This window comes from Trichococcus collinsii (assembly GCF_900107505.1).
GTDB lineage: Bacteria > Bacillota > Bacilli > Lactobacillales > Aerococcaceae > Trichococcus > Trichococcus collinsii.
This window is the reverse complement of record NZ_FNQH01000007.1, coordinates 1-57,671: the sequence shown is the minus strand read 5'-3', so window position 1 is coordinate 57,671 and position 57,671 is coordinate 1. Positions and strand designations below refer to the sequence as shown.

General features: G+C 47.0%; 52 protein-coding genes (1 of these 52 running past the window's edge). 20 read left to right on the top strand and 32 right to left on the bottom strand.

Annotated features, from left to right (window positions below; genetic code table 11):
- Positions 1 to 957, bottom strand: partial view of a glycoside hydrolase family 3 protein gene (locus BLV66_RS13005; RefSeq protein WP_176974274.1) — the 5' portion only. The gene continues 783 nt to the left of window position 1, outside the view; the window shows 957 of its 1,740 coding nt (coding positions 1-957); its start codon is at positions 955 to 957; the stop codon falls past the left edge of the window.
- A gap of 174 nt (positions 958 to 1,131) precedes the next feature.
- Between BLV66_RS13005 and BLV66_RS13000 the strand changes: the two genes are divergently transcribed.
- Positions 1,132 to 2,346: an AraC family transcriptional regulator gene (locus BLV66_RS13000; protein WP_086986629.1), complete on the top strand. Its 1,215-nt coding sequence runs from the start codon at positions 1,132 to 1,134 to the stop codon at positions 2,344 to 2,346.
- Positions 2,347 to 2,479: 133 nt separating this feature from the next.
- On the opposite strand, the gene BLV66_RS12995 is transcribed toward BLV66_RS13000, so the two are convergent.
- From BLV66_RS12995 to BLV66_RS12945, 10 genes are all read right to left on the bottom strand, one after another.
- The gene (locus BLV66_RS12995; RefSeq protein WP_086986628.1) at positions 2,480 to 2,791 is read right to left on the bottom strand and encodes a YbjQ family protein; all 312 of its coding nucleotides are present in this window, start codon (positions 2,789 to 2,791) and stop codon (positions 2,480 to 2,482) included.
- A 527-nt stretch (positions 2,792 to 3,318) separates the two neighbouring features.
- Positions 3,319 to 3,837 carry a YacP-like NYN domain-containing protein gene (locus tag BLV66_RS12985; protein WP_425445312.1) on the bottom strand — a complete coding sequence of 173 codons (519 nt, stop codon included), beginning with the start codon at positions 3,835 to 3,837 and terminating at the stop codon, positions 3,319 to 3,321.
- Between the two features lie 40 nt (positions 3,838 to 3,877).
- Positions 3,878 to 4,594, bottom strand: a complete 717-nt coding sequence (rlmB, locus tag BLV66_RS12980; protein ID WP_245826720.1) for a 23S rRNA (guanosine(2251)-2'-O)-methyltransferase RlmB — start codon at positions 4,592 to 4,594, stop codon at positions 3,878 to 3,880.
- 115 nt (positions 4,595 to 4,709) lie between these two features.
- On the bottom strand, positions 4,710 to 5,135 hold the full coding sequence (locus BLV66_RS12975; protein WP_086986625.1) for a Mini-ribonuclease 3: 426 nt from the start codon (positions 5,133 to 5,135) through the stop codon (positions 4,710 to 4,712).
- Positions 5,120 to 6,532 (bottom strand): cysteine--tRNA ligase, encoded by a 1,413-nt coding sequence (cysS, locus tag BLV66_RS12970; RefSeq protein WP_086986624.1) that lies wholly within the window; start codon positions 6,530 to 6,532, stop codon positions 5,120 to 5,122. Before cysS ends, BLV66_RS12975 begins: the two co-directional genes overlap by 16 nt.
- A 55-nt stretch (positions 6,533 to 6,587) precedes the next feature.
- Positions 6,588 to 7,127, bottom strand: a complete 540-nt coding sequence (gene epsC / locus BLV66_RS12965; protein ID WP_086986623.1) for a serine O-acetyltransferase EpsC — start codon at positions 7,125 to 7,127, stop codon at positions 6,588 to 6,590.
- A gap of 77 nt (positions 7,128 to 7,204) precedes the next feature.
- Positions 7,205 to 8,674: a glutamate--tRNA ligase gene (gene gltX / locus BLV66_RS12960; protein WP_086986622.1), complete on the bottom strand. Its 1,470-nt coding sequence runs from the start codon at positions 8,672 to 8,674 to the stop codon at positions 7,205 to 7,207.
- Between the two features lie 48 nt (positions 8,675 to 8,722).
- Positions 8,723 to 9,817: a PIN/TRAM domain-containing protein gene (locus BLV66_RS12955; protein ID WP_086986957.1), complete on the bottom strand. Its 1,095-nt coding sequence runs from the start codon at positions 9,815 to 9,817 to the stop codon at positions 8,723 to 8,725.
- Positions 9,818 to 9,843: 26 nt separating this feature from the next.
- Positions 9,844 to 11,226: a DNA repair protein RadA gene (gene radA / locus BLV66_RS12950; RefSeq protein WP_086986621.1), complete on the bottom strand. Its 1,383-nt coding sequence runs from the start codon at positions 11,224 to 11,226 to the stop codon at positions 9,844 to 9,846.
- Between the two features lie 103 nt (positions 11,227 to 11,329).
- Complete coding sequence (locus tag BLV66_RS12945; protein ID WP_086986620.1) at positions 11,330 to 11,875, bottom strand: dCTP deaminase/dUTPase family protein; 546 nt, start codon at positions 11,873 to 11,875, stop codon at positions 11,330 to 11,332.
- A gap of 347 nt (positions 11,876 to 12,222) precedes the next feature.
- On the opposite strand from BLV66_RS12945, the gene BLV66_RS12940 reads away from it, so the two are divergent.
- Positions 12,223 to 13,332: an ABC transporter ATP-binding protein gene (locus BLV66_RS12940; RefSeq protein ID WP_086986619.1), complete on the top strand. Its 1,110-nt coding sequence runs from the start codon at positions 12,223 to 12,225 to the stop codon at positions 13,330 to 13,332.
- A 123-nt stretch (positions 13,333 to 13,455) separates the two neighbouring features.
- On the opposite strand, the gene BLV66_RS12935 is transcribed toward BLV66_RS12940, so the two are convergent.
- On the bottom strand, positions 13,456 to 14,934 hold the full coding sequence (locus BLV66_RS12935; RefSeq protein WP_245826702.1) for an alpha-amylase: 1,479 nt from the start codon (positions 14,932 to 14,934) through the stop codon (positions 13,456 to 13,458).
- Between the two features lie 288 nt (positions 14,935 to 15,222).
- Here BLV66_RS12935 and BLV66_RS12930 point away from each other — a divergent pair, with 288 nt between their 5' ends.
- Positions 15,223 to 16,212, top strand: coding sequence for a VOC family protein (locus BLV66_RS12930; RefSeq protein WP_086986617.1), 990 nt, complete (start codon positions 15,223 to 15,225; stop codon positions 16,210 to 16,212).
- A gap of 54 nt (positions 16,213 to 16,266) precedes the next feature.
- On the opposite strand, the gene BLV66_RS12925 is transcribed toward BLV66_RS12930, so the two are convergent.
- From BLV66_RS12925 to BLV66_RS12900, 6 genes are all read right to left on the bottom strand, one after another.
- Positions 16,267 to 18,468, bottom strand: coding sequence for an alpha-galactosidase (locus BLV66_RS12925; protein ID WP_425445311.1), 2,202 nt, complete (start codon positions 18,466 to 18,468; stop codon positions 16,267 to 16,269).
- 31 nt (positions 18,469 to 18,499) lie between these two features.
- Entirely contained in the window at positions 18,500 to 19,939 is a 1,440-nt protein-coding gene (gene gtfA, locus BLV66_RS12920) for a sucrose phosphorylase (protein ID WP_086986615.1), read from the bottom strand.
- Between the two features lie 252 nt (positions 19,940 to 20,191).
- On the bottom strand, positions 20,192 to 21,016 hold the full coding sequence (locus tag BLV66_RS12915) for a carbohydrate ABC transporter permease (protein ID WP_086986614.1): 825 nt from the start codon (positions 21,014 to 21,016) through the stop codon (positions 20,192 to 20,194).
- 12 nt (positions 21,017 to 21,028) lie between these two features.
- A complete protein-coding gene (locus BLV66_RS12910) occupies positions 21,029 to 21,895 on the bottom strand; it encodes a carbohydrate ABC transporter permease (protein ID WP_218131855.1) in 867 nt (288 codons plus the stop codon).
- Between the two features lie 140 nt (positions 21,896 to 22,035).
- Positions 22,036 to 23,310: an ABC transporter substrate-binding protein gene (locus tag BLV66_RS12905; RefSeq protein WP_086986612.1), complete on the bottom strand. Its 1,275-nt coding sequence runs from the start codon at positions 23,308 to 23,310 to the stop codon at positions 22,036 to 22,038.
- 326 nt (positions 23,311 to 23,636) lie between these two features.
- The gene (locus tag BLV66_RS12900) at positions 23,637 to 24,473 is read right to left on the bottom strand and encodes an AraC family transcriptional regulator (RefSeq protein ID WP_176974273.1); all 837 of its coding nucleotides are present in this window, start codon (positions 24,471 to 24,473) and stop codon (positions 23,637 to 23,639) included.
- Positions 24,474 to 24,703: 230 nt separating this feature from the next.
- On the opposite strand from BLV66_RS12900, the gene BLV66_RS12895 reads away from it, so the two are divergent.
- The 5 genes from BLV66_RS12895 (at position 24,704) to BLV66_RS12875 (ending at position 28,686) form a co-directional block, all read left to right on the top strand.
- A complete protein-coding gene (locus tag BLV66_RS12895) occupies positions 24,704 to 25,468 on the top strand; it encodes a DUF6612 family protein (protein WP_086986610.1) in 765 nt (254 codons plus the stop codon).
- Positions 25,469 to 25,623: 155 nt separating this feature from the next.
- On the top strand, positions 25,624 to 25,995 hold the full coding sequence (locus tag BLV66_RS12890; protein WP_245826701.1) for a GntR family transcriptional regulator: 372 nt from the start codon (positions 25,624 to 25,626) through the stop codon (positions 25,993 to 25,995).
- Positions 25,988 to 26,677: an ABC transporter ATP-binding protein gene (locus tag BLV66_RS12885; RefSeq protein ID WP_086986609.1), complete on the top strand. Its 690-nt coding sequence runs from the start codon at positions 25,988 to 25,990 to the stop codon at positions 26,675 to 26,677. Before BLV66_RS12890 ends, BLV66_RS12885 begins: the two co-directional genes overlap by 8 nt.
- Complete coding sequence (locus tag BLV66_RS12880) at positions 26,674 to 27,501, top strand: hypothetical protein (RefSeq protein WP_086986608.1); 828 nt, start codon at positions 26,674 to 26,676, stop codon at positions 27,499 to 27,501. The genes BLV66_RS12885 and BLV66_RS12880 overlap by 4 nt, the downstream gene beginning before the upstream one ends.
- 12 nt (positions 27,502 to 27,513) lie before the next feature.
- Positions 27,514 to 28,686, top strand: coding sequence for a hypothetical protein (locus BLV66_RS12875; protein WP_086986607.1), 1,173 nt, complete (start codon positions 27,514 to 27,516; stop codon positions 28,684 to 28,686).
- Between the two features lie 74 nt (positions 28,687 to 28,760).
- On the opposite strand, the gene BLV66_RS12870 is transcribed toward BLV66_RS12875, so the two are convergent.
- The 3 genes from BLV66_RS12870 to nrdD all read right to left on the bottom strand — a co-directional run bounded on the left by BLV66_RS12870 (position 28,761) and on the right by nrdD (position 32,624).
- Positions 28,761 to 29,684: an aldo/keto reductase gene (locus BLV66_RS12870; RefSeq protein ID WP_086986606.1), complete on the bottom strand. Its 924-nt coding sequence runs from the start codon at positions 29,682 to 29,684 to the stop codon at positions 28,761 to 28,763.
- 133 nt (positions 29,685 to 29,817) lie between these two features.
- Entirely contained in the window at positions 29,818 to 30,378 is a 561-nt protein-coding gene (gene nrdG, locus BLV66_RS12865) for an anaerobic ribonucleoside-triphosphate reductase activating protein (RefSeq protein ID WP_086986605.1), read from the bottom strand.
- A gap of 23 nt (positions 30,379 to 30,401) precedes the next feature.
- On the bottom strand, positions 30,402 to 32,624 hold the full coding sequence (gene nrdD / locus BLV66_RS12860; protein WP_086986604.1) for an anaerobic ribonucleoside-triphosphate reductase: 2,223 nt from the start codon (positions 32,622 to 32,624) through the stop codon (positions 30,402 to 30,404).
- Positions 32,625 to 33,207: 583 nt separating this feature from the next.
- Between nrdD and BLV66_RS12855 the strand changes: the two genes are divergently transcribed.
- Positions 33,208 to 33,567, top strand: coding sequence for a DUF3997 domain-containing protein (locus BLV66_RS12855; protein WP_086986603.1), 360 nt, complete (start codon positions 33,208 to 33,210; stop codon positions 33,565 to 33,567).
- Here BLV66_RS12855 and BLV66_RS15625 read toward each other — a convergent pair.
- Complete coding sequence (locus BLV66_RS15625) at positions 33,564 to 33,701, bottom strand: hypothetical protein (protein ID WP_176974272.1); 138 nt, start codon at positions 33,699 to 33,701, stop codon at positions 33,564 to 33,566. The two genes, BLV66_RS12855 and BLV66_RS15625, sit on opposite strands and share 4 nt — an antisense overlap.
- 253 nt (positions 33,702 to 33,954) lie before the next feature.
- Here BLV66_RS15625 and BLV66_RS12850 point away from each other — a divergent pair, with 253 nt between their 5' ends.
- The 7 genes from BLV66_RS12850 (at position 33,955) to BLV66_RS15620 (ending at position 41,287) form a co-directional block, all read left to right on the top strand.
- Entirely contained in the window at positions 33,955 to 35,634 is a 1,680-nt protein-coding gene (locus BLV66_RS12850) for an ammonium transporter (RefSeq protein WP_086986602.1), read from the top strand.
- A 376-nt stretch (positions 35,635 to 36,010) separates the two neighbouring features.
- Entirely contained in the window at positions 36,011 to 37,108 is a 1,098-nt protein-coding gene (locus BLV66_RS12845; RefSeq protein WP_086986601.1) for a DUF871 domain-containing protein, read from the top strand.
- Entirely contained in the window at positions 37,095 to 37,985 is an 891-nt protein-coding gene (gene murQ / locus BLV66_RS12840) for an N-acetylmuramic acid 6-phosphate etherase (protein WP_086986600.1), read from the top strand. The genes BLV66_RS12845 and murQ overlap by 14 nt, the downstream gene beginning before the upstream one ends.
- A 28-nt stretch (positions 37,986 to 38,013) precedes the next feature.
- Positions 38,014 to 39,525, top strand: a complete 1,512-nt coding sequence (locus tag BLV66_RS12835; RefSeq protein ID WP_086986599.1) for a PTS transporter subunit EIIC — start codon at positions 38,014 to 38,016, stop codon at positions 39,523 to 39,525.
- An 80-nt stretch (positions 39,526 to 39,605) separates the two neighbouring features.
- On the top strand, positions 39,606 to 40,460 hold the full coding sequence (locus tag BLV66_RS12830) for a MurR/RpiR family transcriptional regulator (RefSeq protein ID WP_086986598.1): 855 nt from the start codon (positions 39,606 to 39,608) through the stop codon (positions 40,458 to 40,460).
- Positions 40,461 to 40,641: 181 nt separating this feature from the next.
- A complete protein-coding gene (locus BLV66_RS12825) occupies positions 40,642 to 41,121 on the top strand; it encodes a GNAT family N-acetyltransferase (protein ID WP_086986597.1) in 480 nt (159 codons plus the stop codon).
- Entirely contained in the window at positions 41,114 to 41,287 is a 174-nt protein-coding gene (locus BLV66_RS15620; RefSeq protein ID WP_176974271.1) for a hypothetical protein, read from the top strand. Before BLV66_RS12825 ends, BLV66_RS15620 begins: the two co-directional genes overlap by 8 nt.
- Before the next feature lie 74 nt (positions 41,288 to 41,361).
- Here BLV66_RS15620 and BLV66_RS12820 read toward each other — a convergent pair whose 3' ends face one another.
- The 6 genes from BLV66_RS12820 to BLV66_RS12795 all read right to left on the bottom strand — a co-directional run bounded on the left by BLV66_RS12820 (position 41,362) and on the right by BLV66_RS12795 (position 48,973).
- A complete protein-coding gene (locus BLV66_RS12820; protein ID WP_176974270.1) occupies positions 41,362 to 42,183 on the bottom strand; it encodes a DUF2705 family protein in 822 nt (273 codons plus the stop codon).
- Positions 42,176 to 43,066 carry an ABC transporter ATP-binding protein gene (locus BLV66_RS12815; protein ID WP_086986595.1) on the bottom strand — a complete coding sequence of 297 codons (891 nt, stop codon included), beginning with the start codon at positions 43,064 to 43,066 and terminating at the stop codon, positions 42,176 to 42,178. The genes BLV66_RS12820 and BLV66_RS12815 overlap by 8 nt, the downstream gene beginning before the upstream one ends.
- A gap of 140 nt (positions 43,067 to 43,206) precedes the next feature.
- A complete protein-coding gene (glnA, locus tag BLV66_RS12810; protein ID WP_414718269.1) occupies positions 43,207 to 44,547 on the bottom strand; it encodes a type I glutamate--ammonia ligase in 1,341 nt (446 codons plus the stop codon).
- A gap of 38 nt (positions 44,548 to 44,585) precedes the next feature.
- Positions 44,586 to 44,975 carry a MerR family transcriptional regulator gene (locus BLV66_RS12805; RefSeq protein ID WP_086628750.1) on the bottom strand — a complete coding sequence of 130 codons (390 nt, stop codon included), beginning with the start codon at positions 44,973 to 44,975 and terminating at the stop codon, positions 44,586 to 44,588.
- A 416-nt stretch (positions 44,976 to 45,391) separates the two neighbouring features.
- Positions 45,392 to 47,350: a KUP/HAK/KT family potassium transporter gene (locus BLV66_RS12800; RefSeq protein WP_086986955.1), complete on the bottom strand. Its 1,959-nt coding sequence runs from the start codon at positions 47,348 to 47,350 to the stop codon at positions 45,392 to 45,394.
- A gap of 168 nt (positions 47,351 to 47,518) precedes the next feature.
- Entirely contained in the window at positions 47,519 to 48,973 is a 1,455-nt protein-coding gene (locus tag BLV66_RS12795; RefSeq protein ID WP_086986593.1) for an amidase, read from the bottom strand.
- Positions 48,974 to 49,228: 255 nt separating this feature from the next.
- Here BLV66_RS12795 and BLV66_RS12790 point away from each other — a divergent pair, with 255 nt between their 5' ends.
- Positions 49,229 to 50,101, top strand: coding sequence for a cation diffusion facilitator family transporter (locus tag BLV66_RS12790; protein ID WP_086986592.1), 873 nt, complete (start codon positions 49,229 to 49,231; stop codon positions 50,099 to 50,101).
- 142 nt (positions 50,102 to 50,243) lie between these two features.
- Positions 50,244 to 51,584, top strand: a complete 1,341-nt coding sequence (locus BLV66_RS12785; RefSeq protein WP_086986591.1) for an APC family permease — start codon at positions 50,244 to 50,246, stop codon at positions 51,582 to 51,584.
- Positions 51,585 to 51,654: 70 nt separating this feature from the next.
- On the opposite strand, the gene BLV66_RS12780 is transcribed toward BLV66_RS12785, so the two are convergent.
- Entirely contained in the window at positions 51,655 to 52,911 is a 1,257-nt protein-coding gene (locus BLV66_RS12780; protein ID WP_086986590.1) for an MFS transporter, read from the bottom strand.
- A gap of 118 nt (positions 52,912 to 53,029) precedes the next feature.
- Here BLV66_RS12780 and BLV66_RS12775 point away from each other — a divergent pair, with 118 nt between their 5' ends.
- The gene (locus BLV66_RS12775; RefSeq protein ID WP_086986589.1) at positions 53,030 to 53,611 is read left to right on the top strand and encodes a TetR/AcrR family transcriptional regulator; all 582 of its coding nucleotides are present in this window, start codon (positions 53,030 to 53,032) and stop codon (positions 53,609 to 53,611) included.
- 73 nt (positions 53,612 to 53,684) lie between these two features.
- On the opposite strand, the gene BLV66_RS12770 is transcribed toward BLV66_RS12775, so the two are convergent.
- Both BLV66_RS12770 and BLV66_RS12765 read right to left on the bottom strand, forming a co-directional pair.
- Positions 53,685 to 55,043, bottom strand: coding sequence for a PFL family protein (locus tag BLV66_RS12770; RefSeq protein WP_086986588.1), 1,359 nt, complete (start codon positions 55,041 to 55,043; stop codon positions 53,685 to 53,687).
- A 12-nt stretch (positions 55,044 to 55,055) separates the two neighbouring features.
- A complete protein-coding gene (locus tag BLV66_RS12765) occupies positions 55,056 to 55,325 on the bottom strand; it encodes an ACT domain-containing protein (protein WP_086986587.1) in 270 nt (89 codons plus the stop codon).
- Between the two features lie 291 nt (positions 55,326 to 55,616).
- Here BLV66_RS12765 and BLV66_RS12760 point away from each other — a divergent pair, with 291 nt between their 5' ends.
- Positions 55,617 to 56,495 (top strand): fumarylacetoacetate hydrolase family protein, encoded by an 879-nt coding sequence (locus BLV66_RS12760; protein WP_086986586.1) that lies wholly within the window; start codon positions 55,617 to 55,619, stop codon positions 56,493 to 56,495.
- 75 nt (positions 56,496 to 56,570) lie between these two features.
- Here the strand turns inward: BLV66_RS12760 and BLV66_RS12755 are convergent.
- Positions 56,571 to 57,671: ATP-binding protein (locus BLV66_RS12755; protein WP_143033138.1), on the bottom strand; the 1,101-nt coding region annotated here is incomplete at its 5' end.

The window sequence follows — 57,671 nt, the reverse complement described above, 5'->3', positions numbered from 1 at the left end:
TTCTTCATCGTGCATGAACAAAAACATGTCGCATCCCGCTGCAATCGCATATGGAAGCTGTTCATTTCTTGGTTTAGCACTCAACAAGCCGCCCATATGAGAAGCGTCGGTTACTACAAGCCCTTGGAAACCTAATTGTTTTCTCAATAAATCAGTTGTGATTTCAGGCGCTAATGTAGCTGGCATAATCTCTTCATCCAGGATGCCTGGACGTAACTTTCTGCTGTATGCAGGAAGTGCAATGTGGCCTATCATAATTGTTTCAAGTCCATCTTCTATAAGTGACTGATACACCTTGCCAAAACTGGCATCCCATTCTTCACATGTCAGATCATTGATCCCCATTACCAGGTGTTGATCTCTTTCTTCAACGCCATCTCCCGGGAAATGTTTCGCGCTTGCCAGTATATTGCTGTTTTTTAAGCCTTTGATATTTGCTTTGGCCAATTCCAAAACTTGGTCCGCTTCATTCCCAAAAGATCTGGTATTCACGATCGTGTTGCGCCAATTAAAGAGGATATCCACGATTGGCGAAAAGGTCCAATTGCAACCCAAGGCTGTGGCCTCTATGCCACCGATATTTCCCATTTGATACGAAGCTTCCAGAGTAGCAGTCGCTCCACATTGCGCTTGTGTTGCCACTTGCGTGCCGTTTTGACAGAGACTGCTGCCGCCATCCTCGCAATTCGCTGCAATAAACATAGGCGTTTTACTGTACTTCTGGAACGCTCGATTTTGATGTAAGATTTTAAGAGGATCCCTTTCAGTATAGCGAGCTCCCCCTATATGGTATTTCTCCACCAAGTTTCTGATGTATTCTTCATTACTGCTTTTACCTAGAACAATAAAAAGTTGTCCAATTTTCTCTTCAATCGACATCTTGTTTATTGTGTCTTCTACCCACTCAATGTCTTTATCCGCTAACCTATACGGCATTCCCTTAAGATTGGTTATCATTTATCTAATCACCTATTATTCATTTATTTCCCATACTATAGCATGTTATTTTCTATACAATTAGAATAAAACGGTTTCAATTAGAACGTTTTTAAGGTGATTTTCTTTTTTTGTTTATTTATCCCCTATTCTGGAGTAAACTACTGTTACAGTTTGATTTTAAGGAGAAATAAAATGAATTCATCAACGATCGATTTTATTACAAAGCTTCTCTCGGATACCCTGCATTTAAATTTTCATTATTTCATAGCTCCATACCCTAATATATCTGCTTTTGACCAATCTCTCCGAGAAAGTCTCGAAGATTCTGAAACATTGTACAGACAAGTGCAGGACTTTCTGTTGACTATGGAAAAAAATACTTTTTATTTTGTAACGGATAATTATTCAATTAGCTATATTTTTTTCTTTCCGTTTGCGGATAAACAGGACATCGTTGCCATAGGTCCTTATTTCAACAATCCGATTAATGATGATTATTGGCATGAAATCACTGAAAACAATCACCTGACTGCAGCAGATATCCAAAATATAAAAGGATTCCTGTTCGGGATTCCTCAGATAGACAATAACTTACATCTTATTTCAATCATTTCAAATATCGTCTCCTATATTAATAAAGAGGACATCACTCCGTTCTCTATCAACTATCATGATTTTTCCCCTTCCAGTAAAGATCATTATATTTATACTCCTAAAGATAATTTTGAAGCTTATTTCGATGCTGTATTCGATCGCTATAAGATAGAGAAAGAGCTTCTCAGCCATATCCGTAACGGGGATTGGGAAAAAGCATTAGTGGAAGCAGAGCGATTCATGAGTTCGCCTATTGAACCTCGCCTAAAAAACACACTCAGAGATCAAAAATCCCACTTGACTTCAGCAAATACCTTATTTCGTAAGGCTGTCGAAGGAAATGAAATACATCCTGTATACTTACATGAAATATCCAGCAAGTTTGTCCATATGATTGAACTTACCACCTCAGAAAGTGCATTACATAAATTATATGAACAAATGATCCGGGAATATTGCTTGCTTGTTCAAAATAAATCCAGAAATACTTACTCTCTATCCGTTAGGAAAATATTGGATTATATTGAATTCAATCTGAATTTACCATTGACGCTGAAAAGTATTTCAGAGAAATTCAACTTATCAGCTCCCTACATTTCCAGCCAGTTCAAAAAAGAAGTAGGAACTACTGTGATTCGATACATTAACCAATTACGCATCAATGAAGCCATAAAATTACTTGACTCCAGTTCTATGAGTATTCAAGATATCGCCGCATATGTAGGTATCCCTGACTATAATTACTTCACGAAGGTATTCAAAAAAGAGAGAGGCATAACGCCTAGCGACTATCGGAAGGACATTGCCAAGTAGCCTGTTTTCGAGCGGATGGCGAATTTCCCGCTCAAAAAGCCTACGATAAGCGCAAAGAAGAGGCCGCCTCGAAAATGAGACGACCTCTTCTTTTTGCTCTTATGAAAGTTGTTATTTGTGTTCCAGTGTCATTTTATTTGAATTTAACAGCGGTCCCATATGCGATTACTTCAGCTGCGCCTTGCATGATTGCAGAGGAAGCATACCGAATGTTTACAACTGCATCCGCCTCTAATGCAGTCGCTTCGTCAACCATCCGCTTTGTTGCTATAGCCCTGGCCTCATTCATCATTTCGTTATAGACTTTGAGCTCTCCGCCAATTAGCGTTTTAAGTCCTTGTGAAATATCGCGCCCTAAGTTTTTGGACTGAATCGTACTCCCCTTAACTAGTCCTAACATTTCAAATTCTTTTCCGCTTATATAATCAGTATTTACTAAGATCATCGTCATCATCCTCCTTGATTTCATTAACTCTTTCGATTAACAGGTACACCATTAGCACAATTAATCCGCTGGGGACAACGATCAGTAGTATTTTCATCAGCAAAGGGATGTCCCCTGAACTAGCCAGTCCCAGCCACATGTAGAATATAAAATAGGAAATAACTAAAACTGTAATCACTATTGGGGCAATCATTTTTTTCGTTTGTTTTTTCAATAGCATTACCCACTTTCTGCATCTTCGAAAAATCATTTAAATCCTCTATACAGTATACCTTACCCAAAGCGAACATATCCAACATATGCCGCTTCTGTTACAGGGTGTCATCGGCAGTTCCTGTAATTCTGCATGCGTACTTCTAATTTTTCCTTTCCCATACATACGATTATGCTAAATAGAATTTCCCACGTTGTGGCCGGAGTTGAGGCCGGATTTCGGAGCCGCTATTGTAAACTCAATTCCACAAATAAGAGGCTGCCTCGCAATTAAACGAGACGACCTCTTATTTGTGTTCACTATCAGGATGTCTTTACTTCAGCATATCTTTATAGATCTCCCGCAGGGTCTCCAGCTGGTCATCCGACCAAGTGCCGCGCTGGCGTTGGTCGCGGAAGCGTCGGCTTTCGCCCTCCAAGGCTTTTTTGGAGCGCTTGATGTCCTTGTAGAGTTCCATGGCTGAGATGCGCTGGGCGCCTTTCGAAAAGACGAGCTGCTGTTCGGCCAGGTCGCTGGTGGCGACGTAGACTTCGGTCAGTACATTGCGCAGTTTTTTGACGACGCCTTCGATGTAGGTGTCGGCAGCCTCCCCTTGTGCGGTAAAAATAACCTTCACGCGGTATTTAGAGTATTCTTTCGTGATGCCGGGAACGAATTGGGCGTCGAAGACGCACCAGACCTCATTCCCTTCATAGCTTTGATAATCGGATAGCGCCTGCAGCAGCTGATCCCTGGCCTCTTCGATGAGGTCCTGGTTCTTCAGCTTCACCAGTTCCGGCCAGGCGCCGATCATATTGTAGCCATCCACTATCAAGATTTCTTTCTTCAACATGGCCATCACCTCGCTTCTTCTGGTACGCAGACGCTGCGGATCAAACGTGGCGTTTGCGGAAAACTTCGTACATCATCAGTCCGGCTGCAACACCGGCGTTCAGACTTTGGACATGGCCGACCATCGGGATGGTCAACAGGCCATCAGCGGATTCCTTCAACAGGCGGGAAATGCCTTTGCCTTCGTTGCCGATGATCATGGCTAACGGCAAGGTTGTGTCCCACTGACGGTAATCCTGCCCGGACATGTCGGTGGCATAGATCCAGACACCGCGTTCTTTCAGTTCTTCGACGGTGCGGTGCAGATTCGTGACACGCACGACCGGCACATGTTCGATGGCGCCTGTCGATGCTTTGGCGACTGTCGCCGTCAAGCCAACTGCGCGGCGCTTCGGAATGATTACTCCGTGGGCACCGCAGGCATCCGCGGTACGCAGCACGGAACCTAGGTTATGCGGATCTTCGACACCATCGAGGATGATGAAGAACGGATCTTCGTTCTTGGCGGCAGCCGCTTCGAACAGGTCATCGAGCACGGCATACTGAAAAGCGGCCGTAGCGGCGATGACGCCTTGATGGACGGCATTATCGGACAACGTGTCCAGTTTGGACTTCGGCACCGCTTGTATCTGGATCTTGCGGTCCTTCGCCAGCTGAATGATGTCGCCCAATTTTTCTCCGCCCAGTCCATCCTGGATGAACAGTTTGTTGACGTCGCGGTCGGAGCGCAGCAATTCCAGTACCGGGTGGCGTCCCATCACGAAGTCTTCGTTTTCGGGTATTTCTTTTTCTGCGTCATCGCGTCGCTTTGGTTTTGGTTCCGGCCTGCCTTTTTTCGGGGCAGTGCGGCTATCTTTGAACGCGCGGTTCGGTTTATTTTTCATAATTATTTTCCTCGACTTCTTGGATACACCAACGGATCAACTCTTCCAGTCGCGCCTCTTGTCCGGAAAGATGCAGATAGCCCATCAACGACTCGAAACCGGTCGCGATGCGGTAGGTTGTTACGTCCGCATTTTTGGCGATCGTATGGCTCTTGCTGTTGCGACCGCGACGATACATGTCCATTTCTTCCACACTCAGGAAGCCCTCTTTGGCAAGCATCGCGTGCATCAGCTTCGCTTGGGCTTTAGCGGAAACGAAAAAAGTCGCCCGACGGTGGAGCTGGTTGGGTTTGGTGTGCCCTTTTTCTAATAAATGTGTTCTGATATAAGTCTCATAAGCGGCATCGCCGACATACGCCAAGGCAAGACCATTCAATAAGCTCCAATTGTGTTCTGTCACTATACTCTTCTCCATCTGGTACCCTGCGAAGTGTCATCCAGGATGATTCCCTGATCCTTCAGGTAATCACGGATTTCATCACTGCGGGCGAAATTTTTGTCTGTTCGGGCTTGCGTCCGTTCATCGATCAGTGTTTGGATGTCATCATCCAACAAAGCCTCTTCCTCCAGCACGACGCCGAAGACGCCGACCATCGCTTTGTACAAGGCAAGTGCTTTGGTGATGACCGCTTCGGAAACGGCTTCGCCTTCTGAGTAGATGTTCAATTCCTTGGCGAATTGGTAAACAACCGACATGGCGTTGTCTGCCTGGAAATCGTCGTCCATTTCGGTGACGAACTGCTCCTGAAGATTCTGGAACAAAGCCAGTTTTCCCGCATCGTCCGGCAGTGCTGAAACGGCATCCTGCAGGCGGTAGTGGGCGTTCTGATAGGCAATCTTGACCTTATCCAGGTTGATTTTGGCTTCTTCGATGGCTTTGTCGCTGTACTTGACGGGACGGCGGTAATGCGCTGTTCCGAGGAAGAAACGCAAGACTTGCGGATCGACTTCTTTCAGGATATCATGCACCGTCACGAAGTTTCCGAGCGACTTGCTCATTTTTTCAGCGTCTTCACCGATTGTGACGAAGCCGTTGTGCATCCAGTAGTTCGCGAAAGTTTTGCCGGTTTTGGCTTCGCTCTGCGCGATTTCGTTCTCGTGATGCGGGAACGTCAAGTCATGGCCACCGCCGTGGATATCGATAGTGTCGCCCAAATATTTGGTCGCCATCACGGAGCATTCGATGTGCCAGCCCGGGCGTCCCGGTCCCCACGGTGATTCCCAGGAAACTTCATCCGGCTTCGCTTCTTTCCAAAGCGCGAAATCGAGCTGATCTTCTTTCTTCACGTTCTCTTCCGCGTCCAAGCGTTCGCTGGCGCCGACGATCAGATCCTTGATCGATTGATCGCTCAGTTTGCCGTAGTCCTTGAACTTGCCGGTGCGGTAATAGACGTCTCCGTCAGCCGCATAGGCGTAGCCTTTTTCTATCAGTTCGCCGATGAAGGCGATGATGTCAGGGATGTTTTCCATTACGCGCGGATTCAGCGTCGCTTTTTCGACATGCAGCGCCGCAGTATCTTCATAGAAGGCCGCGATGAACTTTTCGGCGACTTCTTTCGCGGAAATGCCCAGCTCTTTTGCCGCACGGATAATTTTGTCATCCACATCGGTGAAGTTGGAAACGAAATTCACTTCATAACCGCGGTATTCCAAGTAGCGGCGGACGGTATCGAAGGCAACGGTGCTGCGCGCGTTGCCGATGTGGATATAATTGTAGACGGTCGGACCACAGACGTACATGCCCACCTTATTCTTTTGGATCGGTTGGAACTCTTCTTTTTCGCGCGTCAGGGTATTATAGATTTTTAACATTGCGCACTCCTTTCCAGCTTCGAAAAAAGGGCTGACGCCCTTTTTCGTTTGCTAATCATTCGATTGTTTTGTCTTCATTATGCTTGTGGTAACGGACGATTTTTGCCGGTATGCCGACTGCTGTGACATCAGGCGGAATTTCGCTGACGACGACCGCTGATGCCCCAATTTTGGCATTTTCGCCGATTTTGATCGGCCCCAATACTTGCACATGGGCTGATAACAGCACGTTATTGCCGATGGTGGGATGGCGCTTGCCGGTGTCTTTCCCGGTGCCGCCCAACGTCACGCCATGGTAAATCATGACATCATCGCCGACTTCGGCTGTCTCCCCGATGACGATCCCCATGCCATGGTCGATAAACAGACGCCGGCCGATCGTCGCTCCGGGATGGATTTCGATCCCGGTTAAGAAACGCCCCAGATGCGAAATCACCCGACTGAAGGTATACCATTTTCGCTTATAAAAAAAATGAGCGATATCATATATAAGGATGGCATGTAATCCAGGGTACGTCAGAACGACTTCCAACGTACTCCTTGCAGCCGGGTCATGATCTTTTATGGTTTGAATCGTTTCGCGTAATCTATTCAAGTCATTCCAGGCCCCTTTTTGGATTATCCATCTATTATATAGAATAAGCTCATTTTTGCTAGACTTTTTTGTCGGTCCTACATTTTATCCAATACGCTGTTCAGGTGAGCTAAGCTCTTCTCTCTGCCCAACACTTCGATGGTCTTGCCGATTTCAGGCCCGTGCATTTGGCCGCTGACGGCGACACGGATGGCCATGTAAAGGTTCTTACCTTTGATCTTCGTTTCTTTTTGGACTGCTTTAATGGCACTCAGGATTTCAGCTTCTTCGAACGGCTCAATGGCAACCAATTGTTCTTTGAATGCTGCAAGCACGGTCGGCGCTGTTTCCGCAGCCAGTATTTCTTGCGCTTCAGCGTCCAAATTAAGTTCATCAGTGAAGAACATTTCCGATAGGGTAACGATCTCAGCTGCATAGCTCATTTGCTCGTGGTACAGACTGATCAGCTTTTTCGCGTATTCGCTGTCCGCTTCAGTAGGATTTTCCGGTAATTTCCCAGCAGCTACCAAGTGAGGCGCGGCTAAAGCCACGACTGTATCCAAGTCGGCGCTCTTCATGTATTGGTTATTGATCCATTCCAGTTTCTTTTGGTCGAATGCGGCAGGCGATTTGCTCAGGCGTTCCGGATCGAACATCTTGATCAGATCGTCTTTCGAGAAGATTTCGTCTTCTCCGACCGGTGACCAGCCCAACAGCGTGATGAAGTTGAACATCGCTTCTGGTAGGTAGCCCATGTCTTTATATTGTTCGATGAACTGCAGGATCGTTTCATCGCGTTTGCTCAATTTTTTGCCGGTTTCGCTGTTGATGATCAACGTCATGTGTCCGAAAGTAGGTATTTTCCAATCGAAAGCTTCATAGATCATCATTTGTTTCGGTGTATTGGCGATGTGGTCATCCCCACGCAGAATATGGGTGATCGCCATCATGTGGTCGTCCACGGCAACCGCAAAATTATAGGTCGGGAAACCGTCACGTTTTCGGATGATGTAGTCTCCGCCGACGCTGCTGGCTTCGAATGTAATCGGTCCTTTAACGATGTCGTCAAAAGTGTAGGTATTTTCGATTGGCACACGGAATCGGATGACCGGCGTGATTCCTTGTGCTTCTTTTTCAGCTTGTTGGGAAGGCGTCAAGTTTGCGCATTTGCCGCCGTAATGAGGCATTTCCCCACGTGCTCTTTGCTGTTCGCGTTCCGTTTCCAATTCTTCCTCGTTGCAGTAGCACTTGTAGGCGCGGTTGGAAAGAAGCAGTTGATCGACCAATGGATCGTAGATATGCTGTCTTTCGGATTGACGGTACGGTCCGAATTTGCCCGGTTTGTCCGGACCTTCATCCCAGTCCATCCCTAACCATGCCAAGTTTTGCAGTTGGCTTTCTTCGCCGTGTTCAAGGTTACGTTTTTGGTCCGTATCTTCGGTGCGGATGATGAATTCGCCGTCGTTATGGCGGGCGAACAGATAGTTGAACAATGCCGTACGGGCGTTTCCGATATGCAGGTTACCGGTTGGGCTTGGTGCATAACGTACGCGGATTTTCTTTGTCATATGAAGTATCCCCTTTTCTGTGGAACTGGTTATGTCGTTCTGGATTTTCTATTTGATGCCTTTTTGTGAATGCGCAGGCTTCGCGAAGATCATGCGGCCGGCCGCTGTCTGCAAGGCGCTCGTGACGACGACTTCGATTGTCTCGTTCATGTAATGCTGTCCCTCTTCGACGACGATCATTGTACCGTCATCCAGATAGGCCACCCCTTGATTGCGTTCCGTCCCGACTTTGATGACGGTGACGACCATATATTCACCGGGTATTACAACCGGCTTCACGGCATTAGCCAAGGCATTGATGTTCAATACCGGCACATTCTGGAACTCGCAGACTTTGTTCAAGTTATAGTCGTTCGTGATGACAATACCGTCGATCAGTTTTGCCAAACGGATCAGCTTGCTGTCGACTTCAGGAATCTCTTCGAATTCACCGTCGTAGCTTTCTACGACGATATCCTCTTCTTTTTGGAGTTTGTTCAGGATATCCAATCCCCGTCTGCCCCTGACACGTTTCAGGCTGTCGGAGGAATCCGCGATATACTGCAGTTCGCGCAACACGAAGTTCGGGATGACGATGACGCCTTCCAGAAAACCGGTTTTGGCGATGTCGTAGATGCGCCCGTCGATGATGACGCTCGTATCCAAAATCTTATATTTGCGGAAAGTATCATCCGCTTTGCGGTCAAGCATCTGTGTTTCTTCCTGCTTTTTCGGTTTCGCTGCGAACAATTTACGGAATTCTTCGATTCGGGTCGTCCCCACGCGGAAGCCCAGATAGGCCAGAATCAAGGACAGGATAGCCGGCAACACATCGTTGATGACCGGAATCCTCAGTGATGTCAACGGGATGCCCATCAACCAAGCCAACACCAGCCCGATGATTGTTCCGATCGAACCGAACAGCATGTAGCTCACCGATAAGGTGCTGAAATAATTTTCTATTTTTTGCATGATGTCCAAGATCAATTTCATCAATAAAAATGACAACAAATAAAATATAAGTGCTCCAACCCCAAAATTAACAAAAACATTATTGAAAAGATTATTTTGTATGCCCGCTACTTCCCACAGGTAAGGCAGTGCCGTAATACCAGCGCTGCCGCCCACCATCAGGAAGACGGCCGTAATGATTTTCCGTTTCAAAGGCTTCCCTCTCTTTCCTTCTGTCATCAATTTTTATTCGGAAATACTTTGCGCAGCGTTTCTTGAAGCGTCGCGACTGGAATAATCTGAATCCCGTCTGGATGCTTCCAGCCGGACATATTATTCTTCGGAAGGTAGACTTTTGTAAAACCCAGTTTTTGGGCTTCATTAACGCGTTGCTCGATCCGGCTCACCCGGCGAATTTCCCCCGTCAGGCCGATTTCTCCGATAAAGCACTCGGTCGCGGAAGTCTCGCTGTCCCAGTAACTTGAAGCGATGCTGACCGCCACAGCCAAGTCAATGGCCGGCTCATCCAGCTTCACGCCGCCTGTCGATTTGAAGTAGGCATCCTGGTTCTGCAGCAGCAAGCCCGCCCGTTTTTCCAGCACGGCCATGATCAAGGAAACCCGGTTGTAATCCAAGCCGCTCGCAGTCCGGCGGGCATTCCCGAAGACTGTCGGGGTGATCAGACACTGGATTTCCGCCAGAATCGGGCGCGTTCCCTCGAGTGAGGCAACGACTGCAGATCCGGATGCTCCGGCGAGCCGCTCTTCCAGGAACAGTTCGGAAGGGTTCCTCACCTCGCGCAGACCGCCTTCGATCATCTCGAAGACGCCGATTTCGTCGGTCGATCCGAAACGGTTTTTGACGGCGCGCAGGATCCGGAAAGCATGATGACGGTCGCCTTCAAAATACAGCACCGTATCCACCATATGCTCCAGCATCCGCGGTCCGGCGATGGCGCCTTCCTTCGTCACGTGTCCGACGAGGAAAATCGCGATGTCGTTGCTCTTCGCAATCCGCATAAATTCGGCGGTGCATTCGCGCACTTGCGTTACGCTGCCGGCCGTGCTCGTGATGTCTGGATGGATCATCGTCTGGATCGAGTCTACGATGACGAATTCCGGCTTGATCCGCTCGATCGTGCTGCGGATCGCGTCGACATCCGTTTCCGGGTAGATGTAGAAGTCGGTGCCCTTGACCCCTAGCCGTTCCGCCCGCAATTTGATCTGACTAGCGCTTTCCTCTCCGGAGATGTAAAGAACGCGGTGACCGCCTTGATTGATCTGCGCCGAAACCTGCAGTAGCAAAGTAGACTTGCCGATGCCGGGATCGCCGCCAATCAGAATCAGCGAACCGGGCACGATGCCTCCGCCCAGCACGTGGTTGACTTCTTCCATCTGCGTCTTGACGCGCGGCAGATTCTCTGTCTTGATGTCCTGGATGGCAATCGCTTCAGGTACGTTCCCGCTGAAATTGGAACGTTGCTGTTGCTTCACTGCTTTCGTCGCTTCCCGTTCTTCCTCCATTTGGTTCCAAGTGTCGCAGTTCGGGCAGCGTCCCAGCCATTTTGGCGACTCGTATCCGCAAGCCTGACAAACGTATTTCACTGCATTTTTTTTTGCCAAATGAATCTCTCCTTCAAGTATGAACCAACTTATCTTATTTTATCACAAAAAGCCTACTCTACGTATAACAATCCGCAAATACCCGCCGATTTGACTTTTCTTTTTAGGCCTGTCCTGACGAGCCGAAACCGCCTGTGCGTTCCGATCCTTCTGCTTCATCCTGGTCGGCTTTCAGGAACTGGAGGAAGATGCCCTGGCCGATGCGGTCGCCCTTACGGATGACTTTGTCGCGCAAGCCGAAATTCAGGAACTGGAAGTAGATATGCCCTTCGTTGCCCTCGTTATTGTAATAATCCGCATCGACAATGCCCACACCGTTTGGTAGCACGATGAAATTTTTCAGTGGGTTACTGGAACGGTTCGTCAATTGTAAGTACTCGTCTTCCTGCATGAAGGCTTTGATCCCGGTAGGCACCAAAAGCGGACGCAAAAGCTGTTCTTTCTTTTCGAGCGCCTCATCTTTATCGCTGCTGAAGATTTCCGTAAGATGCGACCCTGCGCTCTGCACGACCGTCTTCCAGATCGCCGGCAACACGATTTCTTCGGCTGCTTCAAAATCGTATCCCGCTGCGTGTTTTGTTGCACGCTTGGGTAATTGGATGTTTTTATCGGCATAACTGCTGATGACTTCAAACCCTCTTTTATTCATGGATCAAAACTCCCTTTTCTCTCTAGTATCGCTGCATCGATCTCTCCTGCATCAAAGAACCATTTTACCAAAACAACCGCTGTTTTTCACGGTTTAGTTGTGTGCTTGCCTTTTCCTACCGCCATCGGGGCGAATGCTATATACACTATAGCAATGAATTGAGACTTTTCCTTGAACAATTCCTAACATTTTTCTAAAAGCTTTTCGCATCAAGAAAGCGCCTTCGGCATAGTGCACAAAAAACCGTCGCTTTTTTTGGGCAGTTTCCCGTGGTCATGGAATCCGCTTTCAAATAAGATAAGGACATAAAAGAAAGCCAAAAAAAATCAAAAGGTAGGTACAAATACATGGTAGAGATCCAATTGAACAGCATCCATAAAAAATATGATAATTCCCCAAATTATTCCGTGACAGACTTCAACTTGCACATCCAAGATCGTGAATTCATCGTCTTTGTTGGTCCTTCCGGTTGCGGAAAGTCAACGACGCTTCGTATGATCGCCGGACTGGAAGATATTTCGGAAGGCGAATTGATCATCGGCGATACCGTCATGAACGATGTGGCACCGAAAGACCGCGACATCGCGATGGTGTTCCAGAACTATGCACTATACCCGCATATGACTGTATTCGACAATATGGCTTTCGGTCTGAAACTGAGAAAGTACAGCAAAGAGGAAATCAAAAAACGTGTTGATAATGCAGCGGACATCCTAGGTTTGACGGAATACTTGGACCGCAAACCGGCAGCTTTATCCGGTGGCCAAAGACAGCGTGTTGCCTTAGGTCGTGCAATCGTGCGTGATGCAAAAGTCTTCCTGATGGATGAGCCGTTATCAAACTTGGATGCAAAATTGCGTGTGGCCATGCGTGCTGAAATCGCAAAATTGCACCGTCGCCTGAATACGACAACTATCTACGTAACCCACGACCAAACCGAAGCGATGACCATGGCGGATCGTATCGTCATCATGAAGGATGGCTTTGTGCAACAGATCGGCAGCCCGAAAGAAGTTTACGATACACCAGTTAACGTTTTCGTAGCTGGATTCATCGGATCACCTGCCATGAATTTCTTCAACGTAACGCTGCAGGATGGTGTCATCACAAACGGCGAAGGGCTTAAATTAACTTTACCGGCCGGAAAACGCAGAGTATTGGAAGACAAAGGCTACAACGGCAAAGAATTGACTTTCGGCATCCGTCCGGAAGATATCCAAAGTGAGCAGATCGTTCTTGATACCAACCCGACGTGGGCTGTCAAAGCGGAAGTGGTCGTATCCGAATTATTAGGTGCTGAAACCATGCTTTACAGTAAAGTCGGCGCAACAGAATTCATTTCCCGTGTGGACGCGCGCGATTTCCATTCGCCAGGTGAAGTCATTGATTTGGCCTTCAACATGAACAAGTCCCACTTCTTCGACAAGCAATCCCAAGATGTGATCACCATCCCTTAACCAGAGGATGGCCAGCATCACCTTAATTACGCTTACCAGTTCTAACCTACCCTCCCCCATAGAAAAAGGCGAGCCGATGACGGCTCGCCTTTTTCTTATGGAGTTGTTGCTGTTTTTTTAAATTTACCCTTCCACCGCAGTGTCGTCGAAGGCTTCCTCCGGAGAGATGCCATCCTTCACCCAGACTGAAATCGAACCTGCTTTGACAGGGAAGCGCCCATTGCCATCCTCCGCGATTTCGACTCTATCTTCGCGGTTGCCCGTGTAGTCCGCGAAAGTCTGTCCGGCATATTTTTCGCCTACATACATGTCCTTGAATCCTTCTTCACTGTTGGAAATGACTGCCGCCAAACCGTACGGATGCTCCTCATTGCCTAGACGGGTCCAGCCGACGCAATTGCTATGGTCGAAGTAGTCGCGTTGTTCGCCGTAAGCATGGTTTGCGCGCAGATAAAGCAGTTTATCCAGGAATGGTTGCTGACCTTCGACCGGATTCGCACCTTTGATGCCGTAGTAATCGCCGTAGAACAAGCACGGGAAGCCTTGTTCGCGCAAGAGCGTCACGCCATAAGCCAACGGTTTGAACCAGGGCTCTACAAAGGACTGCAAGGCTTGATTGGGCTGTGAGTCATGGTTGTCGACAAACGTGACTGCATGGGTCGGATTTTTGGCGACCAACGTTTCCTTGAACAATTCACGCAAATCATAATCCTTGCCTTGCTGGGATGCGACGTGGAAATTCTGGTGCAAGGGAACATCGAACAGATCCAAAGAGAAGTCGGTCGCTTCCAAGTAGTTCTTGATTGTCCCATAACGGTACTTCCAATATTCGCCGACCACATAAAAATCATCGCCATGCTGCGCGCGGACCGTCTCAATAAACTCTTGCACGAAATGGTCATTGATGTGTTTGATGGCATCCAAGCGGAAGCCGTCGACGCCGGTTTCCTTGATGTACCAGTCCGCCCACTTTTTGACTTCTTCGACGACTGCGGGATGGCCGTAGTCGATATCAGCATACATCAAATAATCATAATTACCGTATTCGCTGTCGACACTCTCGTTTTCCGTCCAACCTTTTTCGAAGCCTTTGATCATGTAGATGGCTTCTTTGCCATTCTCATTATTAAAGTCCGTTCCGGTGAAATGCTCCCATGACCATTTGAAGTCGGAATATTTATCACCGCGACCCGGGAACGTGAATTTTGTCCATCCTTCGATTTCGTATGATTTTGTCTCCTTTTCCTGACGGTTGTCGGGATCCACTTCATAAGCAAGGAAGCGTTCCGTCTCATCAGCGCCTGCTTTATGGTTCAGGACGACGTCGGCATAGACGGCGATTCCTTCCGCATGCAAGGCTTCGATTGCAGCCAAGTACTCTTCCTTGGTTCCGTATTTTGTGCGGACGGCCCCTTTTTGGTCGAATTCACCTAAATCATAGAGATCATAGACGCCGTAGCCAGTATCGTTCGTCCCTGTCGCTTTGTAGGCCGGAGGTGTCCAGACAGCCGTAATGCCCAGTTCCTTTAGATGTTTTGCATCCTCCTTCAGGCGATTCCATAATTGACCATCATCATCCAAATACCATTCAAAATATTGCATTATCAATCCATTTCCTGCCATTCGATCACTGCCTTTCGTTCATTCTAGATTTGTTGTAGTCTACAAAATGCTTTTTGCTCTTCTCATTATACACCCTTCTCTTTCATTTGCCTTTTGGGATGCCTTCCGAGCGCCGCTTTCTTATTCGTGGGGCAAAATGCTTGCGTCTTACGTCGGGCGCCGGTATACTGAAATTAAGTTAGCTGATCGCTGATTTCTTTTTTTGATTATATATCTCGAATTAGGAATATACGAAACAGAATACACAACGAAATGAGGAACCGCTCCATGAACACACTAAGAGGAATCCACCACGTCACCGCCATCACAAGTAGCGCCGAAAAGAATTATGCCTTCTTCACGAACATCTTGGGCATGCGCTTGGTCAAAAAAACCGTCAATCAGGATGACATCCAGACTTATCACCTTTTCTTCGCCGATGACCGCGGTAGTGCCGGAACGGATATGACTTTCTTCGATTTCCCGGGCATCCCGAAAGCCGTCAGGGGGACCAACGAAATCTTCAAGACCGGCCTGCGCGTTCCTTCCGATGAAGCCCTGGCCTACTGGGTCAAACGTTTCGACAAATATAACGTTACGCATTCCGGTATTTATGAGCAGTTCGGCCGCCGAGTGCTTGACTTCCAGGATTTTGACGAGCAGCTTTATCAGTTGGTTTCCGATGAGTCGGACACCGGCGTCGCTCCCGGAATCCCGTGGCAAAAAGGCCCTGTTCCAAATGAATACGGCATCCGCGGCTTGGGACCTATTTTCGTCCGCATTGCTGATTTCAATTTCTACAAGCAAGTAGTGGAGTCTGTCTTGGGCTTCCGCCACGCCGCTTCCGATGGCGATATCCATCTTTTCGAAGTGGGCGAAGGCGGAAACGGCGGCCGCATGATTGTGGAGCACAACGCTTCAATGGGACAATCCAAGCAAGGCTTCGGCAGCGTCCACCATATGGCTTTCCGCGTGAAGGACCGCAAAGATTTGGAAGAATGGATTGAACATATGGGAGCTTACCGATTCCCAATCTCCGGCTATGTCGACCGCTTCTACTTCGAATCGCTCTACGCCAATATCGCGCAGGGCATCCTCTTCGAATTTGCGACGGAAGGTCCGGGGTTCATCGATGATGAAGAGCCTTACGAGACATTGGGCGAACGCTTAGCCCTACCGCCTAAATTCCGGGATTCCCGCGAAGAGATCGAAGGATTGGTTCGCCAATTCGACACCGTACGCAGTACGAAGACTTTTGAAAAAGAATATTTGGACTAACAAAAAAGCAGAGGCTATCTCATTTTCGAGACAGCCTTCTGCTTTTTTTGCATTTTAAACCGCTTGTTTTTCCTTCAGTACCAAACAGACACTTTGGTAATCACCGTGCAAAGCATCCTTCAGGTAGAGACCTCGGTTCATCAGCTCATCTCCGCCGATTACTCCTTCATACCCGCTGACTGTGTAGAATTTAGCAGTGTCCAAGCCTTTGAATAGCACTTTTTTCTTCTTCAGGTTGGCCCGGTCGAGAACCCGGTAGTAGAAATAGAGCGCCTCTTCCTTATCGGGGCTGACAAAGATCCAGGCCGCCTCGTTCTGCGTTTCGAAAGGACTGAGGATGCGGTGGAAGACGCCGTATTGGACGAGTCCGCGGTGTTCCTTGTAGAAGCTGATCTGTTCCTTCATTTCCTGTTTCTCCGCTTCGGAAAGCGTAGTAACGTCCAGTTCGTAGCCCAGATTGCCGGCCATCGCCACATCCCCGCGCATCTTCATCGAAGCCATCCGATGCGTCTGATGATTCGGGATAGCTGAGACGTGCGAACCCATACTCGAAATCGGCATGACAAGGCTGGTGCCGTATTGGATTTCCAGACGGGCCACCGCATCGGTGTTGTCACTGGTCCAAGTCTGCGGCATATAGTAAAGGATACCCGGGTCGAAGCGTCCGCCACCGCCTGAGCAGCTTTCGAAGAGAATGTGCGGATATTTCGTCACCAGCGCCTCCATCACTTCATAAAGACCCAGCATGTACTTGTGCAGCACTTCCCCCGGCAATGCGCCTGGAGCCGCCGTACCGATTTCGGTCATGTTGCGGTTATAGTCCCATTTGATGTAGTCGATCGGTACTTCATCCAGGATCGCCATCATCTGCGCTAGGATGTTGTCCCGTACTTCTTTGCGGCTGAAGTCAATCACATACTGGCTGCGGCTGAGCGATTTTTCCCGGCCCGGCGTATGGATGCACCAATCCGGATGGGCGCGGAAAAGTTCGCTGTCTTCGGAAATCATTTCCGGTTCGAACCAAAGCCCGAACAGCATACCTTTCGCCTTGATGTTCTCCGCAAGCTGCTTCAAGCCGGACGGCAATTTCGCGGTGTGGACATGCCAATCACCCAACGAAGAGTAATCATCGTCACGTTTGCCGAACCAACCATCGTCCAGCACGAATAGTTCGATCCCCAAAGCGGACGCTTCATCGGCCATCGCCTCAATCTTTTCGGCTGTGAAATCAAAGTAAGTGCCTTCCCAGTTATTGATCAGGACCGGGCGCTCCGCAAATTGATGCTCACCCCGCACGAGATGCTTCTGGTAGAAAGGATGCAGCGTCTGGGACAAACCGTTCAGGCCATTTTCGCTGTAAGCCAGCACGACTTCCGGCGTCTGGAACATTTCTCCGACAGGCAAACGCCATTGGAAGTGGACCGGATTGATTCCCATCTGCACGCGCGTCTGCGAGTAGGTATCGACTTCGATATTGGCCCGGAATTCGCCACTGTAGACGAAATGGAAACCATAGACTGCACCTTGGTCTTCCGTCGCCGTTTTCTCGGCCAAAGCCACGAACGGCTGATAGGCGTGGCTTGTGGTTCCACGCTTGCTGTCGAGGGTATGGATGCCGCGAACGAGCGGCGTACGCACGACTTGGCGTTCCCTTCCCCAGGCACCCGGCAACTGAATCATATCGAAAGCGTCATCCGGGAAATCGATGGACATGCTTAAAGCTTTGTTCAGATGGATCTCTCCACTTCCGTTGTTGCGGAAACTGGCCGAGCGTGTCAGTACTGGATAGTCGTTGAACAACGTATAGCTCAAAACGACCTCTACTTTTGTGACGCTATCTTCTAAGGTAAGCAGCAATGTTTCCGCCGGTTCTTCCTTTGTTTCGTAAGTCTGCGGCAAGCCTTGCAGCGCCTGTTTGCCCGCCACTATTTCATAGCTCTTATAGGTCAACAGGCTGACGGTTGTTTGATCGGGATACAGGCATTCGAATGCCGATTCGCGGAAATCGCCGCTGCCGTTGCCCGGAAATTCCTGCGGCAAGGTCGCCAGCGAAAACTCACGGCCAGGCACCTCGAATGGATTGGGCGCAAAAGCATTGTCTTGGCGTGGGTAATCAGCCACTTGCGAAAAGCTGTTGATCCGTTTTCCCCAATACTGATGGGACACATATTTCTCTGCTTCTAATGCAATCACATAACTCACTGATTCGTTCTGTAAATGAAAATATTTTTTTGTTTCATCAAATGTTATTGTCACAGTCATTACTCCTTGGCTTTATTCATTTTGGCTAAAATATTTGTTTTTCTCCTGCTCCAGTCCGGTGAAGGATGGAGAATTTGTTTGTTGGCAAGTCAACCGTCAGGCTGGCCGCCTCTTCGGCAGTGGACCAAGTCAAAGTGAATGCACCGTCGTCGATTTTGGTTATCTCCAAATCTCCATCAAAAGCTTTAGCCGTATTGCGGAAAGCCAGCAAGCGGAACAGATTTTTTACGACCGGACGCTCGATTTCTTGCCCAATTTCGTCCAAGCTATAGTAGTGCCGGTTGATGTTGCGGCCTTCCTTGCTGTTCTCGAGCAGCTCCAGATCGTTTTCGCCGGCAAGCAAGCCTACGTAATAGATCTGGGGAATTCCCGGTGTGAAGCATTGAATCGCCCGCGCCAACAGATAGGCGGCATCGTTGTTTCCCAAAGCCGAATAGTAGGTGCAGTTGATTTGATAGATGTCTAGGTTGTTATAGGCTTCCGAGCTGTAAATTCGTTTTAGGTTAGCGCCTTTTTCGTAAAGGGCTTCGACCGCGAAGTCTACTTCTGCTTGGGTAAGCAGATCCTTCACATCGACGACACCGATGCCATCATGCGTATCCAAGGTCGTGAATTGGTCGCGCGGACAGATATCCAACCAGTGCAAGAGCTTCTCCGCTTTGCCGCTATAAAGGGCGTGCAGCACCAGCATCGGCAGAGCAAAATCATAGACCGGAAAGCCTTTTTCCGCGATTTTTTGCTGGATTGTGTAGTGCTCATGGATTTCGGGAAGGACCGTCACATCATAGGGCTTCAGGATTTCCACTGCGTATTCCAGCATTTCCCAGATTTCCGGTTCCACGAAGAAGCAGTTCGTATCTAATTCCTTGATGGCGTAAGCGAAAGCGTCCAAGCGGATGATCGAAGCCCCTTTGTCCGCCAGGAAACTCAAGGTATCCTTGATGAACTGGCGCGTTGCTTCGGTCTTCACGTTCAAATCGATCTGTTCTTCCGAGAACGTGCACCAGACTTTCTCCGTCGTGCCATCCTTGAAATGAGCATCCACGTAAGGTGCTTTGGGTTTGCGTTTATAAATAAGGTCGATGTCCGCATCGGTCGGCCGGTTCTCCGGCCAATAGTCGTTGTAGCGGATGAAGTAGTCCTTGTAAGGAGACGCCTCTTTTTTCTCAAGAAAGTCCAAATAGTAGGGCGATTGCGCGGAAATGTGGTTGAGCATGAACTCATACATCATGTAGTATTTTTCGCTGATGCGTTTGATGTCATCCCAGTCGCCGAATCGTTCATCCACTTTCGTGTAGTCCATAGGTGAAAAGCCGCGGTCGCCGGATGACGGGAAGAACGGCAGGATATGCACGCCGCCGACAACCCCTTTAAGATGGGTGTCCAGCACGTATTCCAGATCCTTCAGGTTATTGCCCAGACTGTCCGGATAGGTGATTAGCATCGCTTCATTTTTTATCTTCATTATCAGTTACCTCATTCTCAAATATCGTTAAGTTGTATTTTATAAATCAATCAATTTGTTAATATCAAAAACGCATCACCTTTGGTGTCTTACAGGTTTGCAGAGCGTTTCGTGCATCAAATAATGATGGCTAGCGGTCCAAGCCTGCCTCTCGGAAATTAGATAAATCTGACCCATTGCGCTCTGCGATGCTCATTCAGGGCCAGATTTCCTAAATTTCTTTCGAGGCAGAGCGGGCTTGGACCGCTTTTCTTACTTCCCGCCGGTTGTAGCGATGCCCTCGATGAATTGTTTTTGGAATATGATGTAAAGGATGATCATCGGGATGATCGCGATGACCGATCCGGCCATCAGTTGCGGATAATTGGTTGTGAATTGCCCTTGTAGGCTGGCCAATCCAGCCGACAGTGTCATTTTGTCCTGAGACATGTTGACGACGAGTGGCCACATCAAATCCTTGAAAGCGAACAGAGACGTGAAGATGCCCAAAGCCACTAAACCGGAACGCGCCAATGGCATATAGATGCGGTAGAATACTTGCCAGGTCGTCGCACCATCAATCGTTGCGGCTTCCATCAGTTCATCAGGCAATTTTATGAAAAATTGGCGCAGCAGGAAAGTTCCGAAAGCGGAGACGATGCCTGGGATGACCAAAGCGGAGATTGTGTTCAAAAGTCCCAGATTTTGGACCAGCAAATATTGCGGAGTCAGATAGATCTGCGAAGGGATCATCATCTGTGTCAGCACGATAGCGAAAAACAGGTTTTTCCCCGGGAAGGACAGTTTCGCAACTGCAAAGGCCGCCATGGCGCTGAAGAGCGTCGATGTCAATACCCTGAGGGCGATCATCAATCCTGTATTGATATAGAAACTGACGAATGGCAAGGAATCCCATACCGCCCGATAGTTCTCGATTTGAAACACTTCCGGGAAAATTTGCGGGGGTATTTGTGTGGATTCGCTGATTGTTTTCCCTGAGGTCAGGACCATCCACAAGAACGGCACGACCATCAGCAAGGAGCCGATGATCAGCACAATGTGGATCAATGCGGTCGTTTTATTCATTTTTATCTTCATATTTATTCACTCCTAATCGTAGGTGACCCATTTTTTCTGCGCCAACAGCTGAATGCCGGTGATCGCCATGATGATAAGAACCAATGAGATGGCAACAGCCGAGCCGTAGCCTTTATCATTAAGTACAAATGACTCATTGAAGAACATGTATACGAGCGACTGCGTACTCTTCAGCGCCAGATTCGTGCGGTCGAACATCATGAAAATGACGTCGAATACCTGCAGGGCACTGATGACGCTCGTTACGGAAACAAAGAACAGTTGTGGCGAAAGCAAAGGCAGTGTGATTGAGAAGAATTGCTTCAGCGGTCCGGCGCCATCAACGACAGCCGCTTCATAATATTCTTTCGGTATTTCCTTTAAACCTGCCAACAGCAGAATCATGTTGTATCCGACATTTGTCCAGATTCCGACGATGATGATCGACCAGATTGCCACTTCAGGGTCGGTGATCCATAAGATGTTTCCGGAATAACCGATTTTATCCAGCACCGCATTCAGCAAGCCGTATTCCGAATTGAACAGCCAGCGCCAAACCATGGCCACGGCAGCCGGGGCGGCGATCATCGGCAAGAAGAATATGGTCCGGTACAGTCCGACCGCTTTTATCTTCGTGTTCATCAGTACCGCAAAGAAAAGCGACAGGATCATTGTGATGGGTACTTGGATGGCGGCGTAGAAGAAGGTATTTTTCAATGATTGCCAAAATTCAGGATCTTTCAGCATCTGCAGGTAGTTGTCCAGCCCGACAAAGGTTGAGGTGCCGAACGTACTCACACTCTGGAAGCTCATATACAGCGACTGGAACAATGGGATGACGTTCAGGATCATAAGCCCGATTAATGTTGGAGCGATAAAAAACCAGCCCCACATCGCCATCTTCCTTTTGCGTTCCTTAGGTGTCACCGTTCCTACCGTTTTTTCTTTAGGGATTGTTACATCCGATTTCATCACATTCACCTCTATATATTTGAAAGCCACTTATAGGGTTAGTCCCCATAAGCGGCCTTCTATTTTTTTTATTTTTCGCTCGCTAAAACTTCTTCAACGCCCGCGACGATATCTGCAGCGACTTCTTTAACAGTCGCTTTACCGTCAAATACCGGCATCAAAGCATTGTTTTCAACATCTTCCCAACGAGCTGTTTCTGCTGAGTAAGGCTTGATGTAGGCATTCTCCATTTGGTCCACATAGACTTGCATATTGAATTGGCTGTAGGCATTTACAAATGTCTCTTCTGTTCCTTCATAAGCCGGGATAGCTGCGCCGTTCTCGCCTTGCAGACGCATCGCTTCCTCTGTTCCCAGGAATTCAACGAATTTCAGGGCTGCTTCTTCATTATCAGTTGAAGCCGCAACGGAGTTCGCCAAGCCATTGAATATTGTTGCTGCTTGTTTGCCTTGCGGTAATGGTGCTACATCGGCATTGGCAGCCGTATAGTCATTGTTGGCCATTTCCCCTGTCATCCAAGAACCGAAGAAGCCCATTGCGCCGCGTCCTGATTGGAAGAAGGATAAGTTTGTGTTCTCTGCAAATTGACTTTGTGTCGGTGACACGCCATATTTCACGCTCAGATCCGCATACCATTGCACAGCTTCGATCGTTTCGTCCAGACGGAATCCAGATTGGGTCTTGTCATCGGACAATACGTAGCCGCCGTTCTGGAAGATGAAGTTGTGGTAGCCTTCCTGTCTGTTCAAAGGAGCCAGGATGCCGTATACGCCGTTGTCGGGATCTGTCAACGTTTGAGCAGCTGCCAACATCGTGTCCCAAGTCCAAGTTTCATCCGGATAAGCAACGCCCGCTGCGTCGAACAGCGTTTTGTTGTACCATAGTGCGATTGTATCGTAATCTTTCGGGATACCATAAAGCGCATCGTCAGCAGAATACAATTCGACCAACTCTTCTGGGAAATGATCCAAAGAAGTCACTTCACTGTTTGCGTAGGTTTCCGACAGATCCATCAGGACGCCGCCCGTTGCGTATTTCGCGATTTCGTTGGAGTGCATCCAGAATACATCCGGCATGCTTTCGCCTTTTGCGCCCGCTTCCAATTTGGTCCAGTATTGATCCCAAGGTGTCACTTCCACTTTTACGTCTATGCCCGGGTTCTCCGCTTCAAAAGCTTCCGCTATCGCTTCCATACCCGGTTGTTGGATTTTGTCCCAAATGCCGTAAGTGATGGTCACATCACCCGAATCGTTTCCGCCATCGGAACCGTTTCCGCACGCCCCTAAAACAAGTCCTGATAATAATACTGCAGCTAATGATACTTTCTTCCAATTCTTTAACATCTCTTCTCCACCTTTTCTTTTATCTATAAAATTGTATAGTTGAAAACAAAGAAACTTTTAGACCCCAGAAAAATTGCGCATGAGCTATTCAAAAACAACCAACTTGTAAACGTTTACTTGTTTTGATGTCCTTATAATACCAAATATAAGAGGCCTCTGATAGATATTCAACCATACAAAAACATGCATTTTTGTTGATTTTGAAATTATCAGCGTATATGCTCCAAGATCTTGCTGTTAAAGTAAAAAGGCCGGACCTGCCCGGAACCGGATTTACAGCCGTTGCCAAGCGGTCCGACCTTTGTTGTCCACCTTACCTTGCTATACTATTTCGTTTTGACTTTCTTTACATAAGCCCTCGGAGACATCTCCATCTTGCTTTTGAAGATGCGCGTGAAGCTCAAAGGATTTTTGTAGCCGACCTTCTCGGCGATTTCGGCAATGCTGAGATCCGTCGTTTCCAGATATTCACGGCTTTTAAAAACACGGAACTCAATCAAATATTCATGCGGTGTCCGGTTTGTCGTTTTATGGAAAACCGAAGTCAAGTAGGAATCGTTCAAAGACAGTTCCCGACTAATGTCACCGATTTGAAAATCGACATCCCGATATCTGTCTTTAATGATTTCAAGCGCCCTTTTTGTATATTCGACGCCTTTGTTGATTTTCTCGATCTGTTTGATTTCGGTGCCGTTCAGATCGTGCCCTAACAGGCTCAACAGAAGGTACAATTGCCCTTGCAACCGCAACCGCGACAAAATATCGAATGGATTGGCCGCCATGATTTCCTGCATCATCTCTTTTACTTGGCCGAAATTTTTCACATTCCCCACTGGATGCGAAACCCGGAATCCGATGGCCTCCAGCAAGGCCTCCAACTGCTCGCCTTGCATGCCGATCCAGTAATATTCCCAAGGATCCTCTTCATCAGCTTGGTAATAGGTCATCACGTTCGGATAGATGATGAAGAATTGGCCTTCTTTCAGGTTAAACCGGCTGTTGCCAATCTCGAAGTAGCCCTTACCCTTCATAATGATATGAATCAAAAAATATTCCCGGACAGTTGGTCCGAAACTATGATTGGGAGCACACTCCTCTTTTCCTTTGGTTGTGTAATAAAGGTCTCTATAATAGATTTCTTCTTTAAAAAAATCCTCATCCATTTTCATCACCTCGGTCTTTATTTCCGCTTGTATCCGCTACTCCCATTATAGAATGGTCTCCGTGCTATAGCAAACCAGCGCTTTTATCCTCAGCTAGCTTCCCACATGAAATTCCGCCCTTTCGCAATCATACATTCTCTTGTACAATGAGAAAAGATTGCCCGCATTGGGCAGATCCCCAACACCCTAAATAATCCCATACTTTTACTATAGATTTGGAGGCACCTCCCTTGAAAAAGACAATATTCTCCGCGCTGCTGCTCCTTCCACTGTTAATGCTTTCCGCCTGCAGGAGCGCTCTGCCGGGGGAAGAAGTCATGCAGAACTTGATCAACCGTTCCGCCGACCTCGACAGCTACCACCAGTTCGTCGCGTTGACCACAACGACCGCTAAAGAGGACCTGAATGGAGCTACAGCGGTGAACGAGCAGTACACAACCTCCGACGCGACGCTGTTCCCGGAAGAGAAATCCGGCTACGGAAAACGGATCGACAAGAACAGCAACTATCCTGCAACAAAATCCGATTTCTATGTGACGCCTGAAGTGGGTTACATCCGGACTGATGATACCGATTGGACCGCTTATGCCACCCCCGATGTCCCATTGGCCACTCTGCAGGTTTATCCGCTGGAGACGTTTATCGAACTCAGCCAAATCATTGAAGAATACGGCACCCTTGAACTGGATGGGGATGAGTATTTGCTGAGCTTTTCCGGCAGCGATGACGCTCTGAACAAAGAGCTCAACTACCTGTTCCAAACCCTGCCAACGGAACAGACCGATTACGAGATTGCTATCCATTTGGATGCCGAAAGCTTCTATCTGACCGAGTTCCATTACCGTTCCACAGCCATACATTCGGATCAGAAGACGACCGTCACAACGGAACTGACAGGCGAGTTTGATCTGTACAATCAAGCGCAAAAATTGAAGACAGTGCCTGATTTCAATCCAGCAGAGAGTATCGCTGAGACGGCAGATTCTTCATTTTGACAAAAAATGCCACCAGTAAGTCAATCAACATCCTATCATCAGGTTGCTGATTGACTTACTGCTGTATTATCCATATAATACACTTACACATATATTTTTTACCCCAAGTGTATTAATCAATTAATACACTTGACCGAAAAAGGCAGGTGGGAAAAGTGATTTTTGACAAAAGAAGTCCGGTCTATGAACAGATTATCGAAATGCATAAGCAGAAAATCGTCAGCGGCGATTTCCAGCCAGGACAAGAAATACCCTCGCGGAGGGAACTGGCTACACAATTGAAAGTGAATCCGAATACCGTACAGCGTGCCTACAAGGAAATGGAGGGGCTTGGTTTGATCTATACAGATGGAAATTCTCTCAGCAAAATAACGGACAGTCAATCGAGGATTCAGACATTAAGGCAAGAGACACTGGAAGATGCCTTAATGGCGTTCATCGAAACGGTAAGGACAATCGGACTGGAAGATGAGGCGATACTGAACTTGATCAAAACGCGCTTGAAGGAGGTGGACCCCAATGATTGAAATCAAGAATTTGGAAAAAAAATATGGAAAACGAGTAATTTTGGAAAATATCAGTTTTACCATCAAAAAAAACGAGGTGACTTGCCTGACGGGAATGAACGGTACCGGAAAAACAACCCTCATGAATTGCGTCATGGGCCTGGTTCCGCGCAATAACGGTTCGGTTACGATCGACGGGGAGAACATCCAGCAGCAACTGTACGAAAAAATCTCCTATATCCCTGACTCACTGACGATGCCCCGTGGGATGACAATTGCGGAGTCGATGCAGTTTATGGCTACCTACTACCCGAATTGGAATACCGCCAAAGCGGATGAATTACTTTCATTCTTCCGGTTGGAACCGGAGATGCAGCTGAAAAATCTATCCAAAGGGAACAGCGCAAAAGTGAATTTCTTGCTGGGGCTTTCCCTGGATGCAGAGTACTATTTGATGGATGAGCCTTTTTCCGGTATCGATGTCTTTGCCCGGGAGGATATTCTGGAGGTCTTCACCAGCAAATTCGTGACGGACAAGGGCGTCCTCATCGCCACCCACCATATGGATGAGGTCGAAATGTTGCTAGATAGAATCGTCATGCTGCGCAACGGTCGCGTCGTCAAAGACTTTTACGCAGAAGACGTCCGACAAAACGAAGGAAAAGCGATCATTGATGTAATGCGGGAGGTGTATCAGCCATGAAAAAGTTTTTGGAACTATGGTCATTTGAATGGAATCGCGCGAAACGGTTCTATGGCTTCCTGTTAGCTTTTGTTACAAGTCTGCAGGCTTATGCAGTCTTTCATGAATATAAATTCTGGAAAGATGGCTATGAGAGCTATAGGCAACAAGGGGTTCCTGCAATATCCGAACAGTATGTGCTGGAGTCTGGGAACATCACGATCGCAGCCGTGACAAGCAATTCATTTTTTGTTTTTTCAATCATGACGGCCGTCTTTGCGCTGCTCTTCTATTCCGTATTTATCTGGTATCAGGATTGGACTGGAAAAAATCGCTTCTCTTTACGCTTGCTCAGCCTGCCGGGCAAACGTTTCGCTGTGTATGCAGCAAAATTAGCGACCATTTGGCTCCTGATTACGGGACTGCAAGTTTGGCAAATCGGGCTTTTGTATCTTGAAGAGCTAGTCTTTTCCGGACTCATTCCGGCGGATATCTATCTGGATATTCCTTTGCAGATGGCATCGACTAGCGCTTCTCCATTATCCTTGGCTTTACCAAGTCTATTTTCCAATTATCTGCTCTATTATACTACTGGCTATACAGCGCTCACTTTAGGCTACACATTCATCTTGATGCACTTGAGCGGACGCTGGAAAGGCGTTCTCTTCGCAGGCATTCTTGCGGTCGGCCTTATTGCCGCGATGGTTCTCTTCTTGCGTACCGGCATCACGACGCGCCTGTATGCGGAAGAAAAATATTGGGTGATGATTGCCGTGAGCTTGGTTCTCTTTCTGTCCGGGACATGGGCCAATTATCGGTTGCTTGAAAAACACATCAGCGTATAGAAGGAGGACAAAATGAGAAAACAAACGATTTTATTGCTGAGCTTCCTCCTGCTTGTCGTTCTCGGGGGATTCTATGCCCAGCCACTTTTTGCAAAGGATGAGCCGCTGAAAATGGACATCCGGACGATTTTGGGTGACGATGCATTATTGGAAGGTTTGACCTATTACGGAACAGCCAGCAATCAGCAGGAGGCGACAACATTCAGTTTGGACCGTTCAGGGTTGCGCCCTTCCGAAACACAACAACAGGATGTGTTCTTTCAGGATTACGCAGATAGCGCTGTACGGGCATGGCGCACCGACTACCGTTCCTTTATGCGCGGCAAGAGTTCCTACTCAGGAAATTATGCAGATACGGAAGACCATTTGTATTATGTAGTGGAAGAAAATGATGGGTTTTCGTTGGAAATATTGGATAAAGCGAACGGAACCGTTTCGGAAAGTCTGCTTGCCTATCCGGAAAAAAAGCACAAGACTTATTATTCCGTCAGCCGTACTTTTTATCTGGATGGCAAAGTGATCCTTGAATACAGCCGTTATGGTAACTACTCTGATTATCTCAGCAGCGATATCGTGATCTATGACCCGATCAGCGGATCATTGGAAGAGCACTTTGTCTTCGAGATGCCTGAAGCTGTCTCCGGCTACCAGAGCATTTCGACAGATATTTTGACACAGGACACTCAAAAAGCCATTTTCGTGGCGCTCCGGACCGAAGAAACCGATTTGGAAGCGACTGCATATGTGTCGCCAATTATCTCAATAGCGTTCAAGCGCTACGATTGGGATACGAAGCAATGGACCGATCTTGCCAACACCCAGGATTTTTCAAAAGATAACTTGCCGTATGCAATCGAGGATGGCATCTTCTATCAGTTAAATCCGTCAGGCGGCAACTGTACCATCCAATCCCTCGACCTTATGCAGGATAAGGTATTGGAAACAATCGCCCTTGAAACCGCCGGCAATTGGGAATTCACGTCCGCTTCGGATTGGAAAATCCTCATTGCAGGCAATAATGCTGTGTTGACACAGACTTATATTGAGCCTGATCGGGCTGCACAGCTTGCAGTATTCGATATCGGGACTGGTGAAATGCTGTACAGCGGAGAAATAACCGCTTTATCCGGAACCAACAAGGAAACGGACAGCCTCTACTTTGATAGGATTGTCTACGAACCCTAAATCAACAAAAAAAGAACAAGATTCCAAATGGAGTCTTGTTCTTTTTCTTTCTCTTTAACTAGTGCTGACTTTGTTTAAGGCAACTTTTTGCCTGCAGCCATGTAGAGTGCATACCACTCGGTGCGGCTCAGCTCCACATCGGAAGCTTTGCAGATGGCTGCGATGCGCTCCGGATTCATGCTGCCGACGATCGGCTGCATTTTGGCCGGATGACGCAGTAACCAAGCGATGGCGATCGCTTCGCGTGATACGCCTTTGTCCTCGGCCAGTACTTCGATTTTTTCATTCAACTCCGGATAATCGGGATGATCGAAGAACAGCCCTTTTTTCCCGTTTCCGGCTTGGAACGGCGACCAAGGTTGGATCGTCATGTCCGCAATCCGGCTATATTCCAAAATCGACCCATCATGCATGATTGATGGAGTATTCATCATGTTCACGTTGAAACCGGCATCGATCATCGGCGCATGCGTCAGGCTGAGCTGCAATTGGTTGATCAACAATGGTTGTGCGACAACTTTCTTCAATAATTCCACTTGCATCGGATTTTGGTTGCTGACCCCGAAGTGGCGTACTTTGCCTGATTTGTGCAACACATCAAAGGCTTCCGCAACTTCCTCCGGTTCCATCAACGTATCCGGCCGGTGCAAAAGTAAAGCATCCACGTAATCGGTCTGCAGGCGTTTCAAGCTGTCTTCCACTGAAGCGATGATGTGCTCTTTGGAGAAATCGAACATGACACCCGGTACGATGCCGCATTTCGTCTGCAGCATCACGCTGTCCCTCGCGATGCCGAGTTCCTTGAAGGCTTTGCCGAAAATCTCCTCCGAAGTCCCTCTGCCGTAAATATCGGCGTGATCGAAATAGTCGATGCCGTTTTCCACTGCCGTGCGGATGACCGTTGTTGCCTCTTCATGCGTCAAAGCGTTCATGCGCATGATGCCGAGCGAAATCTCTGATGCAAAAAGCCCTGCATTGCCGATGTTTATTTTTTTCAATTGTCATACCAGCTTTCATTTCGGATTTTTTGAAAACGTTTCAATGGAATCAGTATAGCATTTTTGATGGCCTTACGTGAACTGAAGCGCATCAAAAAAGGCTACTGGATTCATCCAGTAACCTTTTTTGTATTTATGAGTAGCCATTGGCCCAGAGAATCTTTTCTCCAGCTTCCAGCGATTTTGGCACATCGATGATTGTTTGGTTGGAGCTGCCGCGAAATTTCAATGTCAGATCCCGTTTGGACAGATCGAAGCGCCCATCGACGAGCACATCCATCAAGCGCAGCAATTCCTGCTTATCCTCGGATTCTGCAGCCAGTTCGTCCCAGTAGTAACCGGTCCAGCCCCAGATGTCCTTGGTCCGGCCGAACTCTGCCCTGATCCGCTGCGCAAGACGCAGCGCGACCTTCGTGTTGAGAAAAGGTTCTCCGCCCAAAAGCGTCAATCCTTGCACATAAGGCTGACGCAGATCGGCCATGATCTGTTCCTCTAACTCGTCGGTGTAGGCAATCCCGTAGTCGAAGTTTTGGACAATCTTGTTGTAGCAGCCGGGGCAGGCGAATAGACAGCCGCTCAAATAGATGCTGCAGCGCACGCCTTCGCCGTCGACAAAGTTGAACGGTTTGTAGTCCGCCACCTTGTCCTTGCTGTATGTTTCTGCCAACCATTCTTGCGGTTGCGGATTTTTCACTTCACATCACCTAACTGTTTTAATTACTGTTCTGTCTTGCAATCCGCATGCAGATGTTTGACGCGTGCCGAAATTTCTTTGTGGCGACCGCGCACCATCGGACGGATCTGTGGATTGCCGAGATACCCGCATGTACGTTTTACGACGTCGCATGTCTGCGGATCGGTATTGCCGCATTCCGGGCATTGGAAACCGCGATCGGTCGGATTGAAGTCCCCTTCAAAACCACACTCCAAACAATGGTCGATCGGTGTGTTCGTTCCCAAATAGCCGACCTTGTCGTAGGCGAAATCCCACACTGTTTCCAAAGCTTTGGGATTTTGCTGCAGGTTCGGATATTCGCAATAATGGATAAAGCCGCCCGAGCAATATTGCGGATATTCCATTTCGAAGGCGATCTTCTCGAAAGGATTCGGATTCTTGCGAACATCATAATGGAAACTGTTTGTGTAGTATTCCTTATCCGTGATGTCGGAAATGATGCCGAATTTCTCTGTGTCCATACTGCAGAAGCGATCGGTCAAACTCTCACTCGGAGTCGAGTAGACGCTGAAATGATAACCGTATTGGTTGCCCCAAGCATCCGTTTTTTCCTTCATCTTCTTGACGATATCCAAAGTGAAGGCTTTTGCTTCCGGATTCGTTTCCCAATCTGCTCCGTAAAAGACGGTCGCCGCTTCATACAATCCGATGTAGCCCAAGGAGACGGTCGCGCGTTTGTTTTTGAATAATTCATCGACCTTATCCGTTTCTCCCAGACGTTTCCCGAAGGCTCCGTGCTGATACAGGATCGGTGCGTTCGTAGGCGTCGCTTCTTTGGTGCGCTCGACACGATAGACAAGTGCATCCTTACAGATGGCCAAGCGTTCTTCAAAGATGTTCCAGAAAGCTTCCGGATTCCCTTCCGATTCCAAGGCGATTCTCGGGATATTCAACGTTACGACTCCAAGATTCATCCGGCCGGAATTGACTTCATTTCCGTTTTCGTCTTTCCATCCCTGCAGGAAGGAACGGCAACCCATCGGCGTCTTGAAACTGCCTGTCAATTCAACAATCTTATCGTACATCAGCACGTCCGGATACATCCGTTTCGTGGCGCAAGTGATGGCCAGTTGCTTGATGTCATAGTTGGGATCCTGCGTCTCTAAGTTTGTGCCTTTTTTCAAAGCGAAAATCAGTTTCGGGAAGATTGCTGTCCGTCTTTCCTTACCCAATCCTTTTATGCGCACTTGCAGGACGGCTTTTTGGATTTCGCGAGCAAACCAATCCGTCCCCAACCCAAATCCGAGTGTGGTGAATGGTGTTTGTCCATTTGAAGTGTAGAGTGTGTTGATTTCGTACTCAAGGCTTTGCATAGCATCATAGATGTCTTTGCGGGTTTTTTCTTCGGCATAGGCGATCTGTTTCGCTTCGCCTTCCACCCAGTCCTTAGCAGTTTCCAGATGCTTCTCATAATTGAGGCGGGCATAAGGTGCCAGCACTTCGTCGACACGGTCCGCGCTGCAGCCGCCGTATTGGCTGGAGGCTACATTCGCAAATATCTGCGCCATTTGGGCAGTCGCAGTGTTGACTGAACGCGGGCTGTCCACTTCAGCATTGCCGATTTTGAAGCCTTCACGGAGCATGTTCTGGAAATCGATCAGGACACAGTTCGTCATCGGCGAATACGGTTGGTAATCCAAGTCGTGATAATGGATATCGCCTTTCATGTGGGCGTTGGAAACGTGTTTCGGCAACATTCTCAAGCCGATCGCTTTCGCGGCCACCCCGGCCGTCAAGTCACGGATCGTATTGAAGACACGGCTATCCTTGTTGGCATTCTCGTTGACGATGCTCTGATCGGCATTCATCAGGCTTTGGATGCGCAATTCGATATCCTGTTGTTGCAGCTTTTTGACTTTCTTCGTCAATTTGTAGGTATTGTAGGCTTCCGCTAATGGCAGATTTCCCATTTCAGCAAGCGTCGCTTCAACTTGATCATGGATATCATCCGTCGACACACTTTCAGTTTCTGACGCAATCAGTTTGTCTACGACCAATGCCACGACAGCATCCACATCGTAATCTGCAGCCGCTTCGTTCTGTTCAGACAAGAAACGCTCCGCTTTCTTGATCGCTTTGTATATTTTCTTGGCATGAAAAGGAACCACCCGTCCATCCGCCTTCAGCACTTGGATATTCACCGCTGTGTCATCGACTTGAAGATTCGTGCTTTCATTTAAGAAATCCGTTGGTAATGAAGCCATATTTTTCCCACTCCTTAGTTAAAAATTAACCGAACATGCAAAAAAAGCTAATAAAAAGTAAGAGGTCGTTACAAAATGAGCAAGCTTTCCTTGCGGGACGCGTTGCTCAAGTTGGATGCCTCCACTTAAAGTAGTCTCTGTTTTCGATTCTCTTTGTATACTATATATCATCCACGCAGAAATTTCCACCACAATATATAGTGTTTCAAACGGAAATACACCTATCGCCAGCAGACACATTTTTTCTTTTTGGTCAATAAGAAAATGCCCTTAAAATGAATTGTTTGCTATTTCCTTATCAGACTCTCACATACATAGGCTGAACAGAAACAATAGTCAAATAAACTCAACTTATCTGTTTCGATTCCCGAACAATGCTCCTAATATTAAATATTAAAAAAAATGTTAAAAAACATATAAAGTACATAAAATCAATAGAATTTACTGTACTTTGTAAAAAAAAGCAGTTATACTATGACTTGTCACAAATGTAAGCGATTCATTCTTTTTTTCGGATCCATTTTTCGGTTCTTATGCCGCTGGGATGCCAAAAGAATGAGCAGATAAAAGGGGGGAAATGCTAGTGTGGAAAAATAGAATGTTGCCTGAAATATCCAAAATTGCTAAATTTAGAATACCGGTCGGAGAAGGCCTATTTTTGAGACAGTGCGCTTCTTGGCAAAACCTTTTCCATCTGCCTTCATCTTATCGCTACCCTACTGGAAGCATCCAGGGCTATATTACACGATTGAATTGGACCGATGAATTTATCATTCTTGAAAAAGAACATAATGAAGCATTCGAATATTTTATTATTGATAGAAGAATTGAATCTGTAAAAGGCCCTTTTTCAATAGAAGGGTTCGAGAAGGCATTAAAAGAGGAAGCGATCGAGCTGCCATTGATTGAATTATCGGAAATGGACTGGATCATTAACTTTTAGAAGATACCAAAAATACCAAAAGCCGTAATGGACGCATGTGGATCATGTTTCCTTACGGCTTTTTGCTGTAGAATTTTACTTTGCGCCAGATATTCCTGCTGATGTGACGCCGCTCTTGTCAGTGATTCTGACATCCGTCATATTCCCTACTCTCTCATGTTAGATTTATTTTAATCATATTGACCAAAAAAATACAAAACCATCCAACATTACTTCAATTTGATGAGAATTCATATTAACATTCTCATCAAATTGACATTTAAACGCTTTCGAACGCTGGTTTAATAGCTTTGTTATATATTCTAACACGGAACGTAAGCAGGATATAGCATCAATAAAATTATTTCTATAAACTAAGACTATACTACGACAGGAGGAGGAATTATTATGTTTTCATCAGTAGACACATTATGGACCTTAGTGGGAACGGTATTGGTATTCTTTATGCAAGCCGGTTTCGCTATGGTTGAGACGGGATTCACTCGCGCCAAGAACGCGGCGAACATCATTATGAAAAATCTTATGGACTTTGTGCTCGGATCGTTGGGATTCTTCCTCATCGGATACAGTATCATGTTCGGAGACGATATTGCCGGCATCATCGGAACGCCTGCCCTATTTATGGATGGACTTGATTCCACCATTCCCGGAACCGTACACTTCATGTTCCAAAACGTATTCGCGGCAACTGCAGCGACAATCGTATCCGGAGCTGTTGCGGAAAGAACAAAATTCAGCTCTTATCTCGTGTACTCTTTCATCATCTCCTTAATTATCTATCCGATCTCGGGTCACTGGATCTGGGGCGGCGGATGGTTAGCTCAAATGGGCTTCATAGACTTCGCTGGATCCACAGCCGTGCATATGGTCGGAGGCATCGCTGCTATTGTCGGTGCTGCTATTGTCGGTCCGCGTATCGGAAAATATAAAGATGGTAAAGCACAAGTCATTCCTGGTCACAATTTAACGATTGGTGCCCTTGGCGTATTCATCCTATGGTTCGCATGGTTCGGATTCAACGGAGCTTCAACCGTTGCAGCAACCGGTGACGAAACCCTTGCCTTGATCGGTACTATCTTCTTGAATACAAACTTATCCGCAGTCACAGCTACTCTGGTCACTCTCTTATTCACTTGGAAAAAATATGGTAAGCCCGATGTATCAATGGCGCTGAACGGTTCATTGGCAGGTCTCGTAGCGATTACTGCAGGCTGTGCCGTCGTATCTCCTTTCGGCGCTATCGCCATCGGATTCATCGCCGGATTTGCCATTGTGCTTGCTGTTGAATTCGTCGATCAAAAGTTAAAGTTCGATGATCCTGTCGGTGCTTTCAGTGTACATGGCGTGAATGGTGCCTTAGGAACACTCTTAGTCGGTGTCTTCGCAACTGATGGTGGATTATTGTACGGAGGCGGTTTCAACATGCTGGGGGTCCAAGCTTTGGGGGTCGCATCTGTAGCAGCCTACACAGCTGGTTCCATGTACATAGTCTTCAAGGTCATCCAAAAGACAATGGGTCTCCGCGTTACTGCTGAAGAAGAAATCGTCGGTATGGACGTCGCTGAGCATGGCTTGACTTCAAGCTACCACGACTTTGTCGCAACGACCGCATTCGAAGATTACGTGACGGACAACAGCAAACCTGCTGCAGTTCCTACTGTCCAAGAAGTAGATCTCAGCAAAATTGGATCCTTCAAATTGGCTGATTCAGGCTTCACGATGAACAAAGTGGAAATCATTGCCAATCCGGATAAACTGGAGCGTCTGAAAGCGGAATTGAACGCTATCGGCGTAACCGGCATGACGGTAACATCCGTGCATGGTTACGGGCTCCAAAAAGGCCAACAAACCTTCTATCGTGGTGCGAAGGCTGAGGGCAATCTTTTACCGAAAGTCCGCATCGAAACGATCATCAGCGAAGTGCCTGTCGAAGAAGTCATCCGCGCTGCCCGTCGCGCTTTATACACGGGTCATGTCGGTGACGGTAAAGTCTTCGTTTCCCCGGTTGCCGATGCCTTCCGTATCAGTAATAGTGATTCAGGCCCAGCAGCCCTAAAATATTACTAAACCGAAAAACAAAGACAAAATAAATAATAACTATAAATAGTAGCCACAAACCACGGCTGAGGTTTGTGGCTACTATTTTTTATGAACCACTAGTAAGCGTCCACACGCTCACCCACCAAATTGAAATTTAATTTCACTAAAATGTATCAAATTTATGTGAAATCATATATTTATGAAAAATAAAAAACAAGGAACATTTTCCGAAAAATTTTTTCAAGTAAAAATACTCAAAAACCTTGTAAAAACAGCCTTAAAAAGTCTTTTTAAATGTTCGAATAAAACTTAAGCAACATTCATTTGTTAGCCAAAGCTTGAAATTTTATTTCATTATGCTACAATGAATTTGTTGGAAAAGCGTTTTCAAAGGGGTGGTTCTATGTTAGGCATTTCGGTTTTTCTTGGAGAGGATTTAGCAAAGGAGACAATAGACTATCTACGTTCCATGAAAAATAGTGGTTTTAATGGTGTTTTTTCTTCGCTACACATTCCGGAAGACGACAGCACAAAGTATCTTGAACGCTTGACTACATTGGGGAGTTGGTCAAAGAATTTAGGGATGGAGTTGATGGTTGATATTTCAGGGTCAGCTTTAAATAAAATTGGGTTGTCTTTTGAAGATCCTTCAGCAATAATTTCAACCGGCATAACTGGTTTACGAATAGATTACGGCATTTCAAATCAAGTTATCGCTGATTTGTCGCATTCAATGAAGATTTCTCTGAATGCCAGCACGATCGCCGATACAGATGTTGCGGAATTAAGGATTGCTGGGGCTGATTTTCAAAACTTGGAAGCGTGGCATAATTATTATCCTAGGCCAGAAACAGGGATAGCTAAAACGGTTCTGATTGCTAAAAATAGGTGGTTGAAACAATTAGGGTTTCGTATAATGGCTTTTGTTCCCGGGAACGCATCACTGAGAGGCCCTTTATTTGAAAGTTTACCGACTCTCGAAAAACATCGCCATATGCATCCGTTGGCAGCAACGATTGAATTGCTTGAAGACTGCTTGGTGGATGATGTTTATATTGGTGATCCAGAAATAGACTATAAAACCCAACTTCAATTTGAGGCGTATTTCAATGAAGATCGCCTACTCTTGTTCGCGACACCCGAAAAACGATCTGCTTATACGCAGATCGTTTTGGGAAACCATCAGAACCGTTGGGATCCGGCGCGCGATGTGCTGCGCAGTGCCGCTGCTCGCTTTAAGCAGATTGGAATCGTTCAACCTGAAGGCCAGAAGCCCCGTCCAAAGGGAAGCGTTACTTTGGACAACCAGCTTTATGGACGCTATGCGGGAGAAATTCAAATAACGCTTCATCATTTACCAGCCGACAAAAAAGTAAACGTCGTGGCTCAGATTATCCCAGAGGATATTCCATTATTGGATTGGTTTGCCGCTGGTCAACAATTCGAGATTCAATTGAATAAAGACTTAAAAAGAGGGGTTTATGAGAATGAATTTAGGTAAATTAGCAACAGAAACAAGAAACGAACAAACAATGGCATTGGATACATTATCCACGGAAGAATTACTACGGCTTATGAATCAAGAGGATCAAACTGTTGCAAACGCCGTATCACTTGAGATTCCACAAATCACTAAAGTAGCCAATGCAATCATACAATCTTTTAATCAAGAAGGACGTTTAATTTATATGGGCGCTGGAACGAGCGGACGATTGGGAGTATTGGATGCAGCTGAATGTGTACCTACTTTTAGTGTCGATCCAAGTATGGTACAAGGATTGATTGCTGGAGGAATGAAAGCAATGACGTTAGCTGTAGAAGGCGCTGAAGATTCAAAAGAATTGGGCGCACAAGATTTGGCAGCGATCGAATTGACCAAAAAAGATATTGTTATCGGAATTGCGGCTAGCGGAAGGACACCTTATGTCATTGGCGGACTGGAATACGCCGGAAAGGTTGGCGCAATGACGGCTACGATTTCATGCAATAAAGCGGCCGAAATCAGTGCATTTTCTCAACTTCCTATTGAAGTTGAAGTCGGGCCAGAGATTTTGACCGGTTCAACACGCTTGAAGTCAGGAACAGCCCAGAAATTAATATTAAATATGCTATCGACAGCCGCCATGGTCGGAATCGGGAAAGTTTACCAGAATTTAATGGTGGATGTAAAGCCATCAAATAAAAAACTAGAAGAACGCGCTAAGCGCATTATCATGGATGCAACGGAATGTTCATATGAGGTCGCCAGCGAAATGTTTGAAGCTGCAGATCATCAAGTAAAACTTGCAATCGTCATGATTTTAAACGACTCTTCGCAAGCAGAAGCCCGCGAAAAATTAATTGCTGCAAAAGGATTTATTCGTAAAACAATCGTGTAAAAAAACATTAACCTAGGAGGGTACAAAAATGGCTGAAACAAAAGAACAACGTTTAGCTAGAGAAATCTATGCGCAAGTTGGCGGTATGGGAAATGTCAATAAAGTGATTCACTGCATGACACGGGTACGGATGGACATCAAAGACAACGCAAGCGTTAATTTGGATGGATTAAAAAAAATCGATGGTGTGCTAGGAATCGTTGAAGATGACACCTTGCAAGTTGTCTTAGGCCCTGGAATTGTAAATAAAGTAGCAAATGAAATGGTCGGCATGGCGGGTGTGCGGTTAGGAGAAGTCATCCCGATGCAACCATCAACTAGCGCAACTTTGTCTGGCCGCGAAGAAGCTGAAAGGAAAGCTGCAATCACGAAAGCCAATCAGAAAAACAAGAACAATACTCCTTTTAAACGAGCACTAAAGTCCATCGCTAATATTTTTGTTCCATTAATCCCAGCATTCGTTGGAGCCGGTATTATTGGCGGAATAGCGTCTGTCATGCAGAATATGCTGACCGCTGGCTCTTTGAGCGGCGAATCATGGGTAACCCTTGTCGTTGTGTTGAATATTATTAAAAGCGGCCTCTTTGCCTACTTAAACATCTACGTTGGGATTAATGCTGCAAAAGTATTTGGCGCGACAGAAGGGCTCGGCGGGGTTGTAGCCGGAATCATCTATCTAACCGGGATGAATCCGGAACTGCCTTTGCCAAATGTATTTACAGGCGGCAATTTAGTTGCAGGACAAGGCGGAATTATTGGAGTTATCTTTGCGGTCTTTCTATTATCCATTGTTGAAAAATGGTTGCGCAAATTCATTCCAGATTCCATCGACGTCATTGTGACACCAACAATTTCTTTACTGCTAATCGGAATATTAACAATTTTCTTGATTATGCCGATTGCAGGTGTTATTTCTTCTAGCTTGGTTGGAGCAATCACTTGGGTCCTGAATGTGGGCGGCGCTTTTGCAGGATTCGTTCTGGGCGCTACGTTCTTGCCAATGGTGATGTTCGGACTCCACCAAATATTAACACCGATTCATATCGAAATGATTTCGACGCAAGGTATGACCTTACTCTTGCCGATCCTGGCAATGGCAGGTGCCGGTCAGGTTGGAGCGGCATTGGCTCTTTGGGTAAAGTGCCGTAAAAATAAACAGCTGACGAATATGATCAAAGGGGCATTACCTGTTGGAATTTTAGGAATTGGAGAACCACTAATTTACGCAGTAACGCTGCCTTTAGGCCGTCCGTTCATCACCGCTTGCATTGGTGGCGGTATTGGCGGTGCAGTGATCGGTGCAATTGGCGGAGTTGGAGCAACAGCGATCGGTCCGTCAGGTGTAGCTTTATTGCCGTTGATTTCGAACAACCTGTGGTGGGGATATGCATTAGGCTTAATAGCAGCTTATGCGGGAGGATTTGTAGCAACCTTTTTATTCGGGGTTCCTGAAGAAGCAATGGAACCTTCAGAATTGCCTTCAAGTGAACCAGCACATCCTGAGATGGTTGACCTGGAAGAATCAAGTGTTGTAAGATAAAATAGTCGAAGAATAAATAGGACCTCTAAGTCTGTTGATTTAGAGGTCCTTCTTTTTACTGAAATGGGAGGAGAGGTCTTATGCAGAGCAATCTTTTATTTAGGATCAAAGAAAAAATGGCGGATTTACCCCAATCAGAAAAAAAGATTGCGGCTACGATCTTAGCTGATCCAACAGCCGTAATCCAAATGAATGCGACAAGTTTAGCTTTGCAAGCCGGTTCCAGTCCTGCCGCAGTCATACGTTTCTGTCATTCAATTGGTCTAAAAGGGTTTACCCAATTAAAGTTAAACTTATCAGCAGATACTCAAGGGATCCAAGAAAAACTGTACAGTGAAATTCAACCGGATGAAAAACTCGAGCAAATCAAAAAGAAGTTTTTAATGCAAACCTATCATGTTTTTGAAGAAACTAACCAAACCTTGACAAACGATTGTGTCGCACGAGTCACTCAATGGTTTCATGAAAGCAAAGTAATCTTTGCTTACGGGGTCGGAGCTTCCCATTTAGTAGCCTTGGATTTGCAACAAAAATTCAGTCGGATCGGAAAATCGATCATCTGCTCGCAAGACCAACATCTACTTGTGACATCAATGTCAGTAATGGAAGAAAATGCGGTTTTTTTGGGCGTTTCCAATAGCGGCGAAAAGCAAGAAGTTATCGCCTTAATGAAAACTGCTAAAAAACTCGGGATAAAAAGTATTTCACTAACCAAAGACACGACCAATACATTAAGCCAACTGTCAGATCTTTCGTTAAAAACAGCCAACAGCCCTGAAGCCCCTTTGCGAAGCGGCGCTACTGTCTCGTTATTAGCACAAATGTATGCTGTTGATTTATTATTTTATGATTTTGCAACCAAGTATTACGATACAACGATTGAAAATTTGGAGAAATCAAAGGAAGCTATTCATAGCTTAACGCATGGGTCATAAGAACATGATTGAACGAATCAGTTCAGTTTTTCTTGTGAACTGATTGTTGTAAAACGCTAACCGTATCATACGTCCGATGGTTTTGATTCTGGGGTATTTCCGTTTTTTTGTTTACTTGCGCTTTGCTATAATAAGGACTGTGATGGTGGCTCTCCATCAATCGACGAGGAGGAAAATAGATATGTGGGTCATCAAACCTTTTGAAGAACTCACGGCGAGGGAACTGCACCTGATCTACAAAGAACGGACAGCGGTTTTCGTTGTGGAGCAGAAATGCCCTTATCAAGAAGTGGATGACACCGACCTCGTCAGCATCCACTTCTGGAAGCAAGCGGATGACCGGTTGCTAGCCTATACCCGGCTGATCCCGGAAGCAGAGGGAGTGCGTATCGGACGCGTTCTGGTTCCGCAAGGCGAACGCACCCATGGCTACGGCCAAGAATTGATGCAGGTCGTGCTGGGGTATGCAAAGACTCATTTCCCGGGACTTCCTGTGCATGCACAGGCGCAAGCCTATCTGCAGGATTTTTATTGGACTTTCGGATTCCGGCCCGTATCGGACATCTACCTGGAAGATGATATACCGCACATCGACATGATCATCCCTACGCAGAATAGCCAAACAGAAAACATAAACCAACAGGAGGAAAAACGTGAATAAATATCTTACCGCAAGCATACTAGGTATCATCAGCATCGGAATCAACGTTTGGATCATGTACCAGACACGCTATGACAAAGGCCTGAATCCGATCACAAAGAAAAATCTGGAGAAATTATCCTACGCCCTGATCGTCGCCGCCATAATGTTCATGACGTTCGGTTAACCCAAAATAAAAAGCCCATCGCGGGCTTTTTTATTTTGTCAGAGTCATTATTTTCCCTTAACGATTATCTGATGTTACACCTGAATCCGCAGATCTTTTCTGCTGTAGATCAGATAGCTCAAACCTAATGTTAACAAGCTTCCGATGATGCAGATGACCATGTACTCCCAGGAAATCCCCTCTTCCAACAAGGCCGCTGGATGTGCGTATTCAATAGGCGACAAAACACGCAGGAATTCATAGTCCTCAACCATCTTCGAGACAAGGCCGATCATATACGTGCCGAACACTAGCAATAACGCGACTCCACTTGTTGAACGGCTGCTCGCGATGAACGTCGAGAAAAGGAATCCGATTGAATAAAAGAACAACAATACCAACGACTCCGCGCCGAAAATCAGCGTGATATCTTGTACGATTTCCACAAAATCGGCTCCATCCTCTTTGAACAGATAGATGAACAACAAAGCCGCACTGTACAGGACGATCCAAAAGATTATCAGCAACACCAAGTTAGCGATGTATTTGCTCGTGACAATGGCTTTCCTGCTAATTGGTTGGGCATACAGATACTCGATTGTGCCGTTCGTCTCTTCCTTGATCAGCGCTTGCGCCCCTTTCATCGTTGCAAAAATGCAGGCTGCCAAAAAAAGATACTGAAAAATATAGGCAAAAAATCCAGTAGCCTGCAATAAGCTCGCTCCATTCGTGAGGGAGAAGGCCTCCAGCATCTCCGGTGGCATCGCATCGAGCTTGGTCGTCAAGATATCCTCCATCCCTTGATTTGCCATGACGGGAAACATGGCCATCATCAGCCCCATAATCAGAACCATAAAGAAAAGCCAAACGAATAACCCGCCGCGTTCCTGTTTCCACTCCAATCGGATGCTATTCATGGGATTCACCTCCACCATATAGGGTCATGAATTTTTCCTCCAGATTCTGATTACGGATTTCTATATCCTCCAAATCCAAGGATGACATATCTGCCAAAATCTGATTCACGTTGTCCTTGTACAACAACGAAACAACCCGGTCGGTCCTGGAAAGGACACGGTAACCTTTGGACTCAAAATCCTCCGTTCCGATGGCTGAACCGGTCAGCGTCACCACTTTCCCTGGCTGATAACCGGATGCCATATCTTCCACGGAAATGATTTTCCCTTCGCGGATGAAGGCAGTGCGCGTGCAAAATGCTTCCACTTCCGGCAGGTTATGCGTAGAAATGAAGATGGTTGCGCCTTCCTTGTTGTGGTAGTTTAGTTCTTCAAACAAACGGTGCTGCATCAAAGGATCCAACCCATTCGTAGGCTCATCAAGTATCAACAGTTCCGGATTGAAAATCAGACTGTTCACGATCGCGACTTTTTTCCGATTGCCCAAAGACAGGTCCTTCATTTTCTTTTTCGGCTCCAACGCGAAGCGTTCCACATAGTATGCCATCATTTCTTTTATGTTGTGTATATGGTGGAATTTCCCCGTCATCATCAAAATTTCTTCCACGGTCAAATTGCTGTAGTAATGCACATCACTCGGGACATACCCGATGATGCGCTTCAGGCTCTCGGAGTCTTTCTGGGCGTCCAGTCCGAAAATTCTGGCACTTCCCTTGCTCGGCTTTATGAAATCAAGCAACAGTTTGATGGTTGTCGACTTTCCGGCCCCGTTCGGCCCGATGAACCCGAACCGTTCGCCTTGCTCCACTGTGAGGTGGACATTGTCCAAAGCTGCACGCTTGCGGTAAATTTTGGTCAAACCTTCCATTTCGATTGCTTCCACGGTAACCCCTCCTCTAAAGAATTTTACATATATCCATTATACGTTTTCTCGGCGGAAGTTTACAGCAACAGCACGTTTTTCTTCCCTGAACGACACAAAAGGCCGAGACAAATTTGTCTCGGCCTTTTGCATTAGTGCTCTTAGTACATGTTCAAGTATTGTTCTCTTTCCCACTCTGTTACTTGTTGGATGTAAGACATTACTTCGATTTCTTTTGATTCGATGAAGTTGTTGCTGATGTGGTCGCCTAATGCACCAACCAATAATGGGTTTTTAGACAACTCTTCAAGAGCTTCTTGCAATGTTGTAGGTAAGTCCAAAATTCCATTTTCGTAACGGTCTTCAGCTGACATTTGGTAGATGTTGCGGTCGATTGGAGCTGGAGCTTCCAATTTGTTCTTCACGCCGTCAAGACCTGCAGCCAATAATGTAGCTAAAGCCAAGTATGGGTTAGCAGCTGGGTCAACGCTACGTAATTCAACACGAGTAGACATACCGCGTGATTCTGGGATACGGATCAGCGGTGAACGGTTTCTTCCACTCCATGCGATGTATACAGGCGCTTCATACCCAGGAACCAAACGTTTGTAAGAGTTAACGATTGGGTTGCAGACAGCTGTAAAGCCGCGAGCATGTTTGATCAGACCAGCGATGAATTGGTAAGCTGTTTCGCTTAATTGACGATCATCATTTTTGTCGTAGAAGGCATTGCCGTTTTCGTTGAATAAAGACATATTGAAATGCATTCCGGAACCGTTGATTCCGAATACTGGTTTAGGCATGAATGTTGCATGCAAGCCATGTTTGCGGGCTACAGTCTTAACGATCAGTTTGAACGTTTGGATGTTGTCGCAAGCTTCAACAGCATTTGCGTATTTCCAGTCGATTTCGTGTTGTCCTGGTGCAACTTCGTGGTGGCTTGCTTCGATTTCGAAACCTAAAGCTTCTAATTCCAAAACAATGTCACGACGGCAGTTTTCGCCTAAGTCAGTAGGAGCCAAGTCGAAGTATCCACCTTGGTCGTTCAAGTTAAGGGTTGGGTTGCCTTTTTCATCCAATTTGAACAGGAAAAATTCAGGTTCAGGTCCTAAGTTGAACTCAGTGAAGCCTAATTCTTTCATTTCTTTAAGAGCGCGCTTCAAGTTGCTACGTGGGTCTCCAGCAAATGGCTCGCCGCTTGGTTGGTAGATATCACAGATCAGACGTGCAACTTTGCCTTGTTCAGTGCCCCATGGGAATACTAACCATGTATCCAAATCTGGGTACAAGTACATATCACTTTCTTCAATACGTACAAAACCTTCGATGGAAGAACCGTCGAACATCATTTTGTTGTCTAATACTTTTTCTAACTGGCTGATAGGAACTTCCACGTTTTTGATTGTTCCTAAGATGTCAGTGAACATTAAGCGTAGGTAACGGACGTTATCATTCTTTGCTGATGCGATGATTTCTTCTCTAGTAAATTTTGGCATTTGTATTCCCTCTCCTTGACTATGCTTTGTGTATTTTTTGTTTTTTATAATCTTCCCCAAGGTTTACTTGAATCCCCAGGGTTAAATCCACTTGCGTTAAGAATTTCTTTGTAGAGGATGCGACGGACATCTTCGTCTGTCAAGTTTTTGTGTTTGTTTTCAAGTTCCTCTTCTTGTTGCTTCTTCAGTCTTTCAGTACTGTACATCCGTTTGATTGCAGTGATGTTCAACCCTTCAGCCAAATAGTCTTTGACTTCCAGCAAACGATCGACGTCGTTTAATGAAAACATCCGGCGATTGGTGTCTGTCCGCTTAGGATGAACGAGGTCTTGCTCTTCGTAATAGCGAATCTGTCTTGCTGTCAGATCCGTCAGCTGCATGACCGTTCCGATGGTAAAAACAGCCATCGAACGTCGTAGCTCTTTTTCTTTCATACCAACCCCTCCATCGAAGCTTCTGAGTTGAGTGAACCACAGATGTATACTTTTTCTTCAGGAGTTAGCGCCTGTTGAGAAAAAGGTAATTCTTTTCAGCAATTAATCGTATTTCCTAACAATTAATTGAGTGATTTAATACAACAAGAATACTCCAAATTCTCATACAAGTCAATGCTACCTTAACATCGCGTGTAACATTTTCTAACACATACATAAACCCTTGTCAGAATAACATTTGAAAGGCATTTCATCTCCCCTTGATAGGCCAATTTCCTCGCATGGAAATAAAAAAAGAGGTGCTTAATGAAAAAAATATTAAAAAAAAATGTGAGCCAAGAGGCTCCAATAAAAAGAGGCCTGAACATAAGTCCCGACCTCCATACTGCTATTATTTATCGTTTCCCGCCATAATCCTAATTCACTCGGGTAAGCCGGCTAGCCTCCCTTGCCTTCAGGAACAGGGGAACCTGTTCAATGACCAGGTTTGTGTTTTCCAACCCAAACCATCTTGCGGGGGATCCTGTCCACGCCTTGATGTTATATTTCAAACTTAAGATAAAGCGGCTGAAAACAGAAAGATCGCTTTCTGGCGAAATGGCCTTGCGGACCAACACAAAGCAGAAGTCGCCGATTTCTTTGTCGTGATAGATTGTGTACGTTTGCTTTTGGGGTTTGATTCTTCCCTCTTCCATCATCTCCTGGATGATTTGGCGCAAGTATACATTGATCCGTTGCTCAATCTTGAAACCCAAACGCAACTGTACTTTGAAGCAGAAGTCTGTACCATAGTCCTCCACCTTATATTCCTGGGTGTACGGTTCGTCGGTGACGGCTACGTTGATGAACCAATACACGTCGGCCCGCTTCGGCCGCTTATCCAATATGGAGTAGAGAATATCTCGATCAACAGATCCTGCATTTTGATTGCTCGTCAGGAAGACCAGGTTATTCGCATATACAGGCAAGGAATCATCTTCCTTCAGTTTTTTGAATTGGCCGATAAAGTCCGTCATCGGGTATTCCAATCGCTGTAATGATTCAATCTTACTCCCCTTATGCCAGACGAACATGATGGCGAAAAGAATGGCACCCATAAGGATCGCGACATAACCGCCATGGAAGAATTTGGTTGCGCTGGAGATGAAGAAGGTCGCCTCCAATGTGCCGAAGAAAACGAACATGATTAGAGAAACGATGATATTGAAATTCTTCAAGCGCAGAAATTCGAACAGTAGTATTGTAGTCATCAACATCGTGATGGTGATCGCCAGACCGTAGGCAGCTTCCATCCGGATCGATGTTTTGAAGTAAAAGACAACTCCCATACATGACAACCAAAGGATGTTGTTCACCAAAGGGATGTACATTTGTCCCTTGGTTTGGGAAGGGTATTGGATCTTCAGATGCGGTAACAGATTCAAGCTGATTGCCTCCGAAACAAGCGTATAGGACCCGGTAATGAGTGCCTGCGAAGCGATGATCGCGGCGAGTGTACTCAACAGAACTGCAAAAAAACGCAAGCCGCCCGGCAGCATTTCAAAAAATGGATTGAAATCTTCAATATGATAGAGCGCAGCGCTTGATTTGGCTTGCATCAACCAAGCTCCTTGGCCCAAGTAATTCAGCAGCAAGGCCGCCTTTACAAAGGGCCAACTACCATAGATATTCTTCTTGCCGACATGTCCCATATCCGAGTACAAGGCTTCTGCTCCGGTTGTAGCCAAGAAGATGCTACCCAAAATCATAAAGCCGGCGTGGTTCTGCTCGCTCAGGAGCAGATCGATACCGCGCATCGGGTTGAAGGCACGCAGTACGTTCGGATTGCCGATCACTTGCCATAAACCCAGCCCGCCGATAAACGCAAACCAGAAGGCCATGATGGGTCCAAATGCTTTCCCTATCGTTTTCGTTCCGAGGCGTTGGATCATGAATAAAGCCGAGATGATCGTCATCGTTATCGCTAATATTTTTCCTTGTCCCTCGCCTAGGAAGCCCTCGAAGAACGGGATGCTGCGCAAGCCTTCGACAGCTGTCGTAACCGTTACTGCCGGGGTCAAAATGCCATCAGCCAGCAAGGCCGCCCCACCCACCATAGCCGGAATAATCAGCCATTTTGCGCGTTTGTGGACGAGTGTATAAAGCGAGAAAATACCGCCCTCTCCATGGTTATCAGCCTGCATAGCGATAAGCACGTATTTGATTGACGTAATCAGCGTGACCGTCCAGATCACCAAGGACAGCGCCCCAGTGATGAATGAATCCGACAATGACTCCAGCCCGCCATTCCCCTCGACAATAGCTTTCATGACATAGAGCGGTGAGGTACCGATATCCCCATAAACGACTCCCAGCGCTACAACAACCGCAGCCATGCTCAAAGGAATCTGCGGATGCTTTTCTTTCTGCGTTTCCAATCTATTTTTCCTCCAATGTCCTAAATATCTTTTTTATTTTAAAAACTACCTAATTATAGCTTTTTTTCAGGGGCGGTCAAGCGCTTTCCGAAAGATCAGCCTGCAGTTTTTTCTCGGTATCCCCAATCAGTCGAAAAGCCCGGCCATCTCCAATACCGACGCGATGTCCAACAGCCACTCTTCTTTTCCTTTCGGAGCCGTGAACTGCACCCCCAACGGCAATCCGGCAGCAGTGCAGTACACCGGCAGGCTGATGGCAGGCTGCCCGGTCAAATTCGCTTGCTGCGTGAACGGGGTCACGCCCAGACTCTCCTCAAACATGGTCCAGACAATCTCCTTCCGGTCCGCTGCCGACAGCAGATCCGCCTTGCGCATCCGATCCTTCAGTTCTGCGCTTTGGAAAGGGTGATCGATCAGAGGAGCGCTGTCTGCCGTAGTCGGCTGCAGCAGCAGATCATAGTTCCCATGGAACTGATCCATCGTGGCTGCAGCTTGGTCCCAAAGGCCCAACGCCAAGGAGTAGTCGCCTCCGGAGATTGTCCGGCCGTACTGATAGAGGGACCAAGAAACCAATTCCATATCGTCCACCGTCAATGGGCGCCCTAGTTTCGCGGAAAAACCTCTCAGCATGGCATCCGTTTCAGCTCCGTTCATCGCGTAGTATGCCTCCATCAAACGGATGCCGTCGATGTCGGGCGTTTTTTCTTCCACCTCGTAGCCCAACTCCTCCAGCACTGCCACTGTTTGGAGTACAGCCCGTTTTGCGTCAGTGCTGACTAAAGATTTCACCGGAGATTCCAATGAATAGGCGATCCGGAATTTGCGCTGCTTACCGGATTGCTGTTCCTGAAAATGGCTCCCGGGAAACAAAGGCGTCTGGAACGGAGCTGCCGCTTGGACAGTCTGCAAGGCATCCAGCATCATCGCTGTATCCCTTACCGTCTTCGTCAAGGCAAAGCTGATCGATGCGCCTTGCCAGCCGCGGTAAGATCCCGGCCCCACCGGCGTTCTTCCTCTTGTCGGTTTCAGTCCCACCAAACCTGTGAAAGAGGCCGGGATCCGGATCGATCCGCCCCCATCACTGGCGGTGGCGATGGCCACCATATCCGCCGCGACAGCCGCTGCCGCACCTCCGCTGGAACCTCCCGGAGAATGGTCCCGATTGAAAGGGTTTCTGGCCGGCCCATGGATGACGGCATCCGTGATGTTCTTGAACCCGAATTCGGGTGTACTCGTCTGGCCGATGACGATGAAGCCGGCCCTCTCAACCGCTTCGATAAAATGGCTAGTTCGGGGAGCAACATAATCCCTCAGCAACCGCGAGCCTGATGTCGATGGCTCCCCTGCAAGATCCTGGCCCAAATCTTTGATCAGGATTGGCACGCCTCCAAATAAGGTATTCCCGAAATCTCGTGTCCCGGCTTCATGCAGCGCTCTTTCCATCCGCGTGTGCACGACGGCATTGTAGCGGGGATTTTCTTTTTCTATCTTTTTGAAAGCATCCTCAATCAATTCTTCAGAGGATACCTTTTTCATTTTTAAAAGTCCGGTGTAATACAGGGCATCTTTCTGGCGATCCATAAAAAGCCTCCTTCTCATTTTCACACTTTCTTCCATTGTAGGTTCCCTGTCCCAAAAAGGCAACGGTTTGCCGGTTGCTTTACCTTCCCATTCCTTATTCCGTCAGTATTCAGCATCCTGACGACAGTATTTTTAAATCGTTTTTAATGACAACCAAACTGAAATATAGTAGAATCCTTCTATTGTACCAATTTTGGAAAGTGTACAGAAACAGACAGATTAGATGAGAATTCATAGGAAATGGAGCAGGACACGATGAACGAAAGATATAAGGACTTACAATTGGCGGAACAGGGCGCACGACTTAGCATGGTTGCCTACATCACTCTCTCTTTCGCAAAACTCTTCATCGGAAATGCCTTCGGATCAGCTTCTTTGAGTGCCGACGGATTGAACAATTTCACGGATGTCATTTCCACCGTTGCAGTCATGATCGGATTACGGATTGCTCGTCGTCCAGCTGACGAAGATCATCCTTATGGCCACTGGAAAGCGGAAACGATAGCGAGCCTCTCCACTTCCTTCATCATGCTTCTGGTCGGCCTGCAGGTGCTGTTCTCAAGTTTTTCGAAACTAACCGGAGGAGAGTTCACCACACCTGATGTCGTATCCGGTGTTACCGCCCTGATTGCAGGGTTTATCATGATAGGAGTCTACATTTTCAACAATCGCCTCGCAAACCGCATCAACAGCATCGGATTGGCTGCTTCCGCAAAAGACAACCTGAGCGATGCCCTGACCAGTTTTGCGGCGGCAATCGCCATTTTCGGCTCCATCTTCGGGCTATATTGGTTGGACGGCGTCATGGCTGTCATCGTAGGGGTCGTCATCATCAAGACTGCAATCGATATCTTCCGAGAAAGTGCTTTTTCCTTGTCCGATGGTTTTGAAACGAATTATTTAACCGAATACCGACAAGCCATTCTCGATATTCCTGACGTCGAACAAGTGACGACCATTGCTGCGCGCAGCTACGGAGCAAATGTCTATGTTGATGTGACCATTCTGCTGGATGCGGAGCTGACAGTGCTGCGCAGCCACGAGATCACGGAAGAGGTCGAGGAGCGCATGCGCACGGCATTCAATGTTTTTGAAACAGATGTCCACGTAGAACCTCTAACGCACTGATGTTACAAGTTTTATAGGCCGGACGTCATTTTGATGGTATAATAACAGACGGATTTATACAGATTATTTTGGCGGACGCAGCTGTCATTAAGATCTGTCCGTCTTTTTTTTTTGGAAAAAAATACATTTATTGGGAGGATTTATGAAAGAAGAGAAACATTACGGCTTATTCACCGCAGTATCCATGATCGTCGGCATCTGCGTCGGATCAGGGATCTTTTTCAAAGCCGATGACATTTTGGGCGCGACCGGAGGAAACGTAGCATTAGGGATTTTGGTTTTCTGCATCGGCGCATTCAGCATCATTTTCGGAAGCATCACATTGACGCAATTAGCTAACCGGACCGAAAGAACCGGCGGCGTCGTCGCTTATTTCGAGGAGTTCATCTCCGATAAAGCAGCGAGCGCGTTCGGCTGGTTCCAGTTATTCGTTTACTTACCGACAATCATAGTCGTCGTGAGCTGGGTATCCGGCATTTACACTTGCATGTTGTTAGGCTTGCCGAACACCTTGGAAACACAAACACTTCTCGGGACGGGCTACATGGCATTCTTCTTCTTGTTGAATTATTTTTCGCTCAGATTGGGCGGCTATTTTCAGAATCTCGCCACCATCATGAAACTGATTCCGCTGATTGCTGTCGCTATTGTCGGCATTTTCTGGAAAGAACCGGCTCCAATCGTTCCTCCTGAATTGGCGGTTCCGGTCACAAATGTCGGCTGGGGCTGGCTGGCTGCACTGGCGCCAATGGCCTTCTCCTACGATGGTTGGACAATCGCAACAAACATCACGCATGAAGTAAAGAACCCCAAACGAACGATGCCTTTAGCTTTGACCATTGGACCTTTGGTAGTTTTGGCCATCTATTTGACCTATTTCAGCGGCTTGGTCTCCATCGCTGGCTCAGAGTACATCTTGGCGGTGGGCGATGAGGCCACCACAACAATCGGTATTTCCTTGCTGGGCGAACGTGGCGGCAGCATCATTCTTTCCTTTGTATTAATCGCTATCTTGGGCGTAACTAATGGTGTAATCATGGGTATCCTACGTTTGCCGCAAGCATTGGCAGAAAAAAACATGTTGCCGAACAGCTCTAAGGTAAAACGGATTGATCCAAAGAGCCAACTATCCCCGGCAGCCGCACAAATCGCCTTTGCGGTATCCCTTGTGTGGATGTTATTGCACTATTTGAGCCAAAAATCCGGGATTCTGGGTGGCGGAGATGTCAGCGAAATCGCGATTGTCTTCAGTTATATGACTTATGTCATCCTTTATCTGAAAGTCATCAGCATGAAAAAAGAAGGTATCATAACCAGTTCTTTCTTCGGTTCGATCACCCCGGTATTCGCGATTATGGGCTCTGCCATCATTCTGATCGGCGGCATCGTGTCCAATCCGACTTATGTACCGATTTTCATCCTGTTCTGCTTCGTAGTTTGCTTCATCGGCTATAAATATTACGAGAAAAAAGTAACAGCTTAATCAAAATACCCCGGTTTATCAGAAGAAAGTTCTGATAAACCGGGGTATTTTTTCCTAGTTATGCAACTATCTATTCGCTCTGCTGTGCCGTCTCCGAAATAACCGTTGAACGTTTAAACACGAACACAAAAACGATCCATGCAGCCAACGTCGAGCCGGCTGCAAACAAGGTCGGAAGATTCATGTTGATGGTGGTTAAAAAGGCCGCCAAAATGGGAGGGAGCGCCTGCGCCAGACTGACGATGGACTGATTGATGCCGAGAATTTCGCCTTGCGAGGAACGGTCGGACATACTGGATACAATCGCCGTGCTGTTCGGTTGCGTCAATCCCTGGAAAATCGCAATGAAGGGGATGATCACGTAAATCCAGCCGGCTTGATCAGGGAGCAGCAGGAAGGGAAAGGTAGCCGCCAACAGGATACTTGAAACCGACAGGATTTTCATTGGTGAAAATCTTTTTGAAAGCGGCCGTAAAAAGGCGCCCTGTGCCGCTGCAATCCAAATACCCATGTAGGCGAATAAATCGCCGATTTGAGATTGATTGAACTGGAACTTCCCTACCAGAAAGACTTGGAAAAACTGCGTGAAGAAATTGAAGCCAACCGTCAGCAAAAAGATGACTGCGAATATGGTGCGCAGTTGTTTGATTTCAAAAGCTTTGCGGATGTTCTTGACTCCTGCCAATGGATCAATGCGGCCGGTTTTTTTATTTTTCAACGTTTCAGGGAACCGTTTAAGGACCATCAGGATATTGATTGCGGTCAACACTGCGGCAAACCAAAACGGCGTTGCAAAATCGAACCAACTTAAAATGGATGGATCAGACAATTTCCCGCCTAGGTAGGGCCCGATGACAAAGCCCAGGCCAAATGCCATACCGATCAGGCCAAAGTTTTTGGCTCTGTTGGAATCATCGCTGATGTCGGCAATGGCAGACTGAGCAATCGAAATATTCCCCCCCGTGAAGCCATCGATTGCGCGGCCGATGAACAGCAGCCAGATGTTATGCGTCAGAATTCCGATTGCAATCAACAGATATCCCCCTAACGTCCCTAACAAGGAAGCGAGGAGAATTTTTCGACGCCCCATACGATCAGCGAGAGCGCCCAGCATGGGCGCTCCAAAAAACTGCATGAGCGGATAAGAAGCAATCAGGAAGCCGTAGATGATGGTGCGCAGCGAGAAGTCGTACTCCATCGGCAGCAGGCCCGCCATAGGGTTGAGAATGACCGCCGGCAAAATCGGGATGATGATGCCCAGACCTAAAAGATCGATGAAAACAGTAAAAAATATGGGCAGTATGGGGTTCGCTTTATCGTTTTTCATAAAAACAGCTCCTAACACGAATTTGTGTATCGTTACACAGTGGTGTATACTTTCTTTTTGCTATTTTTTATTGTAAACTAAAATGAAATAAAATCAAGTATCACGAAAGGTGATTGTGATGGAAAATCCTACAAAATCACGGACAATGAAGAAGCGCGATAAGACCCACCAGGATATCCTCGCCGTTGCGGCTGAACTCATCAGCGCAAAAGGATCGCTTAGTGTCAGTCTGGAGGAAATCTCAGCGCAGGCGGATGTTGCACGAAAAACGATATACAATCATTTTGAGAACAAAGAAGCGCTCATCAATGAATTGTTCACACCCCTCTGCAATCATGCCCAGGCCTACCTTAACCGCTTTGATCAGGAACAAGCGCTCACTCTCGATCATATATGGGACTATTGCCTGGAACTGTGGGAACAAGAGGATTATCATGCCATGGTACTCTATCAAGTGAGTCCGGAAGACTACCCAAATCTCTCCGTAATCAAGGATAGCTTCATTTTTATGTTCAAAAAATTGATGGAACGCATTCCGGAATGCATCAGCCGATCTGATGAGGAACGCACGCAAGCGGCAAACTGCATCTACCTGACCTATTTGCCACTCCTTCAGGTTCTTGAAGAACGGAAAAACTACCAAAAAGCGTTCCGGTTGGCAATGACAGGATTGACCCGCGGAGTTTTATTGACCGACTAAAGATTCTGTTGATAATCATTTCGAGAACAAAGAGAGGCTGGGACAAAAGTCCAAGCCTCTCTTCACATTATAATTAATTTTTGAATGAATGGATCGGTGCCGGACTGCGTCCGCCACGATTGATGAAGTCAGCAGAGCTTTCTTTGTGGACCGGCATTACAGGAGCACGTCCCAGTAATCCCCCAAATTCAACGAAGTCGCCTACTTCACAGCCGATTGCCGGAATCACACGCACAGCAGTTGTTTTGTGGTTTTGAACACCGATTGCAGCTTCATCAGCGATCATGGCTGCGATTGTCGTCGCAGGAGTATCACCAGGGATGGCGATCATATCCAAACCAACAGAACAGATGGCAGTCATAGCCAGCAACATATCCAAACTGATTTGGTTTGCTGCCGCAGCATCTATCATGCGGTGGTCTTCCGATACAGGAATGAACGAACCCGAAAGTCCGCCGACATGGCTGCATGCCATTACGCCACCCTTTTTGACTGCATCATTCAATACAGCTAGCGCAGCGACTGTTCCGTGCGTACCGACTACACCCAAACCAAATTCTTCAAGGATTTCACCGACTGAATCGCCGACTGCAGGTGTCGGAGCCAAAGCCAAGTCGACGATGCCGAAGGGCACGCCCAATTTTTGGGAAGCGATGTTCCCGACCAATTGACCCATGCGGGTAATCTGGAAGGCTGCTTTCTTGATTGTATCAGCAACGATGTCCATCGGTTCGCCTTTTACTTTTTCCAAAGCACGTTTGACGACACCAGGACCGGAGATTCCGACGTGGATTTCACAATCAGCTTCTTCCACTCCGTGATAAGCGCCTGCCATAAACGGATTGTCGCCTACCGAGTTTGCGAATACTACTAATTTCGCACAACCAAATCCGTGTTGTTCAGCTGTTTTTTCAGCCGTTGCAAGCACGATTTCACCCATCAATTTCACAGCGTCCATATTGATGCCGGCTTTTGTGGAGCCGATGTTGACGGAACTGCAGACCTTGTCCGTAACTGCTAAGGCTTCTGGAATGGATTCGATCAGGATTTTATCACCCTTGTTGTAGCCTTTTTCGACCAAAGCCGAGAATCCGCCGATAAAGTCGACACCGACTTCCTTCGCCGCAGCATCCAACGTTTTTGCGTATGCCACATAGTCCGTATCATCGCTTGCGCCGGCAATCAAGGCGATCGGTGTCACCGAAATCCGTTTGTTCGTGATTGGAACGCCGTACGTATCTTCGATTTCCTGCGCTACGCTGACCAGGTGCTTCGCTTTGGTGGTGATTTTTTTGTATATTCTTTCACGAGCTTTTTCGCCATCGCTGTCGATGCAGTCCAATAAAGAAATCCCCATGGTGATGGTACGGATATCCAGATTGTCCTCTTCGAACATTCGGATGGTGTCCAAGATATTGTCAGTTCTTAACATTCAAATGTCCCCCTAGATCCGATGCATTGCATGGAATGTGTCTTCTGCCTGTAAACGGATGACCAAGCCTTGTTCTTCTTCAACTTTTTTCATCGCTTCTTTTACTTCTTTGACCGAATTATTTGCTTCATTCAATTCGACCATCAAAATCATAGTGAAGTATTCTTCCATGATGGTCTGTGAGATATCCAAGATATTTACGCCCAGACGCGCCAATTCCACCGATACGCTCGCTACGATTCCGGTATGGTCTTTACCTGTTACGGTCATGATTGCTCTCATCTTTTTTCGCCCCTGCTTCTTTAATTTTTTGTTGAGTCCATTATACCATTTTACACCAATATGAAAATCCAATTAAAAAATTTCTGTTCCTATTCTATCACATATAAAGGGAATGCCTACTGTTTTTTTGGAAAACGGAAAACAGTAACCGCTCTCTAATCATATTTTTCAATGCTCTTTCCCGAAACACGAATTTTTTTGCAGAATCCTCATTAAATCTATCGTTTTTTGGGAATAATTGCTACACTGGATATAAGCAAGTTCCAATCCAATATCAAGGAGGTTTTCTTAATGCAATTGATTCATTTTTCAGAAGACGGCCAAAGTCGCATCGGCATCAAGACCGATCGCGGTTTCCTGAATGTCGCCAAAGCGGCTGCGGCTTTATCGCTGCCTTTTCCTTCTTATATAGACGACATGCTGAAGGATCCGGAGCAGGCTACCCAACTGGACGCCATTCTGGCCCACGCGGAAACGCTGGCGGATCCCGCCTACTACGTTTCCATGGATGAGGTCACATTCCTGCCTGTCCTCTCCCGTCCCGGCAAGATCCTCTGCATCGGCAAAAACTATGCCGCCCATGTTGCGGAAACAAAAAGTGAAGCCCCGAAAAAACCGCTTGTTTTCAGCAAATTCACGAGCGCTTTGGCTGCCCACAAAGAAGGTATTCCGATTCCGGAGCATACGGACAAAGTCGATTACGAAGTCGAACTGGTGGCGGTCATCGGCAAAAAAGCTTATTGCGTCTCCCCGGAAAAGGCTCTTGAGCACGTAGCGGGCTACACAATCGGCAATGACGTAACCGCGCGTGACTGGCAAAAAGGCTCGCCGCAATGGTTATTAGGAAAGTCCCCGGATAAATTTGCGCCGCTCGGACCGGTCTACGTGACTGCCGACGAAGTGGATCCGACAAACCTGGCCATTTCCCTTAAATTGAACGGCGAGGTTCGTCAGAACAGCAACACGAATCACCTTATTTTCGACATCGCGACGATTGTTTCCTATATTTCCCAACACTTTGCGTTGGAACCCGGCGACATCATCTTCACCGGAACACCGGATGGGGTCATCCTTGGTTACCCGGAAGACGAACAAGTCTGGCTGAAACCAGGTGATGTCATCGAATCTTCCATCGAAGGCATCGGGACATTGGTGAATACTTTCCGATAAAAAACATCCAAAAGGCCGCCGCGTTATCCTGCTCAGGATAATGCGGCGGCCTTTTTTTTGTTAAAATGGACTTTTTTAAAAGATTGGTTCGGTGCCGACCGCCTGCAGTTGGAAATGCATCATTTCCATCGCCTGCAGCAGTGCCTCTGCCGTATCCAACGAGGTCAGGCACGGCAGATTGTTGTCCGCTGCTTCGCGGCGGATGAAATAGCCGTCGGTTTCCTCGGTCTTGCCTTCGGTCATGGTATTGATGATAAACTGGATTTCTCCCTCATGCATGCGTTTCAGGATATTTTCCCGTTTCGCTTCGCCGTTTTGGAGGATCGTGACCGGTACGTGGGCCTCCAGCAAGGCTTCCCCAGTACCCTTTGTTGCAAGCAAACGGTAGCCGACCGCAACCAAGCGTTTCGCCAGAGGCAAGATTTCGTGCTTGTCCTTGTCCGCAATCGTCAGAAGCGCCGTGCCGTACTCGGGAATCTCGATATTGGCGGCACGGAAAGCTTTGTACAGCGCTTTGGAAAGGATGGCATCCTTGCCGATGATCTCCCCGGTAGACTTCATTTCCGGCCCCAGAACGGTGTCGACTTTCTTCAGTTTGTTGAAACTGAAGACCGGCATCTTCACGTATACGCCTGATTTTGACGGAACTAGACCAGTCCGGTAGCCTTGATTTTTCAGTTTGATGCCCAAGATGCCTTGCATCGCCAAGTTCGCCATCGGAATGCCGGTCACTTTGCTCAGGAACGGGATCGTCCGGCTCGCGCGCGGATTCACTTCGATGATGTAGACGACGCCTTCACTGATGACGAACTGGATGTTCACCAAACCGATGGTATTCAGCCCTTGCGCCACGCGGATCGTGTAGTCTTCGATCGTCTGGATCAATTCAGGCGACAGATTTTGCGGCGGATAGACAGCGATCGAGTCGCCCGAGTGGACGCCTGCGCGTTCGATGTGTTCCATGATGCCCGGAATCAGGACGGTTTCGCCGTCGCAGATGGCATCGACTTCCAGCTCTTGTCCGATCAGGTAATGATCGACCAGGACCGGACGTTCCGGACTGGCTACGACCGCTTCGCGCATATATTTCTCCAGATCCGCTTGGTTGTAGACGATCTGCATCGCCCGTCCGCCCAATACGTAGGACGGACGCACCAAGACCGGATACCCGATTTC

Coding starts and splice junctions, on each gene's coding strand:
- BLV66_RS13000 (WP_086986629.1), top strand. CDS start 1,132: ATGAATTCATCAACGATCGATTTTATTACAAAGCTTCTCTCGGATACC.
- BLV66_RS12995 (WP_086986628.1), bottom strand. CDS start 2,791: ATGATCTTAGTAAATACTGATTATATAAGCGGAAAAGAATTTGAAATG.
- BLV66_RS12985 (WP_425445312.1), bottom strand. CDS start 3,837: ATGTTGAAGAAAGAAATCTTGATAGTGGATGGCTACAATATGATCGGC.
- rlmB (WP_245826720.1), bottom strand. CDS start 4,594: ATGGGACGCCACCCGGTACTGGAATTGCTGCGCTCCGACCGCGACGTC.
- BLV66_RS12975 (WP_086986625.1), bottom strand. CDS start 5,135: ATGGAGAAGAGTATAGTGACAGAACACAATTGGAGCTTATTGAATGGT.
- cysS (WP_086986624.1), bottom strand. CDS start 6,532: ATGTTAAAAATCTATAATACCCTGACGCGCGAAAAAGAAGAGTTCCAA.
- gltX (WP_086986622.1), bottom strand. CDS start 8,674: ATGACAAAGAAAATCCGCGTACGTTATGCACCAAGCCCAACCGGTAAC.
- BLV66_RS12945 (WP_086986620.1), bottom strand. CDS start 11,875: ATGAATAAAAGAGGGTTTGAAGTCATCAGCAGTTATGCCGATAAAAAC.
- BLV66_RS12940 (WP_086986619.1), top strand. CDS start 12,223: ATGGTAGAGATCCAATTGAACAGCATCCATAAAAAATATGATAATTCC.
- BLV66_RS12935 (WP_245826702.1), bottom strand. CDS start 14,934: ATGCAATATTTTGAATGGTATTTGGATGATGATGGTCAATTATGGAAT.
- BLV66_RS12930 (WP_086986617.1), top strand. CDS start 15,223: ATGAACACACTAAGAGGAATCCACCACGTCACCGCCATCACAAGTAGC.
- gtfA (WP_086986615.1), bottom strand. CDS start 19,939: ATGAAGATAAAAAATGAAGCGATGCTAATCACCTATCCGGACAGTCTG.
- BLV66_RS12915 (WP_086986614.1), bottom strand. CDS start 21,016: ATGAAGATAAAAATGAATAAAACGACCGCATTGATCCACATTGTGCTG.
- BLV66_RS12910 (WP_218131855.1), bottom strand. CDS start 21,895: ATGGCGATGTGGGGCTGGTTTTTTATCGCTCCAACATTAATCGGGCTT.
- BLV66_RS12905 (WP_086986612.1), bottom strand. CDS start 23,310: ATGTTAAAGAATTGGAAGAAAGTATCATTAGCTGCAGTATTATTATCA.
- BLV66_RS12900 (WP_176974273.1), bottom strand. CDS start 24,473: ATGGATGAGGATTTTTTTAAAGAAGAAATCTATTATAGAGACCTTTAT.
- BLV66_RS12885 (WP_086986609.1), top strand. CDS start 25,988: ATGATTGAAATCAAGAATTTGGAAAAAAAATATGGAAAACGAGTAATT.
- BLV66_RS12880 (WP_086986608.1), top strand. CDS start 26,674: ATGAAAAAGTTTTTGGAACTATGGTCATTTGAATGGAATCGCGCGAAA.
- BLV66_RS12875 (WP_086986607.1), top strand. CDS start 27,514: ATGAGAAAACAAACGATTTTATTGCTGAGCTTCCTCCTGCTTGTCGTT.
- nrdD (WP_086986604.1), bottom strand. CDS start 32,624: ATGGCTTCATTACCAACGGATTTCTTAAATGAAAGCACGAATCTTCAA.
- BLV66_RS15625 (WP_176974272.1), bottom strand. CDS start 33,701: ATGTCAGAATCACTGACAAGAGCGGCGTCACATCAGCAGGAATATCTG.
- BLV66_RS12850 (WP_086986602.1), top strand. CDS start 33,955: ATGTTTTCATCAGTAGACACATTATGGACCTTAGTGGGAACGGTATTG.
- BLV66_RS12845 (WP_086986601.1), top strand. CDS start 36,011: ATGTTAGGCATTTCGGTTTTTCTTGGAGAGGATTTAGCAAAGGAGACA.
- murQ (WP_086986600.1), top strand. CDS start 37,095: ATGAATTTAGGTAAATTAGCAACAGAAACAAGAAACGAACAAACAATG.
- BLV66_RS12835 (WP_086986599.1), top strand. CDS start 38,014: ATGGCTGAAACAAAAGAACAACGTTTAGCTAGAGAAATCTATGCGCAA.
- BLV66_RS12830 (WP_086986598.1), top strand. CDS start 39,606: ATGCAGAGCAATCTTTTATTTAGGATCAAAGAAAAAATGGCGGATTTA.
- BLV66_RS12825 (WP_086986597.1), top strand. CDS start 40,642: ATGTGGGTCATCAAACCTTTTGAAGAACTCACGGCGAGGGAACTGCAC.
- BLV66_RS12820 (WP_176974270.1), bottom strand. CDS start 42,183: ATGAATAGCATCCGATTGGAGTGGAAACAGGAACGCGGCGGGTTATTC.
- BLV66_RS12805 (WP_086628750.1), bottom strand. CDS start 44,975: ATGAAAGAAAAAGAGCTACGACGTTCGATGGCTGTTTTTACCATCGGA.
- BLV66_RS12800 (WP_086986955.1), bottom strand. CDS start 47,350: ATGGCTGCGGTTGTTGTAGCGCTGGGAGTCGTTTATGGGGATATCGGT.
- BLV66_RS12795 (WP_086986593.1), bottom strand. CDS start 48,973: ATGGATCGCCAGAAAGATGCCCTGTATTACACCGGACTTTTAAAAATG.
- BLV66_RS12790 (WP_086986592.1), top strand. CDS start 49,229: ATGAACGAAAGATATAAGGACTTACAATTGGCGGAACAGGGCGCACGA.
- BLV66_RS12785 (WP_086986591.1), top strand. CDS start 50,244: ATGAAAGAAGAGAAACATTACGGCTTATTCACCGCAGTATCCATGATC.
- BLV66_RS12780 (WP_086986590.1), bottom strand. CDS start 52,911: ATGAAAAACGATAAAGCGAACCCCATACTGCCCATATTTTTTACTGTT.
- BLV66_RS12775 (WP_086986589.1), top strand. CDS start 53,030: ATGGAAAATCCTACAAAATCACGGACAATGAAGAAGCGCGATAAGACC.
- BLV66_RS12770 (WP_086986588.1), bottom strand. CDS start 55,043: ATGTTAAGAACTGACAATATCTTGGACACCATCCGAATGTTCGAAGAG.
- BLV66_RS12765 (WP_086986587.1), bottom strand. CDS start 55,325: ATGAGAGCAATCATGACCGTAACAGGTAAAGACCATACCGGAATCGTA.
- BLV66_RS12760 (WP_086986586.1), top strand. CDS start 55,617: ATGCAATTGATTCATTTTTCAGAAGACGGCCAAAGTCGCATCGGCATC.